This window comes from Amycolatopsis sp. NPDC051716 (assembly GCF_040681595.1).
Classification (GTDB): Bacteria; Actinomycetota; Actinomycetes; order Mycobacteriales; family Pseudonocardiaceae; genus Amycolatopsis.
Window position 1 is genome coordinate 367319 of sequence record NZ_JBFAZA010000002.1, and the last position, 57069, is coordinate 424387.

Genomic DNA, 57069 nt, shown 5'->3' on the forward strand with positions numbered 1-57069 from the left:
GTGAGCAACGCAGTCGCCGTCTTCGACGTCATCGACGAGGTCATCGCCCCGCTGTCGGCCGAGGTGCCGGAGCGGCCCTCGGTGATGGAGTTCTACGACCCCGAGTTCGAGATCCCGCCGGTGCTGGCGGACACCGGGCCCCTGCCGGGCCGGCGCTCCTCGCCCGCGTCGAGCCTCGCGGACGAGGTGGAGCAGTACACCCGGTTCGTCGCCGGGATGGCCGCGATCGGCCTCGCGCCGGGTGGCGAGGTCACCGCGGAAGCCGTCGGGCTGTACCGGGCGCTGCGCGGCGGCTTCATCCGCGGCGTGGTCACCGGGGTCTTCCCGGCCCGGGCCAAGCCGTGGGAGGTGCGGTTCTTCGGCGACGAGGACTACACCACGGTGCTGCACAAGCTGGGCAACCGCGCGCGGCTGCGGTCGGGCTTCCTCAGCGAGCTGCCGGGCTGGGTGTTCGACGGGCTGCCCGACCGGCCGCCGGGGCCGGGGGAGCACCTGCGCATCGAGACCGACGAGCGCGGGCTGATCCCACGCCGGTGCGAGCGGGCGGTCGAGCTGATCCGGGCGTGCGCGGCCCGGCCGCGGCTGGGCACGGTGCTGGTCGACCTCGCGGTGCGCAACGCGATCCTGGCCGAGTACCCGCACGGCGCGTTCGGGCTGGTGGACAACGACCTCGGGCGGTACCAGTTCAGCGCCGCGGTGGCCCGGACCGGGCGCTGGACGGTCACCTGGGGTCCGGCGTCGCGGACCACGGCCGAGCAGTGGATCGTCGAGGCGGTGCAGAGCCATGCCTGAGCAGGCGGAGGTGCGGACGACGGCCGGGGAAGGGGTGGATCGGGTGGTCGAGGCGGCCTCGAAGGATCTGACCGTGCGCGAGGCGATCCTGGCGGCGGCCGAGCTCAACAGCGGCGTCCCGGAGCAGCGGCAGGCGGCCGGGGCACCGGGGGTTCCGGAGGAGAGGCGGCGGCATGGCTGAACGCACGGCGGCGCGGGAACTGCTCGAGCTGGCCGCCGGTCCGGTGCTGGCGGCGATGCCGGACCGTGAGCCGGTCGACCGGCTGTACAACCCGGACGTCAGCGACGACGACATCCTGGTCCACGGCCCGGTGTCGGACGACCCGGCGGACCTGGTGGCCGAGGTCGAGCGGCACGTGGCGTGGGCCGCCTGGATCGACGGCACCCCGTTCGGCGAGAACGGCGAGCTGAACGACGTCGGCTTCGAGGTGGTGTCGCTGATGCTGCGCGGTTCGGTCCGGGCGGCGTTGTGCGGCGTGTTCGATGAAGGGCCGGAAACCGCGGACATCCGCTGCTACGCCGACGGCGAGCGGGCGTTCATGATGGGCTCGCTGCCCGGCCGCACGGCGATCCACCTGGCCGACTTCGACGAGCTGCCGGAAATGCTGGTGGCGGAGCTGCCGGAGGTCCCGTACGGCGCTTCGGCGCGGGCGATCTGGATCTCGGTCGACGACGACGGCCTGGTCCACGACGGCCAGGACGACGACGTGGGAGCGATGCGAGAGCTCCTGGGCCGCCCGCGGTCCGGAACGGCGGTCCTGGACATGCTGGCCTTCGGCGGCCTGTGCGCGGAGTTCCCAGACCACGGCTTCGTCCTGATCGACACGGACCTGGGCCGCTTCGCCCTGGCGGCCTTGGACCGGGGAGACGGCCGACGGCAGCTGGTCTTGAGTCCCTTCAGCCGCGGCATGCTCCGCGACTGGTGCCGCAAGATGATCGACCTCGGACAGGAGGAGATGCCCTGAGCAAAAGCCCGGACGGCGTCGGCACGGAACCCGTCGATCGCGTCGATCGAGGCGGCGGATCTCCGCGGACTGCAGGCCCAGCAGCTCGGTGTTCGCGCGGATGAGCCCGTCGGTGGTCGCCCGCAGGGCCGCGACCTCGTCGAGGACGTCCCGCTGGCTCGCCAGCGCACCGCTGACCAGCAACGCGACCCGCAGTGCGGAAACGGTCGTCGACACCGCCCGTTCGACACCGCGGATCAGCTCGTCGTTGTTCTTGCGCACCAGGTCCAGCGCGAGATAACCCTGCGCGCTGACGGCGAGCTGGGTCAGCAGGTCCTGGCGCCGGTGTTCGGCCCGGTGCCGTTCCGTCCGCCGGCCTCCGGCCCGGCCGGTCCGCACGCCGCGCTCCGCCGCCGGACTGGCCACCCGCGGGCCGGCCGCAGGCCAACCGGCCCGCGCGGCCGCTGTGAGCGGACTCACTACGATGAGTCACCACTGGCGGTCGACCCGGCCACCGGCGGACTGGACACTGCAGGGGGTTCGGGTGCGGGCTTGCGCTCCGTGACGGACCATCCACTGGAGACAGAGCCATTGGGCGGATGCGTTATCCGCCAGTGTCGCTACCCTGGAAAGGCGAGGACATTCAGTAGTGAGGTGGTCACCATGAGCGCGAACGGTGAGGCTCCCTTCTTCAATGCCCCCGAGCTCACTCAGCGCGACGGCACACTGTCCGAAGCCCCCGGCGAGATGTTCGCGGATCCGGTATCCGGGCTGGTCACCGCGGCGCCCGAGCCACGCAGCGCGATTCCGAATGGCCACGAGCCCGCCGCCATCCCGGTGGCCGGGCCGGTGCAGCCCGACGAAGAAGCCGTGCGCCGGATGGTCGAGGAGACGCTCCGCGAGGAGAAGGAGGCCGGCGTGAAGGCGCCGGGAGCCCTCCCTCCGGCGGGCACCTTGGGCGCGGACCAGCCGCTGGGCTTGCTTCCCCGGCAGCGGAACCGGCGGCGCACCTGGCCGACCCGGCCACCGCAGCTGATGCGGCCCGTCCGGCAGGATCCGCTCGCCGAGGACGACCTCGACGACGTGGAACTCGTGCCCGTCAAACGGCGCAGGCTGCCACGGATGCCGGCGATGTCGATGCCGGCGATCAACCGGCCGTCGTCGAGCGCCGCGGGGGTCATGCTGGCCGTCATCTTGCTGATCGTGTTCGGTTTCGTCGCCATCGAGATGGTGTCGAGCCTGGTCAGCAGCGTGACCGGCCTGTTCGACTAGCGTCCCTTCGCCGGTCATCGCCTGCCCCGCACCACGGGGCCGTCCCGCGTGCCAGGGGCCGATCGGGCTACCCTGGCTTCACGGTCGGGTCCTCACGAGGACGTCCGGCACCGCGGTGATGAGTGGGGTGGGCGTATCAGCGAGGGCGTGCGATCGGTACCCGGGGCCGGTCCGGGTTCGTCGTCGGGCGCCGAGGCGTCCACGATGAACCGGGTCCGGCGGGTACTGGCGATCAAACCTTTCCGGCGGCTCTGGGGCGTCACGTACCTGTGCAGCGTGGCCGACTGGCTGAACATCCTGGCCCTCACCGGCCTGGCCACGAAGCTGACGGACAACTACTTCGCGCAGAACTTCGCCTTCGTCGGCGTCGTCCTGACCGGCTTGGCCCCGGGGCTGCTCTTCGCCCCGATCGGCGGGCTGCTCGCGGACCGGTTCGACCGCCGCAAGGTGATGGTCGTCGCCGACCTGCTGCGGTGCGGCTTCCTGCTGTCCATCGCGATCGTCAGCGCGCCTTGGTGGCTGCTCGCCGGCAACTTCCTCGTCGGCTGCGCGTCGAGCATGTGGATCCCCTCGAAAGAGGCCGCGGTCCCGAACCTGCTCCGCCGCCCCGACCAGGTCGAGACGGCCAACCAGCTCGGCATGGTGATGACCTACGGCCTCGCCGTCATCACCGCGGCCGGCGCGAACGCGGTCATCACCGGCGTCAACACGACGTTCCACCTGTTCCCCGGCGACCCGAGTCTCAACATCGCGAAGCTGGTCGTGGTCATCACCGGCCTGCTCTACCTGGCCAGTGCGATCCTGATCGCCACGCGGATCCCCGAGCTGTCGCTGCGCAACGTCCACGCGACGCCGGAGCAGAAGGTCAAGCTGGCCGACGAAGAGAAGCTCGGCATCGGCGCGATGATCGCTGACGGCTTCCGGTTCATTCGCAGCACACCCCTCGTGCGCGGGCTGCTGGTGGGCGCGTTCGGCGCGTTCGTCGCCGGCGGCGCCGTGATCGGCTCGGCCAAGCCGTACTCCTCGAGCCTGCTGGCCGGTGACTCGGCGTTCAGCCTGCTCGTCCTCGCCGTCTTCCTCGGCCTCGCCACCGGCATGGTCTTCGCGCCGAAGCTCGCCCGCCGGCTCCCGCACGACCGGCTGTTCGGCCTCTCGATCGTCGCGGCCGCGATCTCGCTCGGTTTCGTGGCACTGTCCCCGCACCTGACCGTCTCGCTGATCGCCGTGGTGCTGGTCGGCATCTGCGCCGGCACCGCGTTCCTCACCGGTGTGACGATCATCGGCTCGCGCGTCGAGGACGCCATCCGCGGCCGGATCAACGCGATCTACCAGCTGATGATGAAGCTGGTGCTGTTCGGCACCACTGTCACCGTGCCGCTGCTCGTCGGCGCGGTGCACCGGCACACGATCACCGTCTGGGGCAACCCGCTCACCATCGACGGCACGCGCCCGGTGATGCTCGTCGGCGCCGCGATCGCGCTGGTCGCCGGCCTCTTCGCCTACCGGCAGATGGACGACAAGCGCACCGAGCCGATCCTCGCCGACCTGCGCAACGCGCTGCGCCGCACGCCACGGCGCGTCAACGGCTTCCTCATCGCCGTCGAGGGCACCACCGCGATCAACACCGCCATCCAAGCCGTCAACCTCGCCGATTGGATGCGGGGCGGCACCCGGCCGGTCGTCGTCGCCGCGGACCCGGCGCTCGACGACCAGCGGCTCACCGCGCTCGTCTCCGGCGCCTCCCTCACCGGGGCGCGGGCTCAGGCGCTGGCCGCCGCCGCGGTGCGGGCCGACATCGTGGAGCGGCACGTCCAGCCGGCGCTCGACGCCGGTTCGGTGGTCGTGATGGAGCGGTTCGTCGACTCGCCGCTGGCGCACCTGTCCGCCGTCGCCGGGTTGGACAGCGACGAGCTCGAAGGCCTCGCCGACTGGGCGACCGGCCGCCTGCGCCCGGACCTGACGATCCTGCTGGACTCCGCCCCGAACGGCGCACCGCGCGACAAGTCGGCCACGATGAACGACCAGTGGCGCGTCCAGCACCTGCTCACCGAGATGGCCGCGGCGGACCCGGAGCGGTACGTCGTGGTCGACGCCGACGGCACGGACGTCGAGGTCGCCGAGCGCATCCGTACCGCGCTGCGCGCCGTGTTCGTCGGCCGGCTGTCCGCCCTGGCGCCGACCTCGGAGAAGCCGGTGACACTCCCGCTCGAAACGCTGCCCCTCGAGACCCCGGAAGAGCCTCGCGTGGAGGCGAAGTGACGACGACCGAACGCATCGGCGTCTGGAACCAGCTGGTCGGCCAGGAACCCGCGGTCGAGACGCTGAGCGCCGCTGCGGCGGCGGCCGCCAAGATCGTCGCGGGCGAGCCCGCGCCGCCCGGCGCCATGACGCACGCGTGGCTGCTCACCGGGCCGCCCGGCTCCGGCCGCTCGGTGGCCGCCCGGACGTTCGCCGCGGCCCTGCAGTGCAGCACCGGCACCGGCTGCGACGCCTGCCCCGGCTGCCACACGACGATGGCGGGCACGCACGCCGACGTCCGGCTCGTGGTGCCGGAAGGCCTGTCGATCTCGGTCGCGGAGATGCGCGCGCTGGTGCAGGCCGCCGCGCGGCGCCCGACGACCGGCAACTGGCAGGTCGTCGTCATCGAGGACGCGGACAGGCTCACCGAAGGCGCGTCGAACGCTCTGCTGAAGGCCGTCGAGGAGCCGCCGGACCGCACGGTGTTCCTGCTGTGCGCGCCGTCGGACCACCCCGAGGACGTCTCGGTGACGATCCGGTCGCGCTGCCGCCTGGTGACGCTCCGGACGCCGCCGCCGGAGGCGATCGCCGACGTGCTGGTGCGCCGCGACCACGTCGACCCCGAACGGGCGCAGTGGGCCGCTTCCGTGTGCGGCGGTCACGTCGGCCGCGCGCGCCGGCTCGCCACCGACGAGGCCGCGCGGCAGCGCCGGGCCACCGTGCTGCGGATCCCGCTCGGCCTCCGCCGGATGAGCGACGTCTTCACGTGCGCCGACCAGCTGATCAGCGCGGCCGAAGCCGACGCGGGGGAGGCGAGCAAGTCCCGCGACGAGGATGAGCGCAACGAGCTGCGGACCGCGATGGGCGGCGACGGCATCGGCAAGGGCGTCGCCGGCGCGAAGCGAGCCGCCGAAGCCGCGGTCAAGCAGCTCGAGAAGAAGCAGAAGTCCCGGGCGACCCGCACCCAGCGCGACACGCTCGACCTGGCGCTGGTCGACCTCGTCGGGTTCTACCGCGACGTCCTGGTGGTGGGGACCGGCTCCGGCGCGACGCTCAACCACCCGGACCACGCCGACCAGATCCGCGAAGCGGCCTCGGCGTGGACGCCCGAGTCGACGCTTCGCCGCCTCGAAGCGGTGCTCGAATGCCGCGAGGCGATCGATCTGAACGTGAAGCCGCGCATCGCCGTCGAGGCGATGGTCACGACGCTTCGCCAAGGCTGAAACGCCAACCGCTGAACGCAAAGGAACCCGCCAGGCGGCACCTGGCGGGTTCCTTCACACCCCTCGAGTCACTCGCGCGGACGGGGCGACGGCTTGAACGGCTTTTCTTCGACGGCGATGGCCAGCGGGCGCCGGCGTCCGCCCGGCATCGCGGCCACCATGACCACGCCGAGCAGCAGCATCGCGGTGCCGGTCCAGAACAGCGGCACCGTGTCGTACGCGCCACCGGTGTAGGCCAGGTTCTTCACCGGCCCCTTCGGCGCCTCGCCGCCCGCGGGCGGCGGCGTCGACGCGGTCCCGCAGACCACACCGCCGGTCGGCGCGTACGCGCGGGCGACCTGCTCGCCGAGCGACAGCTGGGCCAGCGACGAGGGCAGGTTCTTCGCCTGGTCGTCCGGCAGCAGGCTCTTGAGCTTGGTCGTCGGCAGCAGCTGCAGGTCGAACATCCGCGCCGACGCGCCCAGCTGGAAGCCCGCGAACGGCGTGGTCATGTTCGCCGACTTCTGGTCGAGCCCGGCGATGCTCAGCCGCAGCACACCGAGGTCGAGCACGGTGCCGGCGGTGGTCCCGACCTGCTGCACCGGACCGTCGAGCGGCGCCAGGAGGCCGCCGACCACCGGCAGGTCCTTCAGCTTGCCGAACTGGTCGCTCAGCGGCTTCAGCGGCAGCCCGATCGGGACGTCCTTCGTGGGGTGCGTCGCGTCGAGCGTGTACAGCACCTTGCCGCCGGCCTCGATGCTCAGCACCGGCGCGGTGTACTCGACCTTGGACGTCTTCGCGTCGCCGGTGGAGGTCACCTTGAGCGTCGGCTGGCTGACCACCTTGACGCTCAGTGCCAGCGGCGTGCCCTTGAGGATCTCGATGTCCGCGGCCTGCAGTGTCGACGTCGACTGCACGGCCTTGTTCTTCGAGCCGGGGATGTCGACGAGCGTCACCTGCGACCGTGACGACAGCGTGTTCGGCAGGCTCAGCAGCGACCCGTTGCCGTCGGCGGCGGTCTGCCCGCCGCCCTGCAGCAGGCCGCCGAGGCTCTGCAGCCCCTTGGTCAGGTCGAACCCGCTCGCCAGCGAGGTCGGGTCGAGCTTCGGCTTCAGCGCGTCCAGGCCCAGGTTCGGCATCGACGGCACGACGTTCAGCAGCGAGAGGCTGGCCACCGACGTGCTGGCGTCGGCGATGGTGTCGACGCACGGGCCGAGCGTCTGGCTCCAGCGGGCGTGCGCGCTCCCGTTGAGCAGGCCCACGTTGAGCAGCGGATTCGACGGCGCGTTGAGCCCCCCGCTGACCGGCTGCGGGTTGTCCGGCAAGGCCGTCTGCACAACACTGCCCGGCGTCTGCGGCGCGTTCCCGCCGATCGACAGCCCGAAGGGAGACGCCTGCGCGACCGCCTTTTCGTAGCTGAGGTAGGCGTCCGAGTTCGCGGACGCGCTCGACAGCCCCATCCCGGCCTCGAGCGCGGACTGCTTCGGCAAGGTCTGCCCGAACCCCGGAAGGATCGTGTTCGTCGGCACGGCGTTGGGCAGCAGCCGGATGATCCCGAGCGCGGTCCCGGCATCCCCGACGGCCTGCCCCAGAGGCTGCGGCCCGATCGGCGCGGAGATGGGCGCCTGCCCCGGATTCGCCGGCTGCGGGATCGGCGTAGTCGGATAGGTCGAGTCGGCAGTCGCCGGCGCCGCGCTGAGCAGGAGCAACGCAGCAGCCGCCGGCAGGGCCGCCGAGCGGGGCAGTCTTCGCCGCATGTGCCAGAGCCTCCATAGTGGGTCGGCCGGGGAGTGAGACCGGCGTCATAGGGCCCTAACGACGATCCCCCCGAAAAGTAACGACGACAGCTTCCGCTACACTTGCGGTCGTCGCCAGCGCAAGCCGGAGACACGCCGCCTTAGCTCAGTCGGCCAGAGCGATTCACTCGTAATGAATAGGTCAGGGGTTCGATTCCCCTAGGCGGCTCCACCACTTGACCAGGGACTTTCCGAACTTCGGGGAGTCCCTGGTTGCTTTCTGTGTAGCCATCCGTGTAGCCAACCCGGAGTTACGCTGGCTACATGACCAGCGCAAACGGCCCTCGGAAGCGCACTCGCGGCGAGATCGTGAAGCTCCCCAGCGGGTCACTCAGGGTGAAGGTCTACGCGGGCATCGACCCTGTGACCAAGAAGCGGTACTACCTCGACGAGGTGGTGTCCGCTGGTCCCAAGGCCGCCGCCGAGGCGGAGAAGCTTCGGACCAAGTTCCTCAACCAGGTGGACGAAAAGCGCAGCTCACGAACCCGCGCGACCGTGACTCAGCTGCTTGACCGGTACTTCGAGCTGGTCAAGATCGAAGAAACCACCCGCACGGGTTACGAATCTCTGGTGCGGAACCACATCCAGCCTCTGCTCGGGGAGACGGCCCTCGGCAAGCTCGACGGCGAGATTCTGGATTCGTTCTACAGGCAGCTTGGGAAGTGTCGCGCTCACTGTCAGGGGCGCGGGTTCGTCGAACACCGCACCGATCGGCCGCACGAGTGCGACAACCGCTGCGGACCGCACAAGTGCAAGCCACTGGCCGACAGCTCGATCCGCAAGGTTCAGGCGATCCTGTCCGGCGCTGGCAAGCGCGCGGTTCGCTGGGGCTGGATCGGCGTCAACCCGTTCGACCTCGCCGAGCCGCTCCCGGTGGCTCGCCCCGAGCCGAAGCCGCCGACGGTGGAGCAGGCCGCTCGCATCGCTTCGGAGGCGTGGCGAGATCTCGATTGGGGAATGCTCGTCTGGCTCGCGTTCATCACGGGCGCGCGCCGAGGCGAGCTGTGCGCTCTGGCGTGGGATCGGCTCGACTTCTCGACCCGGGTCCTGACGATCCGGAGCAGCATTGCCCAGTCGGGAGGCAAGACGTGGGAGAAGCCGACGAAGACGCACCAGCAGCGCCGCATCTCCCTCGACGAGCGAACCGTGGCGCTGTTGCGCTCGTACCACGAGCACTGCGCAGAGCGCGCCGGGTTGAAGGCTCTGAAGCCCGAGGCCCGGATCTTCTCGCTCGCTCCGGACGGCAGCACGTGGCTCAAGCCCGACTCGGTGAGCCAGCGCTACGCCCGGATGTGTAACCGCCTGGGTTGGGATATGAACATTCACCAGCTCAGGCACTACTCGGCAACCGAGCTGATCGCGGCCGGCACGGACATTCGAACGGTCGCCGGACGCCTCGGCCACGGTGGCGGTGGCTCAACGACCTTGAAGGTCTACAGCGCGTGGGTTGCGGAGGCCGACGACCGCGCATCCAGCACCCTCGCCGGGCGTCTGCCTGATCTGCCGGTCGCGCTCAGCGCTGAAGGCGAGCTCGCGCCGGTGACGCCGGTCGTCGCGCCCGAGGATGAGAGCCCGTACAAGCGCATCGCGAAGGACCTTCAGGGAGCGATCGTGGCTGGAGTGCTCGCCCCTGGCCACCAGCTTCCTACCGTCGTCGATCTCGCGAAGCGGTACAAGGTGTCGTTCGGGACTGCTCAGCGCGCCATAGCGCAACTGAGGGCCGCCGGGCTGGTGAGCGTGAGCCGAGGCAAGCGCGCCGTGGTCGTCGACCCGACCGCGACGCCCAACGCCGAGTCCGCGAAGGTAATCGGTTTGGGATCTTTCCGGCACTAGGCGAGTTCAGGGTGTGAGGTAGTACGATCAGCCACGAAGCCGGACTTACTTGCGTGTTATGCGGGAGATGATCACAGAGTTGCGAACCGCCTAGGTCGTTCGCAACTCTGTGGCCATCTCCCGCATAACACGCAAGTAAGTGCAGCTCCATCGCAATCGCAAGTCAGCAGAGCGCTCCTGCTCCTTATGGGCGCGTGCTCTGCATGGGTTGAGAAGGAGCTGCACGTGTTCGTATTGCCGTCTGGCACGCCGGGCTGGGCGATCTTAGGTGCCCTCGGCATCATCGCAGTTTCCCTTGTGATCGTTAGGGTTGCTGGACGCAGTCTTCCGACCAGCTCAGTGGACCGGAAAGAGTGGTGGGCAGACCGCAGGCAAGCCCAACGGCTGCGACGAGAGGCTCGTCGGAGTTGGCGCAGGGAGATCTGGCGTCGACGAGATGCCCGTCGAAACCTCTCAGCGGAGGTGCCGAAGGTCTATGTTGTCGTCATATCGACGAAATCTAGTGCTCGGAGAACGGGCCCGTAGATCTGCGTGGCAGGAACGAACCGCGTCAGGTCGGTGTGGTCCACCCAGATCGCTGCGACGTTCTCGACGACGTCGACGTTGCGTGCCTCGCCTGCCACGTAGTCACACAGGACGTACTCGCACAGCACGCCGGTCGTCGGGTGCAGTCGCGTGCCGAGCTTGCGCGTCACGACGCAATGGACGTCCGTTTCGGCGAGCGTCTCGCGTACCGCGACCACGGCCGGGTGCCCGCCCGGCTTGACGACTCCGGCGGGGAACTGCCACGAAATGCCGTTCGCGTCTTCGGACCGTCGGCAGACGATCAGCACCTCGGAGCCGCGGACCACGACGGCCACCGCAACCCGCAGCGGCTGAAACGTCGTCCCGGTCGGCCGGTCGAGCGGCGCAAGTAACTCGTCGATGGCGACGCCGAAGATGCGTTCCAAGAGGCGAGCGGTAGCCGGGCGGACCGTGCCGAGCGGTCTCCCGTCAGGGTGGACACCGGCGACGAGTCGGCCGAGGTGCCGAACGCTGAGCGTGCCCGGCTCGTCGTGTTCGCGCGAACTTCTCGGCGAACTCGGCGAATTCCTCGAAGGTCTGCCGTCGCTCCCAGATCAGCTGTTCGAGCAGCGTTCGGGGTGCCGGCTGTTCTCCGTCCCTGTCCTGCATCTCCGCTCCCTGAGTCATCCCTATGGCGCTCACAAGTCGTGTCGGGGTCCTGGTTGGCAACCCGCGCCCGCCAGAGACTTATTTCATTCTGTCACAAAGGTCAATTTTGACCCATCATGGAAGGCTTGCGGGTGAGCAACGAACGGCCGGGAAAGGTCGCTGGGTTGTATCTGAGCTGGCATCGCTGTGTCGCTGACGGTCGCGATCATGCGGTGATCGATGAACAGTTCTTGGCCGGGATGCAGGCGAGACAAGGGCGGTACGAGACGGTCTGCGGCCACGTCCTCAACGCCGAGTCGCTTCTCTTTGCGCCGGGTACTCCGTGCGCGCGCTGTCATACGTACCTGGCCGCGCTCGCCTCACTGCGCGATGTGGCCGCGCGGATGGCAGGCCCTCGGCATCGGAAGGGCAGCAGCTGGCGACGGCTGTTCGCTCGCTCCTGTACTCCGATCGGTGTCGGCCGGACCGAGGTTCCGTCGGGCACGGTCGGCACCCCGATCGCGCTCATTCCCGCCGGACGCCACGCGCTGCGGGGTGCCCGGTGACGGTGCGCCTGTTCCTTGCACGTCCGTTGCCGGGCACGGTCGGCGAGACGCGCCGAGTGGTCCACGTGTTCGAGGTACCGCCGGAAGACACGGTGCCCAAGCGGTTAACCGCGCTGTGCGGTTCGTCGTTCGGCCGTCGCGAGCTTGAGCGGCTCGACCATCCAAAAGGGATGCCGTGCGAGTCATGTCTACGGCGGACGCCCACCCCGGAACCCACCTCCGTGGTGGTGGAGGAGGGGCGTTCCATCCCGCTCGCGAACATCAGCATGGATCTCGAACCACTGCTGCTCGCGCCCAATCGGTTGTTCGTCGTGACGTTGCTGTCCGAGAGGCAGTGGTGCACGTACGGGTTCATCGGCACGGCCCTGGGGATCACCTCGCCGAGCCTTTCGAGGCACTTGGCCAGGCTCCGTGAGGCGGGAATCGTGGAGACCCACAAGTGTGGCCGAGGACTGCAAGCGCGCTTGACGCGTGAGGGAAGCGAGCGGCTTGTCAACCATCTGCAGGCGTTGCAAGCCGTGGTTTCTCGCGCAGCCATCCTGGTCGCGACAGCCGCTTGGAGCGACAGCCAGGCGGCGGGCTCGGATGCGTGACATCCGCCGGTGACGTCTCAGGTTGGAGTGCCTGGGCTGCCCAGCAGGACGGTTGAGACGGGTTTCGTAGGACCCGTCTCAGCCGTCACACACCACGTTTCCCCTGGTCGAAGATGATTTATACCCGTCACGCCGCTTGAGACGGCGTGACGGGTAACTGAGACGGGTTACGGGTCGTCCTCCTCGTCTCCGGGATCGAGCATGCCCGCCGCCACGGCGTCGACGGCCGCCCGGATGTCAGCCGTGGCGTAGCCGCGCACCTGCTTCGTCCGGCCGTCCTCGGCGGGCACCCGGAACCGCTCGGAACGGCACCCGTAGTCGCTCATCTGCCGCCCGAACGCGGTCGGCTCGACGTCGAGCGCGTCGACCAGTTCGGCAGTCGGCACGAAGTCCCGGCCACCGTCGCCGAGGTCATCACCGAGGTACTCGACGACGGCAGCAAGCGGCTCGGGCAGCTCGACCCGTTCGGCGGCCGCCGTCGCCGGTTCGTTGCTGCCCGACCCGATCGCGCGTGCCACAGCCGCGTGGTCGAGTTCGGGTTGGGTGTCCTGCCCGGCCGCATGTCCGGTGAGCGTTCCCGCTTCCTCCCGCAATGCCCGGCCTTGCTGGCAGATGGTCTGCCAGTCCTCGTTCGGCATGTAGTAGGTCCGGACCGTCATCGCGAGGACGTCGGCCCCGGCCGCAGTGTCGCCATCCGGCCGCAGGATGCCCACGCCCTTGTGAGACGGCAAGAGCCGACTGGAGTCGAACCCGCGCGTGTTCATCTGCTCGCCGAGCACGATGTTGGAGTCGCGCCAGTCCATCACCCGCAGCGCGAATCGCGAGCCGAGCACCGCCCGCAGCCCGGACGGGATGGTCTTCGAGTCCGGCCGCTGCGTGGCCAGCACGAGCACGATTCCGGCCGCAGGTCCCTTCTTCGCCAACCACGTCAGCAGCTCGCCGACGTAGTCACCTGTGTTCACCTTCTTCCCCTGGACCACGACGGGTGTCCGGTCCTCTAAGGGCACCTGCACCTCATCGATGAAGATTGCGGTGATCGGCATGTTCAGCGAGCTGTCGCGGGACATCTCCGGCGTGACCTTCGACTCCGGGCAGGTCAGGTCATCCAAATCCCGCATCCGCCGGAACCGGCCCTGAACCTCGCCGACCAGCTCGACCAGCCAGTCCACCAGGGTCAGCACGTGGTCAGGTTCATCGCCGGACATGAACCGGTGGGCGACCTGGCCGGCGGCATCCCAGTCCTTCCCGGCCTTGAAGTCCGCCACGTACAACCGGACCCACGCGTCCAGGATCAGGCCGGCGGCCGCGAGCCGGGCGGAGAACGTCTTGCCCTGCCGGGGGATCGCCCCGACGAGCAGGGACGTCCACACGAGCGGCAGGTCGACTCGCCGGTCCCGGGCATCCCGGCCGAACGGCACCGGCCGCCACGCGTCCCACCGGGACACCCCGAGCAGCGGCGTCCGCACGGGCGGCTTGCTGTAGGGGTCTTCATCGGCCACCCACATCGACACACGGCCGGCATGGCCACCGTTGCCGCGGACGCGTTCCACGATGAGCTGCACCTCATCGACTGCCAGCGCCGACGCGAGCGCATCCCGGTTCTTCACGACGTCGGCAGCCTTGCGGGTCGCCGGGAGATCGACCGTGATCGCCCACCCGTCGCCGACCCGCGTGGCGCGCTCGACCAGCCGAAGCGCTTCGTCCTTGCCGATCAACTTCGCGTCCCGGAACGCGTCCACCAGGACCTGCGGGTCCATCGTCCACGTCAGCGTCCGAGGACCGGCCAGCGCCGGTTTCCGGCCCGGACTGCCGACCTTTCGGCGCCCGAGGATCGCAAGCGTCACGGACACCACGGCCCCGGCGATCCACAGCGGATCGGAGCCGTACACGAGATCCACCACAGCCACCACGACAGCGGCGACGGCGGCCACTGCGCCGGTGACCTTCCACCGGAACAGCGTCAGCTCGCGGATCTCGGTGAACTTGTCGGCGAGCTTCTCCGACTCCTCGGCCGCCGTCCGGTAGTCGGCGACGCGGATCCACCGGCGCCACCACCGCGCGCCGACCACGAGACCGCGCACCACGGCGCCGCAGTAGCGCCACGGCGACCGCAGCACCGCCACCGTGGCGTCCTTTGCTGCCTGCACCGCCTGCGGCTTGCTCTTCAGCCACAGCGGCACCCGAGGCGAGTGCAGCCACCACCGCGCGAACCGGCGCCGGACGGTCCGGCGGCGTGGCTGCGGCAACGTGTCATCGATCAACTCGCCGTCCAGCACCGGCCCGACGTGCTCGACTGAGGACGCGACCCGGGCGGCAAGCGTCGTGCCGTTCACGGACTCAGCCGTTGTGTTCACGGAGACGTTCTCGGCGTTCATGACTCGTGCTCCCTTCCGGGCTCGGTGGTGTCGAGTTCCGCCGCGAGCGCGGCGGCGAGCCGAGGTGACAGGCCGCGCGAGCAGCCGGTGACCTCACGAACCCACGCCGGGGTGACGACGACGCCGACCGACCAGGCAGCACGCGCGTCGGCGAGGTAGTCGGCAAACAACTTGCGTCGCGCGACTGCCGTCCGGTGCGGCTTGCGCTCGGCAGGCTCCTGAACCACCGGCGCACTGACTGGCTCGGTCTGGTCGACGGCATTCGTGAACGCCACGTTCACAGCCTCGGTGAGCTTGTCCCGTAGATCCGTGATCGCCTCAGCAGCCGCGAACACGATCAGCGGAGGCACAGAGTGCAGCACAACCCCGGACAACGAACCGGCTGCAAACGACGCCCACGTGTTCATGACGTAGGTGGCGCCGAGCGCGAGCCACTTCGCCGCGCGAACCCACCGGCCCGTGTGGACCTGGTACCGCGCGGTGACCTGCTCGGCCCGCAGGATCGCCAGCAGTACCAGCGACACCGTGGGGTCGAGCAACCACGCGGCCAACCATGGCAGCGACCACGCGACCGAGCCGGCGGAGGCGAACCACTGCACGTTGGCCATCGTGAACGCCAGCCCGAGCACGATCCCGGCCCAGCACAGCCGGTCCACCTGGGACCGGACGCGCTCGACCCGCAGAGCGATCACGTCAGGGTGGTCCTGCCAGCGGCGAACCTCAGCCGCGTCCGCAGCGTCGAGCGCCAGCCGCTGCGCCCTGGTCGGGCCGGGCGGCCGCCCGGAGGCGGCCACCCCTTCCAACCCTCGGAGTTCTTTCGTGTTTTCCGTCATCGCCGACCACCGCCGTGCCTGGTGGTGTCCATCGACGTGACCGTCAGAGCCCGGGTGAACACGTGGGCGGCGATCAGGTCCGGCACACCGAGCACCACGAGCAGCAGCGTCGGATTGCCGGGGTGCGTGATCACCAGCCACTGAACGCCCGTGAACGCGGCACCCGTGAACAGGACGCGTCCTGCCAGCGAGACGACCCGTGCGGATGCGCGGGCCGCGTCGGCGGCGCGGCCCGCCTTGCGTGTACCGAACCGCCAGACCACGAACAAGGCGAGCAGGACACCGATCCCGGCGAGGATCTGAGTCGGCGTGAGGTTGACCGTCATCGCTGCTCACCCCGTCCGCGACCGGCGCGGCGCTCCCGCCAGGCCTGATGGACGGCCCGTCGGTCGGACTCCGGCAGCGCGCCCCAGACCCCGACCGTGTCGGCGCCGGCCGACCGCAGTTCGAGTTCCAGACACTCGCTCATGACCGGGCACCCGGCGCACAGCCGAGCTGCCAGTTCCCGGTCCGGTTCGTCCTCTCCGGACAACTCCGGCATCTCTGAGCGGTCGAAGGCCCAGAAGCACAGGCCGTCCCGCGTCACCACCTCGGCGAGCACGTCGTCCGGCACGACGGCGTACCGATCGAGGTAGGCGGCAATCTTTTTGAAGTTGTCCCGGCTCACCACGACGCACCTCCCGCCCGGTCGGCTTCGCGCTCCATCCGGCGCTTGGCGATCAGTTCGGCGAGGTCGATGCAGCCGCCCGACGCCGTGACCTCGGCAATCAGCTCGTTCAGGGCGGCGGCGGGAACGACGTACCGAGTGCGGATGCGGACTGCGGGGAAGGCGTCGTCCCGGATGGCGCGGTACAGCGTCACCGGGTTGACGCGCAGAATGCGCGCCACTTCCCCGACTGTGTAGAACGTCGGTCCGACGTTCAGGTTGGTATCCATGAGTGACCCTTTGATCGAAAGACTTATTTAATCCATGAATATGGGATGATTTAATCCCGAAAACGCACAAAGAGGCCCGAATGTGTCCGCGTGGGCGCGGAGAGTGGGCCGCGGAATCGCGAGCCGCGCTAGTCTCGGCGTCGAGGCGGAGCGCGGAGGGATACGTGTCGGAAGACTGGGCGGCAGTCGCAAGAGCGATCAATCAGCGCATGGCCGAGCTCGATCTCAGCCAGCGCGAGCTCATTGCGCGCTCGCAGGTCTCCAAAGCGACCGTCCGCGAAATCCAGCACAACACGGCGCAGCGGCGTCGGAGCGACCGCACGCTTGAGGCGCTGTCCCTCGCGCTTGACCTGCACGCTGGCCACCTGGCCGCGGTGCTTGCAGGCCGTCGGCCACCGGAGATAGGGGAGCCGGCGCCGCGCGGTGACGACGATATTCCTGGTCGCCTTGCAGTCATCGAGCATCAACTGCGGGAAATCACTGCTCGGCTCCGTGAAATGAGTGCGGTGAACGAACGCCTCGACGAGATAAGCATTAGCGTCGAAACGGTGCTCGACCGCATCTCGAACGGGCGGGAACCGCGTCGCTGACTGGGGGTTCGGATGGCTTGTTTTCATGCATCTCAGTCAACGCCGAACCGTCGTATCAAACGATGCATGACCAGTGCTGTTCCGGTGCATAGCCAGTGCAGAAGCAGTGCACTTTCCGGCCTCCGGAGGTGCGCGTGGACTTCGTAAGCGAGTGGACCGGGCGGACCGCGGCCGCTCTGCAGGCTGCTCTACGGATGAGCAATGAGGCCTTCGCGAAGCACCTGGACATCGCGGTGAGAACGGTCGCCGCGTGGCACGCTAAGCCGGACGTCACGCCGAGACAGGAGATGCAGGAGCTGTTAGACACGGCCTTCGAGCGTGCGTCAGTGTCGGCCAAGGCGCGGTTTAAACACCTGGTCGAGCTGGATGACGGGCACGGGACTCCTGGCGTCAGCCGTGAGTCGGTCCAGGCTCTGACGGTCGCGATCGCCGTCGTGACCGATGAGTCGCGAGTCCTCATCGTGTGCCGGCGCGGTGACGATGGCGACGGCGTCTCCTGGCAGTTCCCGGCGGGGATGGTGAAGCCTGGACAGGCGCCGGAAAGTGTGGCGATCAAAGAGACTCTCGGTGAAACGGGGGTGCACTGCGCTGTGGTGCGAAAGCTCGGTGCGCGGCTTCACCCGATTACACACGTCCAGGCGGAGTACATGCTGTGTGAGTACCTGACGGGGGAGGCGCAGAACATGGATGTCCTGGAGAATGTTAATGTGGCTTGGGTTGAAAAGTCTAAGCTGACGAAGTTCATACCGGCGGATCGAATCTTTCCGCCCATATTGGAAGCCTTAAAGGAGTCGGAATGACCGAAACCGCGGCAGTCGGCGAAAAGAAGTCGATCGCATCCGCTATCACCGTGCACGAGGGTCGCGTGCTCCTTGTGCGACGTCGTGTCAAGGAGGGTAGTCTTTCGTGGCAGTTCCCCGGTGGAGAAATTGAGGAAGGTGAGTCGGCGACCGAAGCCGCGGTTCGCGAGACGCGCGAAGAGACCGGCCTTGAAGTCAAAGACGTATCTGTGCTTGGTGAACGCGTCCACCCGAACACGGGACGTACGATGATTTACGTCGCGTGTCAGGTTGTCGGCGGTACGGCGACCGTTGTCGACGATGACGAACTCGCCGAACTTGCTTGGTCAGATGGCACGCAGTTGACAGATTACGTTCCTTACCCGTTCTACGGTCCGGTGCAAGAATTCCTTGATGGAAACCTGTCCAGCTGATTCAGTGTTACCACGCCCATAATGGCCGGAGGATAAAGCGCTCCCATGATGGACTTTCTGTCGCGCTGGGACTGGGGAAATGTCCCGTCATGGGCTGGCGCAGTGTCGCTACTTTTGGCCTTTCGTATATTCCTGCGCGACAGGAATAATTCCGAAAGGCGGCACGTGGATAAGTTGGGAGTTTGGTTTGTCACGGAATACCGTCCCGTCGAGCCATGGCGTACCGACCCTGTCGACAACATTCGCGTGGTAGCCCATGTCAGAAATGCCAGTGAGACTCCTATTGAAGTCGCGCAGTTGGCGTATGAAGTAGGCACTGTCTGGAGTGTTGCGGACCGGGCGCAGTGGACCCCTCCGAAAGAAGACGAGGAGTTCGTGGGCCCGGGTATTTGGATGCATGGGCCTGGTCTAGACTCTGCCAAATGCTTCAATGGTGACTTTGTGGTGCCGCCAGGCGAAACCTTAGAGCTCCCCAACGTATTGAGCGTGGTTAATATGGCTCCCGAGGACGCAAAACAGCTCACTGTCTTCGGGGGCGTAAAATGCCATACACTATGGGTGCTCGCCATCGACAACGCAGGTCGTCGATGGCGGCTAAGTCCCCGGCAAGGCGCGGCGCATCCCGTTGGGGTTCTTACTCGTAGGCGTGATTTCTATCCAAAAGGCTGGGGGCACAACTTCACGCCCAGTCCACTACGCAATTTTTTCGCAAAAATTCGGTCTCGTGTCAATGGTAGGTGAGCTAGGCAAAAGATTCGGACTTGCAAACGGCCTGAACTACTATCTGTGGCCGCGGGCCGTTTAGCTCCCCTAATGCAATACGTCGCACAAGCGTTCGCTTACTACGTCAGCATGTAGTAAGGCTGGGATCGGTATGCCGCCAACAGAAATACGTTCACTTGCAACATCCCCAACTGAGTCTGACGGTAGTTCGTCCAGTAGGGCAATCGCCCGCTTTGCCCACTCGCTGGCTGCGTCGAAACGACGCTTGCCATCAATATCATTGTCGCGGTAGCGGAACGCCAACGCGTACGCGGTTTCAGCTGCTGCCCGCTTGTTGCAAATGAATTCGGCATCAAACGCTGCATGAAGGTCGCTAAGCGACACGCGGTTCTCAGTCTCGTGGGCCATGATGGCACCTGTTAGTATGCGAATTTTTCGGCCATTGTCTCGTATTCGAACTGCTCTGCTTCGGCGAACCAAAGTTCAACTTCATATTTGGCTTCTTCCGAGTTGCCGGACGCATGCACGAGGTTCATAACGGCTTTGCCACTCGCTTCGGATGATGACTTCGTCTGGTGGGCGTAGTCGCCTCGCACGGTGCCGGGAGCGGCGTCGCTCGGGAACGTGCCGCCGATGATCTTCCGCACCTTGGCCACCGCGTCGACTCCTTCGAGCGCAAGCGCGATGACTGGCCCAGACTGCATGAAAGCGGCAGTCGTGTTGTAGACGCTAGCTCCGGCGCGCTCTTCAAGGTCGAAGTAGTGCTTTCGAGTGAAGTCGGCGTCCATGTGCTTCATTTTGACGCCAACGATTTTCAAAGCAGCGTCTTCGAAGCGTAGAAGGACACGGCCGGCAAGTCCTCGCGCGAGCGTGTCCGGCTTGAGCAGGACGAGCGTTCGCTCGACGCCGAGGTCAGAGGAGTCGGTCATGTTATCCCTTTCGTCATAGGAACGAAGTCGATCGTCGTGTTCTTGTAATTGGCAGACTAAGAGAAAACTACAAGGTCGTCTTCAATAGAATTGCTTCTGCTTCGGCGATTCCTGGAGGAAGTAGCGTTACCGTTCCTGACGTCTCGTCAAATTCGATAAGGCGCTCCTTGTGTGCTGGCCGCAAAATATCTCGACGTAGTCGAGCCTTTTGTGGATGCTCAAGCCACGCCAAAAGCTCATTTTCGGACACGGTATCGGGCTTGGATAAAAGTAGAAGGAGGGCGCGCTGCCTCCAGGTCAACCCTTGAGCTAAGACCCTGCGCTTGTCGCCATCTATCCACAGTAGTTCCGTTTCGCGCTGCGTTAGAGACTCAATAACCGCCGCGGCCTCATCTGTCGACAGTGAGTGCAACTCTCTAATAATTTCGGAGAGCAGCCATTTGCTCATGTAGAGAACAACTGTTGCATCCATGTGGTTCGGATCGATGCTTGCGCCTGCGTGTCCGACGCCCCGGTTATTCCTGATTTCGTATAGGGCGACGATAATTCTAGGTATTTGGATTCTGAACGATCGACTTGCGTTCGTTTCCTTCTCTAACTGCTTGCAAGCGTCGAGCATATTGCGGGGGCCGCTTGCGCGAGGTGGGTAATTGCCGTCGATGTGTCCTCGGACAACGCTGTACGCTGCTTCGCAGAGCTTGCCGCCGTTAAGCTCTGCGGGCTCCCAATGGCGCTGCCTGTAGTTCTTAGCTATTTCGTTGAAGGCGCCAAGTAGGTCGTCCCGCAGTCCGGAAGGTAAGACACTCAGGGCCGAAGATGCTGAAACCGTCATTTTGCGCCGACCTTCAGCCGAGTCGAGACACAATCCATTGCACGCCTTCATGTGTTAGTTTGTAAGTTTTCCTTGCCTGCTTTGAGCTGCCAGACTTCTTGAGCTGCAAGACTAAGGCAGGTTTCCTGGTCTGATTGGCGGTTAATGACTTAGTCACATTCCCAAGAGCATGGCCCAGGTGTTTTAGCTCGGCGTTGGCTTCGGCTCCGCCAAAAGAAGGCTTTCCTAGTACAATCTGGAACCAGTATCCTGCGACGAGCGCTTTTTCGGGTTCCGTCTTAGGGGCTACGGCATGGAAAAGCTCGGCGAAATGCTCGAAGCGAGAGTCGCTCGGTTCTTCTGTCGGTGTCGTCGTTGGCTTGGAGACGCTTGCTGGAGGAACTTCTGAGGCTTGCGTCGCGAGTGCCGGTGTGTCCAGCCCTGCGGTATTCGGGATTGATGTGTCGTACCGATCGAATGCCCAACGAAGTACTCGACTGCGGACTGTGTCGTCGAGTGGTGCTAGCGCGGAGGTCAAGGCTGACATTGCCTCGATTTCCGGGTCAATCTGCGAGTTGGTCACCTGGTTTGCCTCTCGAGCTGCCAGCGGAAGTAACCGGACAGGTTACCAAGCGGGCGACAGTTTGCAGCGGCACGATTGGGTGATTGTCGCTGACTTGTCAGCCAGGCCGGTTGCCGTGCGGAGGAGGTCTGTCTCGGCCGGCGGATGCACGCGTGTGCTTGTCGCACGTTGTATCCGCAACCGTCGGTGTGCCCGGAAGCGGCATACCTGTCAACGGCCCGGGCGCGACACGGGGTCACGTTGAGTGACGAAGGCGCAACGGGTCCGGCGCGCCACAAGCCATAAGCTCGCTCGGCCGACGTGTAGCCATCTGTGTCGCGAACTGGAGCACCTCGGGCAGCTTCGAGCGCGTGTAGCCATACTTCGAACAACTGAAGTACCAGGTAGACAGTGTTGTGATGAGAATCACAGACACTCGTAATGAATAGGTCAGGGGTTCGATTCCCCTAGGCGGCTCCGCAGGTCAGGCCCCCATCCGAGACACCTCGGGTGGGGCTTGATTCGTCTGGTGAATGTCTAAGACGCCTTGCCGGGGATGGCGAAGATTCCGCAGGCTCACCCATCGCGGGGAAGGCCACTCCATCGCGACGGCGCTCCGATGGACCAGTTCGTCACGACGGTGCTGCTGTGCTCGACCACCCGCGAGATCTCCTGAATCGGCATACCCGAAGCCACCGGTTGGCCTCGGTCTGCAAGCCCAGGCGGGCTCTCAACTCGCATGTTCAGAGGTTCCTTTCTTGTTCAAGGCGGCTAGCGTCGATCAGCACCGTGCGTAACAGTGCGAGCGGAAGAAGCGACTGTGTGCGGTAGCAGAGGGAGGAGTCATGGTGGCTGGTCAGGTTGTGCCGATGCGCTTCGGTGGAGTCGAAGTACTAGTAGCGACGGTCCCTGTGGCGGGAACGGAACCAACGTCGAAGTTCGGTGATGCCGGCGCGAAGGCACTGGATGCGTTCAGCCGAGCGCACGAGGTGATCGTCGGTGCGGCAGCGTCCACAGTTGAGGTCCTGGGCAAGCTGGCAGCCGAGTCGGCGCGGCCGACCAAGCTGGAAGTCGAGTTTGGGCTCGGGTTTTCGGCCAAAGGGAACGTGATCGTCGCGGGCGGATCGGTCGACGCGACATTGAAGGTGAAGCTGACCTACGAGCCCGACGCTGCGAAGTAGCCCCCATGTCGCCGGACTCGCGCATTCGCGCATATCTGGGGCGAGTGCTCACTGACGAGGGCGCCTCGGTTGGTACGTGTTTCCAGGTATCGCCGGGTGTGCTGGTCACGGCGTGGCATGTCCTGAACGATCTCGGCCGTGGTGCCGAACATGACACCGTTAGCGTCGACGCGCTCAACGGCGCGACCGAACCCGCCACGGCAGAGGTCATCCGGACCGATCCGCTGCACGATCTAGCCGTGCTGCGGGTGGCACAGCCGTTGCCCGACTCGGTGGCCGGTTGGTTCGCGACTGACTGGGCGCAGCTCAACGATCCCGTCGTGGTCACCGGGGTCGTTGAGGTGGACGACCCCGAACATGAGTACGGGCACCTGGACGCACCCGGCTTCTGGGCGGGTGGGACAACCCGCGACCGGCAGGTGCCGCTGGGGCGGTTGTCGGCCAAAGACGTCATGAAGGGCATGAGCGGCGCCCCGGTCCGGCGAATCTCCGACGACCGGGTGGTCGGGGTCGTGTCGGCCCGCTACAACGCCGCCGATGGCTGGCTGGAGCATTCGGTGTGGGTCGCCCGTACCGAAGACGTCGAGAGGCTGCTCGCCGACGTCGCGGACGTGACGGTCGACGGCGCGCCGGATCTGGGCGAGGCTGTCGACCTGGTCCTGTCGGTCACCGAGACAGAGGTCCGGCTGACCGGTCCAGGTACTTCTGTCGTCGCGTCGCATCGCGGGGTCAGCCCAGGGTTGGTTGCGGCGCTGGGCGATGTGCGCCGGGCCCGGGCACGCGCTGGCGCTGTAGACCGCACGATCACGTCCGACGCGGAACGGGCCGAGTCGATGGGAGCGGTATCGCTGCGGCGGGCTGGGCAGTTGCTGGCGGAATCGTTCTTGCCCGGTCCGGTCGCGGACGCGCTGGCGCGGATGGTGCGGCGAGCCACGGCAGAGCACGTGCCGGTGCGCATTGGTGTGGACGCGCCGGGATGGCCCGGCTTGCCCTGGGAGGCCCTGCCGGACCCGGAGTCCTCCCGGCCGCTGGCGTTGTGCCCGCTGGTCACGGTGTTCCGTCAGGTGCGAGCACCGAAGGTTCGCATGATTGCGGGGCCGCTGCGGATTCTGGTCGCGATCTCCGCCCCGGAGCACAGCGGCGGTGCGGTGCTGGACTACGAACGCGAACTCCGCAACGTGGTCGCGGCGGTCCGCGGCGCCCGCGCCGGGGAGGCGGACGTGCGGGTGGTGCCATTCGCGACGACCGCGGCGATCCGCGCCGCCCTGGACGAGGCGCCCGCACACGTCTTGCACCTGTCCAGCCATGGTGGCCCTGGTGTCCTCTACCTCGAAAACGAGGACGGCACTGCCCGAAAAATGACCGCGGAAGAGCTGGTGGAGGAGGCGGTCCCACCAGGGAAGATGCCGCCGGTGATCTGCTTGGCCGCCTGCTACACCGACGTTCCCGGCGAAGAGGGAGCGCCGTCGCTGGCGGCGAACCTGATCGAGCATGGCGCGAGCGTCGTGATCGGGACTGAGACCTCCGTGACCGACTGGTATGCCACCTCGCTCTTCGCTCGCGTGTACCAGGAACTCGCTCAGTCTTCGGTCCCGGACGTGGTGGCTGCGGTCGCTGATGCCCGTCGGATCGTTCAGCTGCAGCTGGCTGCCTCGCAGCATCCGCGGGAGAGCGCCCTGGCCGCACTGGATGAGTGGAGCGTTGTCACTGTCCTGGCTGGCTCCGGCTCGACACGGGTATTCGACCCGGCAAAACACGAGCCACCGGCGATGCGGGAGAACAAATCCGTGGCCGGCTTGCCGTGGCGTGGTCACGGCAACTTCGTTGGACGCCGCCGCGAACAGAGAGCCTTGCCAGCCGCTTTGGCTGGGCGTGCGGTCAGCGGTGTTGTGCTGCACGGAATCGGTGGTGTCGGGAAGACGACCTTGGCCGCGGAGCTGCTGCAGCATCTGCAGTTTCCGGTGATTGCCGTGTGTGCAGGCGAAGTGTCGGTAGATGACGTGCTCGCTGCGGTGACCGGTGCGTTGCGGCGTCATCTGGCGACACAGGGCCGCAACGAACAGCTGCTGCGCATTGTCGGCTACGCCGACCAGGTCAGCGAGGCGTGGCAGGACCGGTTCACTGTCTTACGCGAACACGTGTTCAGCCAGGTCCCGGTGCTGCTGGTGCTCGACAACTTCGAGGACAACCTCATTGACCGGCAGCTCGGCGACGACGCGCTCGCAAATCTGCTGGCCCGCTGGGCGATGGATCCGGGCGAGAGCCGGTTGCTGGTTACGTCCCGTTATGAGTTCGCGTTGCCCGGTGACGCTCACCGGAATCTGCGGTCGTCGCTGGTCGGGCCAATGTCGATGGCCGAGACGTTCAAGCTGATTTGGGCACTGCCAGCGCTGGACCAGCTGGAAGATAATGATCTCGAGAGGGTGTGGCGGCTGGTCGGTGGGCATCCCCGCAGCCTCGAATACCTCGACGCTCTCCTCAACCACGGGCACGCCCGTTATCACGACGTCACCGCACGCTTGAGCAAGGCGCTGCAGGCCCATCCCGAGGCTCGGGCTGCGGTGACTGCCGACAGGCTTGATGCTGTGCTGGCGCAGACGGTGACGCTGATCGCTGATGAGGTCCTGCTCGACGCACTCGTGCACACAATCGAGGAGCACCCCGGTGCACGTGAACTGCTGCTCGGCGCGTCCGTCTACCGGGAACCGGTAGAGCTCGCTGCGCTGCTGTTCCAGATCGGGGACGTCAACGAGGACGCTGCACATGTGCCGGACCGCCGAGGCTCGCAGCAACGTATCCTAGCTGTGCTTGAACAACACCACATCCCGCTGGCCGAGTTCGACGTCGGCAATTCGCCAGCGCAGGTGCTGGCCCAGATTCAACCCGACCTCGACGAACTCGCGGCTATGCCGACACCACCACGGGCGACGTCATACGACCTTGGCGACCTCGTCGCGGAGCTGGCAGCGACCACTCTGCTGACCGCAGACTCTGAGACCAGCACAGTGTTTGTGCATCGCTGGACCGCCTCCGCTCTCGAACGCCGCTGCCACGACGACGAGCTGCAGCAAGCACACCGCAAGGCTGCGGAATACTGGAACTGGCGCATCAAGGTCTGGCCTCAAGACCGCGACGCGGACCTGCACGACGCGCTGGAGGCGCGCCACCACCTCATCGCGGGTGACCAACTCGACGATGCAGAAGCGATCAGTCAGGTCGTCGCTCGCCGGCTTCATGTCGTGGGCGCCTGGGATCACGAGCTAGCACTCATTCATCACACACTCGCTGTCCTGGCACGCACACCGAGACAAATAGCCTATTGGCAGCACGTGCTCGGCATGCTCGCCCAGGCTCGGGGTGACTATGCCGAAGCCGAACGTCGCTACACCGACTCCTTCACCATCCTGGAGGAGCTCGGCGACCGCGCCGGCATGGCCAGCAGTTACCACCAGCTCGGCATTCTCGCCTACCTCCTGGGTGACTATGCCGAAGCCGAACGCCGCTACACCGACTCCCTCGTCATCAATGAGGAGCTCGGCGACCGCGCCGGCATGGCCAGCAGCTACCACCAGCTCGGCATGCTCGCCCAGGCCCGGGGTGACTATGCCGAAGCTGAACGTCGCTACACCAGCTCCCTCGCCATCCTGGAGGAGCTCGGCGACCGCGCCAACATGGCCAGCAGCTACGGACAGCTCGGCATTCTCGCTCAGACCCGGGGTGACTATGCCGAAGCTGAACGTCGCTACACCGACTCTCTCGCCATCCTGGAGGAGCTCGGCGACCGCGCCGGCATGGCCATCAGCTACCACCAGCTCGGCATTCTCGCCCAGATCCGGGGTGACTATGCCGAAGCCGAACGCCGCCACACCGACTCCCTCGTCATCAATGAGGAGCTCGGCGACCGCGCCGGCATGGCCAGCAGCTACCACCAGTTCGGCATGCTCGCCCAGGACCGGGGTGACTATGCCGAAGCTGAACGTCGCTACACCGACTCCCTCGCCATCCTGGAGGAGCTCGGCGACCGCGCCAAAATGGCCATCAGCTACCACCAGCTCGGCATGCTCGCCCAGGTCCGGGGTGACTATGCCGAAGCTGAACGTCGCTACACCGACTCCCTCGCCATCCTGGAGGAGCTCGGCGACCGTGCCAACATGGCCTTCAGCTACGGACAGCTCGGCATTCTCGCCCAGGACCGGGGTGACTATGCCGAAGCTGAACGTCGCTACACCGACTCCCTCGTCATCAATGAGGAGCTCGGCGACCGTGCCGGCATGGCCAGCACAGTCAGTCAGCTCGGAACTCTCGCTGAAGCGATGAACGACCATGTCGGTGCTGTCACGCGTCACGCGCGCGCCGCCTACTTGCGTTTCCAGCTGCAGCTACGCGAACAGGTTTTTGATCTTCGGCGACTTCAGTCCCTCCGCGAAGTGCTGGGAGTGCAACGATTTGCCGAGGCAGTGCGAGGAGCTATCGGCGAAGACGCAGCTACTGCACTGACGACTGTTCTGGAAAGCGACGGGGTCAAAGATTAACCGCCCAAGAACTCGCTGACGTACCACTTTCAGTAGGGCGACCATCTACTCGAACCGCTACACCGACATCCGTAGCCGCTGACCAGTCATTCGCGAAGGCAACTTTCCAACCGCTAGCGCGATAGCCTGTTCCCACTCCTGCACTGCTGTTGGTGGTCCCACAACGGTCGCAGGCGACACAGCGGCGCGTTCTGGCGGTCAGTTTGTTGGTTAAGGCGGAAGGTAACTCCCGCCTTAAGTTGTACATAGAGCCAAACCCCACCCCCCCCCAGCTCGGGTGAGGTCTGGTAAGCTGACCGATGGTCAATTCTTACAGTTGGTGGACGGCGGACACTCCGGAGGCACCTGTCGCAGGGAAGATGCGGTCCATCGCGACAGCGCCCGACTCGACCACCGGCCGGATCTGCTTCCGATAGACCAGCTCCGTCACGGCCGTGCTGCTGTGCCCGACCAACCGCGAGATCTCCTCGATCGGCATCCCACCGTCCGAGAGGATCGAGACGAAGCTGTGCCGCAGCTCCCGGGGGGTCCACTGCGTCGGCTTGAGCCCGGCCGCCTTGATCACCCGGCGGAAGTCCCGCCGGACGTTGTTGACGTCCCGCTCGGTGCCGACGTTGGTCGCGAAGACCAGGCCCTGTTCGCGCCAGTCGTCGCCCGCGACGGCCTTCACCGCCTGCTGGGCCACCCGGTGGTCCTCCAGCGCCCTCACAGCCCGCTCAGGCAGCGCCAGCGTGCGCCGGGACTTCCGCGTCTTCGTCTCGCCCTTGGCGCGGACCGAACGCCACACCTTGACGTTCGGCGGGATCGCCGGCGTCGCGTCCGGCTTGCCCACCAGGTCCACGTAGTCCCAGGTGAGCGGGCGCATCTCCTCGGTTCGCGCGCCGGTCAGCAGGGACACCACGATGTAGGCGCGCATCGGTGACGACTCCGCCGCCGCGAGCACCGCTTCGGCCTGAGCGAGCGTGAGCGCCTTCGACGGACGCCCAGTCCCCTTCCCCGCTGGAAGCTCGTCGCACAGCAGGACCACGTTGTATCGGACCCGCTTGCGTACCTGAGCGCGGTTGATCGCCCGGCGCAGGATCGAGCGGAGGTTGCGCAAGGTCGAGGTCACCAGCACTTCGGCTTCCTCCGCCAGCCAGTCGTCGACTTCGAGCTTCACCAGCGGTCGGGCGTCGATCGCGGGAACGATCGGGTTGTTGACCAGGGAACGGACTCCCGTTCGCCGGGTGACTTAGCCGCGCTCAGCGAGCAGCTCCAGGCCTCCCGGGCCAAGTCGCAGCACTGACGGGACCAGTTCCGTCGTCTCGTACGGGGACCCCAATACCTGCTCCCGGATCGTCTCCGCCAAGGCGGAATCCTCCCTCGCGACGTACATCTCGTCCGGGCAAGGGAGGCCGACGATCAAGCTGTGGCCCGCACCGAACTGCTGCGACAGCTGGAGGTACAGATCGGGCAAAGCCAGCGCGGACGCCGCCAGGAGGTTCTCCCGGACGACCGACACCAGCACGTCCGGACCCGAACGGCCGACCTCGAAGCGAAGCCCGCGGGCCAGGCTCTGGTAAGCGACGCCGGCAAGGTCCGGGGCGCCCATCTCCTCGTGCTGGTGCCGAGTGATGTGATGCATCCCGATGGTGCCTCGCGGGGTTCGCCCCACCACCGCGAACGCCACCGACAAGCGGCCGGGGACCAGGGGCTGGTGCGGGAGTGTGTCGAGCAAGCCGGCGCGGGGGGATGCTGTGCTCCACAGCACCGGGAGCACCTCTTCGGCCCGCTTTTCGGCCATCGCCGCGCGGGCTTCGGCGAATGCGTGCTCCCAGTCGCCGGTGGCCGGGCGGGGGAAGCTGTACGTGCACTCGGCCTTGCGGAAGTGCCTGGCCATGAACTTCTGGTCCGTCGTGGACGGCTGCCATTCGCTGTACACCGCCGAAACCGCCGATGCGCGCACCTTGTGCTGCCGCCGGACGGTCGTCCACGCCTGCTCGACCGCGTCCTCGGCCTGGGTGGGGGCGCTGGCCAGCACCGGCTCGTCGAAGCCTTTGATGCGGAAGACGACGAGGTTCTCGGACACGTCGTCGTTCACCGGAACTCCCCCCCCCCAAAGCCGCATACCGCCTGTTTAGCACAACCGACGCACCGCCGGACGGCGATCGGAAACCACCCGTACGGGGATGGCGAAGGGCCCCCGGCCGGCAGCCGGGGGCCCTTCGGACGGACTGGGGTTACTTCGGCGGGGTCACCTTCACCACCGTCGCCTTGGCGTCGCCGCGGGGCGTTCGATAGGTGATCTCGTCGCCCGCCTTGGCGCCGACCAGGGCCAGGCCCAGGGGGCTGTCCGAGGTGATCGCGTCCGCGTCCTCGCCCGGGACCGTCACGACCTGGAACGTCTCTTCGTCTCCGTCGGGGAAGCGCAGGGAGACCACCGTGCCGTCCGGGAGCTGGCTGTTGCCGTAGCCGCCGTGCTCCATCTTGGCCGCCAGGTCGGCGATCTGGCGGTCCAGCCGGGCCGCGGCCTCCGCCCGGTCGATCACGTCCGCCTGGTCCGCCGCGTCCCCGGTGCGTTCCTGCTCGCCGGGTTGCGGCGCGAGGGCTGCCCGCTGCGCGCGCAAGTTCTCGATTTCCTTCTCCAGCTGGCTGCGCGCAGCCGGGCTGAGCCCCTTGTCCCCTGAGATCACCATGCCGGGCATTGTCCGCCGCGCGGACCGGGGTGGCCAATCCGGTTTTTCACCCGAAAGCCGCTCACAGGACGTCTGCCCTAGGATTTCGGGTCCGGCGTCCAGGAAGAAGGTAACGAGAATCACCGTGAGCGCAGTCCCCGGCCGCAGCGAGCAGCTCTCGCCGAACCAGCTGGCCAAGCAGGAGCAGATCGTCGAGGCCGCCCGCGTCGTCCTCGCCCGCGACGGGCTCGCCGGGTGCACCGTCCGGGCCATCGCCGACGCCGGCCCGCTCACCAAGAGCGCGATCCACTACTACTTCGCCGACATCGACGTCCTCATCGACCGGGCGATGGCCGCCCACATCACCGCCTTCGCCGCGGGCCTGCGCGAGGTCGCCGCGAAGCACGACGAACCCCGCGAGCGGCTCTTCGCCGTCCTCGAGGAGTACCTGAGCGTCTTCGCCGCGAACCCGAACGCCGCCTTCCTCTGGTTCGAGTACTGGATCGCCGCCGGTCGCGCGCAGCACCCGCAGGCCATCGACGTCATGCTGACGTCGCTCACCGAGCTGCTGGCCGAGCTCCTCGCCCCGCTCGACGTCGACGACCCGCGGGCCCGGGCTCGCGCGCTGCTGTCGTACCTGCTGGGCACGGTCGTCCAGCAGCGCGTGCGCCCGCGGTCGTTCGCCACGCTGCGTGCCGACATCGAGGCGCTCTGCTTCGCGAACTACGGGTAGAAACCGCCAATAGATCCGTACTGCTCCGGATTGCGCCCTACGTCCGGCTCCCGCCAAGGTCGAGGAACCCCCGAGAGCAGGAGACGTGATGCGCACACGAACGTGCATGGCAGCGGCCGCGGCCGTCCTCTTGGTGCTCACCACCGGCGGCCAGGCCGGTGCCGCCCAGCCCGGCGGACCGCAGGTGTACGAGGTGACCGGCGCCGCCACCGCCCAGGAGCGCACCGAGGTCGCCCGGACCGGCGCCGACATCCTCGACGCCGACGGCGTGACGACCACGGTCGTCGCCAACCCCGGCGAAGCGGCCCAGCTGCGCGCGCTGGGCTTCGGCGTCAAGGCGCTCGGCAAGGTGAACCGGCCGCAGGGCGCCGCCACCGTCGAGGACTTCCCGGCCGGCTACACCGGCTACCACACGTACGCGGAGACGCAGACCGAGCTGCAGAAGGCCGTCGCCAACTACCCGTCGCTCACCAAGCTGGGCAGCGCCGGCACCTCGTACGAAGGCCGCGCCCTCTCGCTGATCAAGATCAGCGACAACGCCGCCACCGACGAGAACGAGCCCGAGGTGCTCTTCACCTGCAACCAGCACGCGCGCGAGCACCTCACCACGGAGATGTGCCTGCACATCGTCCAGCGGCTGACCAGCGGGTACGCGACGGACCCCGCGATCAAGCGGCTCGTCGACAGCACCGAAATCTGGGTCATCCCGAGCGTCAACCCGGACGGCTCCGAGTACGACATCTCCGGCGGCACGTTCCACAGCTGGCGCAAGAACCGCCAGGGCCCCGGCACGGACACCAACCGCAACTGGGGCTACAAGTGGGGCTGCTGCGGCGGTTCGTCGGGCTCGACGTCCAGCGAGACCTACCGCGGCACGGCGGCGTTCTCCGCGCCCGAGACCCGGGCCGTCTCGAACTGGGTGAACTCGCGCGTGGTCGGCGGCGTGCAGCAGATCAAGACGCACATCGACTTCCACACCTACTCCGAGCTGGTGCTCTGGCCGTTCGGTTACACCTACGCCGACACCGCGCCCGGCCTGACCGCGGCCGAGGCGCAGAAGTTCCAGACGCTCGGGAAGCAGATGGCCGCGACCAACGGCTACACGCCGGAGCAGTCCAGCGACCTCTACATCACCGACGGCAGCGTCAACGACTGGATGTGGGCGACGCACAAGATCTGGAGCTTCACCTTCGAGATGTACCCGAAGGGCAGCAGCCCGGGCTTCTACCCGCGTGACACCCAGATCGTCCCGCAGACCACGCGCAACGACCAGGCCGTCGACATCCTGATCAACGCCGCGATCACCGGCTGACCCCCAGCAGTCCGGGCGCGGCTCGCGGATGGCCTCCTTCCCCGCTGGATCCGGGGAAGGAGGCCTGCGCGGTTTAGGGTGCGGGCATGCCTCTGTTCTCGTTCGAAGGGCTCAGCCCGCAGGTCCACCCGGACGCCTGGATCGCGCCCACCGCCACGCTCATCGGCGACGTCGTCGTCGAGAAGGACGCCTCGATCTGGTACGGCGTGGTGATCCGGGCCGACTTCGGCCGGATCGTCATCCGTGAGGGCGCCAACATCCAGGACAACTCGGTGATCCACGTCAACGACGGCGTCTGCGAAGTGGGCAAGAACGTCACCGTGGGCCACCAGTGCCTGGTGCACGACTGCACGATCGAGGAGCAGGCGCTGATCGGCAACGGCTCGACCGTGCTCGACAAGGCGAAGATCGGCGCGCGGGCGCTGGTCGCGGCCGGGGCGACGGTCACCCCGGCGACGGAGGTGCCGCCGGAGGTGATCGCGATGGGCAGCCCGGCGAAGAAGTTCGTCCCCCTGACCGACTCGGCGCGGATGTGGGTCGAGCACAACGCGGCGATCTACCAGGAGCTGGCGCGCCGGCACCGCGCGGGAACAAAACCGGTTTGACCCTCCAGTAACTGGAGACTCTAGCTTCGGGGCATGGCTCCGAAGAAGAAACTCACCCACCAGGTCACCCTGGAACTCACCGCGGGCAACGCCCCGGTCGTCGACCTCGGCAAGATGCTGGGGCAGACCGGGGTCAACCTCGTCGAGATCAAGAAGACCTACGACGCGGCGACGGCGGCCCAGCGCGGCGACATCGTGCCGGTGGTCGTCTCGGTATTCGAGGACCGTTCGTTCGCGCTCCGGCTCAAGACGCCCCCGACGTCGTTCCTCATCAAGAAAGCGTTGGGCGACAAGGGCTCTTCGCGGCCAGGGCACGAGGTCGCGGGCAAGCTGACGGAGGCTCAGCTGCGCGAGATCGCCGAGCGCAAGCTGCCGGACCTGAACACCGCCGACGTCGAGGCGGCGATGCGCACGATCGCCGGCACGGCCCGTTCGATGGGTGTCGTGGTCGTGCCCTGAACGTCGGGTGAACCGGTCCGCGACCGGAGTGGACTACGCTCTTCCCCGCAGCAGCGACTGGCGCCATCGAGGTGGAGCACCACCGGGAAGCGACGACGAGGCCGGCACCGCGCGCCTGGGTGAAGGCCACTCCAGAGCCGGAGTACGCCATGACACACCAGCCGAAACTGAACGCACTCGCCGCCGCCGACCCCGCCATCGCCGGGCTCGTCGAGGACGAAGCCCAGCGGCAGCACGACAAGATCCGCCTGATCGCGTCGGAGAACTACGTCTCGCAGGCCGTGCTCGAAGCCACCGGGACCGTGCTCACCAACAAGTACTCCGAGGGCTACGCGGGCAAGCGGTACTACGAGGGCCAGCAGTTCATCGACCAGGTCGAGCAGCTCGCCATCGAGCGGGCGAAGGCCGTGTTCGGCGCCGACCACGCGAACGTCCAGCCGTACTCCGGTTCGCCGGCGAACCTGGCCGTGTACCTGGCCTTCGCGCAGCCGGGCGACACCGTGCTCGGCATGGCGCTGCCCGACGGCGGCCACCTCACGCACGGCTGGAGCGTGTCCGCCACCGGCAAGTGGTTCACGCCGGTGCGCTACGGCGTCGCGAAGGAGACCGGCCGCGTCGACCTCGACCAGGTGCGCGACCTCGCCCGGCAGCACCGGCCGAAGCTGATCTTCGCCGGCGGGACGGCGATCCCGCGCACGATCGACTTCCCGGCGTTCGCCGAGATCGCCGCCGAGGTGGACGCGGTCCTCGTCGCCGACATCGCGCACATCGCCGGCCTGGTCGCCGGCGGCGCGCACCCGTCGCCGGTCGGGCACGCGCAGGTGATCACGACGACCACGCACAAGACCCTGCGCGGCCCGCGCGGCGCGATGATCCTCTCCGACGCCGATCACGCGAAGGCCGTCGACAAGGCGGTGTTCCCGGGGCTGCAGGGCGGTCCGCACAACCACACGACCGCGGCGATCGCGGTCGCGCTCGGGGAGGCGCAGCAGCCGTCGTTCAGCGAGTACGCGCACCGGATCGTCGCGAACGCCCGCGCGCTGGCCGACGCGCTGCTGGCCTGCGGGTACGACCTCGTGTCCGGCGGCACCGACAACCACCTGCTGCTGATCGACCTGACGAACAAGGGGGTCGCGGGCAAGCCGGCCGCGCAGGCCCTCGACCGCGCGGGCATCGAGCTGAACTACAACACGGTGCCGTTCGACCCGCGCAAGCCGTTCGACCCGTCCGGCATCCGGCTCGGCACGTCCGCGATCACCACCCGCGGCCTCCGCCCGGAGCACCAGGTCGAGGTGGCGGCGTGGATCGACCGCACGATCACCGCGGCGGCCGCGTCCGACGAGTCCGCGCTGGACACGATCGCCGCGGAGATCCGCGAGTTCCTGGCGCCGTTCCCCATTCCGGGTTACTCCGCCTGATTCAGCGCGTCGAGCACCAGTGCGTGCAGGGCCGGTGCGGTCGCGACGAAACTGCCGGCCGACGGCGTCCACGGGGCGCCGTCGGCGGCGGTGACGACCGCACCGGCCTCCCGCGCGATCAGGGCGGCGCCGGCCAGGTTGGCCGCGTCGCGGCCGTACTGCCAGAACAGGTCCAGCCGGCCGGCGGCGACGTCGGCGACCTGCCACGACGTCGGCCCGAAGTTCCGCACCGCGAGGGCTTTCTTCAGCACCGCGGTCAGTGAGGTGCCCGCTGCTTCGGCGACACCGGGCTGCCGGGTGACGAACGGCGGCTGGCTGGTGGCCGCGACGGCCGCGTCGAGCGACTTCTTCCGTGACGGCTCGATGGGAATGCCGTTCCGCTTCGCGCCTTCGCCTCGCTTCGCCGCGTAGGTCTCTTTCAGCCAAGGTGAGTGCAGCACCGCGAGTTCCGGCTCGCCGTCGCGGACGAGCGTCACGGTAAGGCAGTACTGCGGGAGACCCTGCAGCAGCTGCACGGCGCCGTCGAGGGCGTCGACCACCCAGACCTCGCCCGCGGGGAGATCAGCGAACTCGCCGGCCCACTTCGCCGCGGGCCGGAGGCCGGTGAGGGCGGCACGGAGGTTCGCGGCCAGGGGATCGTCGACGGCCGAGAAGGTCGCGGCGAGCTCCTCGAGCGAAGCGGGCGGCCGCGCCGGGGCGCGGACGTCGGTGGCCAGGGTTTCCACGATGTCGATCACGGATTTCAGCATGGGGCCAGGATTAGGCTCGCCCGGCGTCCAGGAGAACTCCAGGGCATCGAACCGAGCGAAACCGGACTCCGAAGTGCAGCTTTTGACGGAAATCGAACAGCGAGTCGTCTCCGCGCTCCAAGTCGACGGTCGCGCCAGGCCCGGCCGGATCGCCGAGGCTCTCGATCTCTCGCCGCGCACGGTCACGCGCGTGATCGCGCGGCTCAAGGCCGATGGCCGGCTGAGCGTCGTCTGCGTCCCGAATCCGGCGCACGGCCTGCGCGGCGCGCTGCTTCTGCGGGTGAAGGTGCTTCGCGGCCGGACGTCGGCGATCGCCGATGCGCTCGCGAAGCGTGATGACGTCCTCTTCGTCGACATCCTCGCCGGCGGTGAAGAAGTCAGCGCCATCGCGCTCGGCGGTCTCGACGGGCGGCTGGTGCACGACGCCTTGCCGTCGGCGTCCGCGGTCACCGAGCTGCGCGCGCACTCGATCCTGCACGTCTTCTCCGATGCGACCCAATGGCGAACCGGCCTGCTCACCCCCGAAGAGGTTGCCGCGCTGACCCCGCCGCCACCCGGCGAAGACGTACCGCTCGACGAACTCGACCGGCGGCTGCTGAACCGGCTGGCGGCCGACGCCCGGCTCGGCCCCGGCGACTTGGCCGTGGAAGCGCCGGAGTCCACCGTCCGACGGCGCCTCGACCGGCTGGCGGCGGCCGGTCGCCTTCGCACCTACGCGAACATCGACGCCCGCGCGCTGGGCCTGGAGGTCGACGCGAACGTCTGGATGACCGTCCCGCCCGGCCGGCTCGACGAGGTCGGGCGGACCCTGGCCGGTCACCCGATGGTCCACGGCACCCTCGCGACGACGGGCACCACGAACCTGATGGTGGCCGTCTGGTGCCGGGATCTCTCCGGCCTCTACGGCTTCGTGACCGGCCTCGACGTCCCGTCCGCCGAGGTCACCGTGGTCGCGCGGCCCGTCAAACGAGCGAGGAGACCCGGGTCACACAATATTTGATTGCACTCTACAAGCTTCCCGGGGAATACTTGGCTCAGGCAAGTAGTTGAGAGGTACAAGCAACTACGCGGAGACTTCCCGAGGGAGACCACCATGAGCGACACCACCACGGCGGAAGGAGCAGCCGCTACGAACGGCAAACTGACTCACCGCCAGATCCTGACCGTCCTGTCCGGGCTGATGCTCGGCATGTTCCTCGCCGCACTCGACCAGACCATCGTTTCGAGCTCGATGCGGACCATCGCCGACGAGCTCCACGGCCTGTCCCTGCAGGCCTGGGCGACCACCGCCTACCTCATCACCGCCACGCTCTCGACGCCGCTGTACGGCAAGCTGTCCGACCTCTACGGCCGCAAGCCCATGTACCTGACGGCGATCTCGCTGTTCCTGGTCGGCTCGCTGGCCAGCGGCATGGCGACGTCGATGTACGAGCTCGCCGCGTTCCGCGCCTTCCAGGGCCTGGGTGCCGGTGGCCTGATGTCCCTCGCACTGGCGATCATCACCGACATCACCGCACCGCGGGAGCGCAGCAAGTACCAGGGCTACTTCATGGCGGTGTTCGGCATCTCGAGCGTCGCGGGCCCGGTCGTCGGCGGCTTCTTCGCCGGCATCGACACCTTCGCCGGCATCACCGGCTGGCGCTGGGTCTTCCTGGTCAACGTCCCGATCGCGCTCGCCGCGCTGGTCGTCGTCACCAAGGTGCTGAACCTCCCGCACAACCGCGTGGACCAGAAGGTCGACTACTGGGGTGCGGTGGCGCTGGCCACCGGCCTGGTGCCGCTGCTGATCGTCGCCGAGCAGGGCCGCGAGTGGGGCTGGGGCTCCGCCGCTTCGATCGCCATGTATGTCGTCGGCGGGCTGGGCGTGGCCGCGTTCGTCTGGATCGAACGCCGGATGGGCGACGCCGCCCTGCTGCCGCTGCGCCTGTTCGACCGGCCGGTGTTCCGGATGTCGACGATCGTCACCGTCGTGCAGGGTGCCGGGATGTTCGGCGCGATGATGTCGCTGCCGCTGTACCTGCAGATCGTCAAGGGCGCGACGCCGACCCAGGCCGGCCTGCAGATGCTCCCGCTGACGCTGGGCATCATGATCGCCAGCCTGACCAGCGGCCGCCTGATCTCCAAGACCGGGCGCTACAAGATGTTCGCGGTGGCCGGGATCGGCCTGATGGCGGCGGCGCTGTTCGCGCTGGCGACGATCACCGTCGACACCTCGCTGGCGCTGGTCATGGTGATCGCCTTCGTGATCGGTCTTGGCCTCGGCGCCTCGATGCAGACGCTGGTGCTGGCCGCGACCAACGACGTCCGCCCGCAGGACATCGGCGTCGCCACCTCGGCGGCGACGTTCTTCCGGCAGATCGGCGGCACGGCGGGCACCGCGGTGTTCCTGTCGATCCTGTTCGGCACGGTCGGCGACCGGATCGCGAACGCCATCCGCTCGGCGATGACCACACCGGCCTACACGGCGGCGCTGGCGCAGCACCCGGAGTTCGCGAAGCAGATGCAGAGCGGCCTCGACGTCAACGACACGTCGTTCCTGTCGACGCTCGACCCGACGCTGGCCCGGCCGATCCTGCAGGGCTTCGCCGAGTCGATGAGCACGGTGTTCCTGGTCGGCGGGATCGTGCTGACCGTCGGCTTCGCGCTGGTGTGGTTCCTCAAGGAGAAGCCGCTCTCGGACAAGTCGGCCATGGAGCAGCGCGCGGAGGCCGAGGCGGACGCCGCTCCGGCTCTCGCCCTGGCGCACTGACCGGGTGAAAAAAGGCCCCTCGGGAAGCTTCCCGAGGGGCCTTTTCGCGTGCGGGCTAGTGGGCCGAGCCGCCGTTGGCCGCTTCCTTGGCCAGGCGGTCGGTCTCGCGCTCGTACGAGCGGCCGATCTCGGCCTCGGCCTCGGTGCGACCGACCCAGCTCGAGCCTTCGACGCTCTTGCCGGGCTCGAGGTCCTTGTAGACCTCGAAGAAGTGCTGGATCTCCAGCCGGTGGAACTCGTTCATGTGGTGGATGTCGCGCAGGTGCTCGAGGCGCGGGTCGTTCGACGGAACGGCGATGACCTTGTCGTCCGGGCCCTTCTCGTCGGTCATCCGGAACATGCCGATCGCGCGGCAGCGGATCAGGCAGCCCGGGAAGGTCGGCTCCTGGACGAGCACCATCACGTCCAGCGGGTCGCCGTCCTGGCCGAGGGTGTCGTCGATGAAGCCGTAGTCAGCCGGGTACTGCGTGGCCGTGAACAGGGTCCGGTCCAGCTTGATGCGGCCGGTCTTGTGGTCGACCTCGTACTTGTTGCGCTCCCCTTTGGGGATTTCGATCGTGACGTCGAACTCCACGCCTGTCCTCACTGCTTCTTCATAGGTCCCGGGCACTTGTACTGCGGGGGTCCGGGTGGCGAAGCCCCCGGCCGGGGCGGAGCCCCGAATGCCACAGTCACGCGTCGCGGGCGGCAACCTTCATGACTGTCTTGACGTCTCCTAGTGTGGACTACGCCCTGCCCGGAGGTCGCATCGATGTCGGCCTCGCGGCATGTGAGCTTGGCCCCTCCCGGGGCAGGTGAGAAGGAGTGGTGGGTGCCGGAAAACGACCAGCCGATGTGGCCTTCGTCGGACGAAGACCGCTCGTCGTCCGGCGCGCGGGAGACCACTCCGATGTCCCTGCCGGACCCCCCGGAAGCGCCGCCGGGCGGCTCCGGCGTGCCCAAGGTCACAGGCAGCCAGGCGCCGAAGGGATCGTGGTTCGCGCCGAACGTCCCGCCCGAGCCGGTTCCCGGTCTCAACGCCCCGGTGGAGGAGCCGCCGCCCCCGCCGTCCCCGGCCAAGCAGGACCTCGCCGACCGCCTCGGCAGCCGCGCGAAGCAGCAGCCCGCGGCCCAGCAGCCCCCGGCGCCGGAACCCGCCGCGCAGAGCACCCAGTACATCCCGGTCGAGCAGGCCGAGCTCGAGCCCGCCGCGTCGGCGTCGGCCGGGGAGAGCACCCAGTACGTCGAGCCGCCGGAGCCGAAGGCCGCCGCGTCGGCGTCGGCCGGGGAGAGCACCCAGTACGTCGAGCCGCCGGAGCCGAAGGCCGCCGCGCCGTCGGCCACCGGGGAGAGCACTCAGTACGTCGAGCCGCCCGAGCCCAAGCCCGCCGCGCCTTCGCCGGCCGGGGAGAGCACCCAGTACATCGAGGTGAAGCCGTCCGGGCCGGTGCCGGTGGTGCCGATCGAGCGCCACGTCCCGCCGCGGGACGAGCCGAAGCCGGAGGAGCCGCAGCAGTGGCGCGAAGAGCTGCAGCACTGGCGCGAGGAGCAGCAGCGCCGCGAAGAGCAGCTGAACCGCGGGGCCGGACAGCGCCGCGAAGAGCCGGCGGCCCAGCAGCAGCCTGCCGCACCCTGGAGCCAGCGCCTCGAGCTGCGTGAGGAGCGCGCCGGCGACCGGCCGGCCGAACCGGGCGACCGGCGTCCCGGGCTGCCGCCGGAGCCGCCGCGCGGGGTGGTGCCGTCGGCGTCCGCCGGCTCGCTGGCCCGGCCGCAGCGGATCGAACCCGACGGGCAGCGGTTCGACGCCGAGGCGACCGTCGGGATCGAGCGGCCCACCCAGTTCCCCGGCGTCTTCCAGCAGCAGCCCCAGGTCCGCGGCGACCAGCCCCGCACCGAGCAGCGGGCCGAGCCGCCCGCCGAGCCGCCGGCGCCGCCCGCGGCCGAAGCGCCGGCCGCCGCGGAGCCGCCGAAGAAGAAGCGGCGCAAGGGCAAGCTGATCGCGCTCGTCGTGGTCGTCCTCCTGGTGCTCGCCGGTGGCGGGGTGGCCGCGGCGACGCCGAAGGTGGCGAACCGGCTGGGCCTGCCGTGGGCACCGAACGCGCCCAAGGGCGACTCGCCGGCGCCGTCCGCGGCCACCCGTCAGCTGCAGGGACCGGCCACGTCCGGGACGGCCCCGACCGCGAACGGCGTCAAGTCCGTGCTGGGCCCGGCGGCCGGCAACAGCGCGCTCGGGCAGCTCACCGGCAGCGTGATCGACCCGGTGAGCGGGACCGTGCTGTGGGACCACGGCTCGTCGACGCCGGTGACACCCGCGTCGACGACGAAGGTGCTCACGTCCGCGGCCGCGCTGCTCTCGCTGGACCAGAACCTGCGGCTGTCGACCAAGATCGTGCAGGGTGCGGACCCGGGCACGGTGATCCTGGTCGGCGGCGGCGACACGACGCTCACCAGCCTGCCGCTGGGCACCGACTCCCCGCTCTACCCGGGCGGCGCGCACGTCGACGACCTCGTCGCGCAGGTCAAGAAGGCGGCGCCGGGCGTGAAGAAGGTGCAGGTCGACCTGACCCTGTTCAAGGGACCGACGACCGCGCCGGGCTGGGAAGCGGGCGACGCGCCGTCGACGTACGCGACGCAGATGTCCCCGGTGATGGCCGACGGCGGCCGCATCAACGCCAAGGACAACAACTCGCAGCGCACGGCGAACGCGGGCAGCGCGCTCGCGTCGACGATCGCCTCGAAGCTGGGTGCTTCGGCGGGTGGCCAGGCGACCGCGCCCAAGGACGCGAAGGTGATCGGCGAGGTCAAGTCGGCCCCGCTGACCGAGCTGGTGTCCGACCTGATGGTGCTGTCCGACGACGTCCTCGCCGAGGCGATCGCCCGGCAGGTCGCGCTCGCGAACGGCGAGGAAGCCAGCTACGCCGGCGGCGCGAAGGCGACCATCAAGGTCCTGAAGGACCACGGCTTCGACGTCTCGGGCGTCACGCTGTCCGACGGCAGCGGCATCTCGTCGCAGAACCGCATCCCGGCGCGGCTGCTGACCCAGCTCCTCGCGGCCGCGGCGGCGCCGGAGGGCAAGAACCCGGGCACGGCGAAGCTGCGCCCGGTGCTGGCCGGCCTCCCGGTCGCCGGCGGCTCGGGCACCCTCGCCGACAAGCGGTTCGACACGGCGGCGTCGCAGGCCGGCCGCGGCTGGGTGCGGGCCAAGACGGGCACGCTCACCGGGGTCAACACCCTCGCCGGGCTGCTCCTCGACCAGGACGGCCGGGTGCTGGTGTTCGCGTTCATGTCCAACGGCTCCGACACCGACCCCGGCCGGGACGCCCTCGATGCCCTCGCGACGAGCCTTCGCAAGTGCGGCTGCGCCTAGCGGACGCCGAACCGTACGAAGATCGTGGCCGGAAACGGGCACCGGGGCAGGTAGCGTCGGAAGGGTGAGTCAGGAAACGCAGACCCGGCCCATGGTCGACTGGGCGATCGCCGCGCAGACCGGCGCGTTGCTGGTGCGCGGGGGCCCGCAGGTGCCGCGCGAACTGGCCGAAGAAGCCGTCACCGACCTGCGCGAGCTGACCGTCGAGGCCGAGGGGCACGTGCGGCAGCTCACGAACCTGGGGCTCGACCTGCCGCTGCTGCCCGGTGAGGTCGTCGACCGCCCGGGCTGGGTCCGGTCGGCCGCGGCCGGGCTGGACGCGCTGACCGGGCGGGCGCTGCCCCAGCAGGGCGGCCCGCTCGGGCCGATCCTGGCCGGCGGCGCCGGTGTCCAGACCGGGCTGGTGCTCGCCTTCCTCGCCAGCCGGGTCCTCGGGCAGTACGACCCCTTCGGCGGCCCCGAGCGCGCCGGCACGCTGCTGCTGGTGGCGCCGAACGTCGTCGCCGCCGAGCAGGCGATGGACGTGCCCGGCCACGACTTCCGGCTCTGGGTCTGCCTGCACGAGTGCACCCACCGGCTCCAGTTCACCGCGGTCAAGTGGCTGCGCGATTACTTCGCCGACGAGGTCGAGCGGCTCGTCTCCGGGCTCACCAGTGGCGGCATCGGCGGCACCGACAGCCTGGCCGACCTGGTCGGCCGGCTGCCCGAGGCGATCAAGCAGGGCCCGAAGCTGAACCTGGCCGAGCTGCTCCAGTCGCCGAAGGAACGCGCGGTGTTCGACCGGCTGCTGGCGCTTTCGACACTCCTGGAGGGGCACGCCGACTACGTCATGGACGCCGTCGGGCCGCAGGTCGTGCCGAGCGTCGACCGGATCCGCGCGCGGTTCACCGCCCGGCGTAAGGGCGGTGGCGTCTTCGACCGGCTGCTGCGCGCGCTGCTCGGCGTCGACGCGAAGATCCGCCAGTACGAAGAAGGCGCGAAGTTCACGAAGCACGTCGTCGACGCCGTCGGCATGGACGGCTTCAACGCCGTCTGGCGGTCGCCGAACACCCTGCCCTCGCGCGCCGAGATCGCCGACCCGGCGGCGTGGGTCCGGCGCCTGCACGGATGACCGGGCCGGCGGTCGCGGCCGTCCGCCGGGCCGTGCGTGCCTTCCTGGAGAGCATGGAGAGCACCGCAGCGCCTTCCGAAATCTGCGTCGCGGTCTCCGGCGGTGCCGACTCGCTCGCACTGGCCGAGGCGGCCGCGTACGTCGGGCACCACCGCGGGCACGTCGTCCGCGCGCTGGTCGTCGACCACGGCCTGCAGGAGGGCTCGGCGAAAATCGCGGCCGACGCGGCCGCCGCGGCGAAGGCCCTGGGCGTCGACGAAGCCGAGGTGCGCCGGGCCGACGTCACCGGCCCGGGTGGCCCGGAAGCCGCCGCGCGCAAGGCCCGCTACCGGACGCTGGCCGGGCACGGCCTCGTGCTGCTCGGCCACACCCTCGACGACCAGGCCGAAACGGTCCTGCTCGGGCTCGGCCGCGGTTCCGGCCCGCGCAGCGTCGCCGGGATGCGGCCGCACGACCCGCCGTGGGGCCGCCCGCTGCTCGCCGTCGGCCGGGCCACCACCCGGGCCGCGTGCGCCGAGCTCGGCGTCGAGCCGTGGGACGACCCGCACAACGCCGAGCCGCGCTTCACCCGTGTCCGGCTGCGCACCGAAGTCCTGCCGCTCCTGGAAGACGTCCTCAACGGCGGCGTGGCCGCCGCGCTCGCCCGTACGGCCGCGCAGCTGCGGGACGACAACGAGGCGTTGGACACAGTGGCGGAGCGGATCTTCACCCGCGCGGGCGGCCCCGATGGGCTGGATGTGGCCACCCTCGCGCCGGAGCCCGCGGCGGTCCGGCGGCGGGTTCTCCGCAGGTGGCTGCTGGCTTCGGACGTGCGCGAACTCACGGACGCCCACCTCCGCGCGGTCGACGCGCTCGTCGCCCGGTGGCGCGGTCAGGGCGGCGTCTGGTTGCCGGGCAACTTGGAAGCGCGCCGGGCGCATGGCAGGCTCTGCGTCGTCTCCCAACCCACCACCCGAGGGGAATGACCCGTGTACGAGGGCGAAATCGCCTCCGTGCTCGTCACCGAGCAGCAGATCAAGGACAAGATCGCGGAGCTGTCGGAGCAGATCGCTGCCGACTATCCGGCCAACGGGCAGGGGGAACTCCTGCTGGTGGGCGTCCTGAAGGGTGCGGTCATGTTCATGACCGACTTCGCCCGTGCGCTGCCGCTGCCGACGCAGCTGGAATTCATGGCCGTCTCCTCCTACGGGTCGGCGACGTCGTCGTCCGGCGTCGTGCGCATCCTCAAGGACCTCGACCGCGACATCGCGGGCCGGGACGTCCTGATCGTCGAGGACATCGTCGACTCCGGCCTGACGCTGTCCTGGCTGCTGAAGAACCTCGCCAGTCGCAACCCCGCGTCACTCGAGGTCGTTTCGCTGCTGCGCAAGCCGGAAGCGGTGAAGGTCGACGTGCCGGTGAAGTACATCGGCTTCGACATCCCCAACGAGTTCGTCGTCGGCTACGGCCTCGACTACGCCGAGCGGTACCGGGACCTGCCCTACATCGGCACCCTGGACCCGAAGATGTACACGGCATAGTGCACCGGCGGAGTTCACCGACCGTTCACCGCAACCACCGGATTTTCGGAACCCCCGGCCCCCCGTTTGCGTCATAGGCTCTGATCACGTGCGTTAACCTATGCGAAGACCATTCGTGCCCGCGGTGACCGGGTCGGGGGAACGGGAGAGAGTGCAGATGGGGAACAGCAGCGCTGCCGACGCGAACGCCTTCAAGGCCGCGGCCGCGGCGGGTCAGGTCGGGATCGACCCGGACGCCGCCCAGGCCGTGCTGAACAAGATCCGCACCGGCAAGGACGCGGTCGAGGCCCTGCTCGCCGGCGCGGGCACGCTCGCCCAGCCGCCGATGCTGGGCGACAACCCGGTCGGCCACGCGATGGCCGCGAAGTTCGTGCAGCGCGCGGACGGCGGGGGCGACTCCTACGCCGCCGCGCTGCAGAACCTGCTCGACCAGTACTCCGACGCCGAAGAGGGCATCATCACGGCGATGGCCCGGTACCACGAGATCGACCAGGCCGCGGCCGACCCGTTCCGCAACGTCTGAGTCCAGAGGGGGATTTCGAAGTCATGGCTCCGAACCAAAGCGACCAGCCGTCGAACACCACTCCAGGCCCTACTGAGCAGGGCTCGCTCGTCCCGCTCGGCGACAACTCGGCGTCGCAGAACATCGTCGAGAGCGCCCGCGGCCGGTCCGACGGCTTCGACGTCGGCGACGACCGCGCGATCGCCGACCCGCCGAACTGGAGCGCCCAGAACAGCAACCAGCTCTGGCACGCCGCGTGCGACAACAACGAGCCCGGCACGGCGGAGGCGACCGGGCACGTGTGGGCGCACCACGGCACCGAGCTGAAGCAGGCGTCGGACCACCTGTACAACGCGATCGCCGAGCTGGGCAACGCGTGGGTCGGCAAGGGTGCCGCGGGGGCGCAGGGCGCGCTCGTGGCGATCGCGAACTCCGGTTCGCAGGCCTCCGAGGCCGCGCACACGATGTCCGACCGGCTCCACCGGCAGTCCACGGCGGCCGCGGCGGTCAAGCAGATGCCGCAGCCCGTGGTCTTCGACCCGAAGATGACCATGGAGCTGGCGCTGGCGGGTGGTCCCGCGGCGCTGACGGACGACCAGAAGGTCCAGTTCGACGCGGCCAACGACGTCAAGGCGCAGCAGGTCGCGATGTTCAACGCCTACACGCAGACGATGAGCGAGATCGACAGCTCGACCCCGAGCTTCGGCCCGGAATCGCTCGGCATGAAGCCGACGGCGTCGCACAACTCCCTGTCGTTCAACGCGGTGAACAGCGTCGGCAGCACGGGCTCGGTCGACGCGCTGCCCGGCGCGGGCGAAGCGATCTTCGCCTCCGGCGGCGCGGGCTTCGGCGGCCACAGCGGCGCGTTCGGTGCGCAGCACGCCGGGGTCGTCGGCCCGAACGGCGCCCACGGCGGCGTCCCGGCCGCGGGCTTCGGCGCGGACGCGGCCACGCTCGGCAGCGACGGTGCCGGCGGCACGGCCGCCGGAATGGGCGGCACCACCACCGGCGCGGGCCACGTCGCCCCGGCCGGCGGGCAGTCGGGTGCCGGCAACCCGCTCGGCAAGATCGGCATGGGCCTCGGTCTCGGCGGCGCGGCCGGCGGCCTCGGCGCGCTGGCGTCGCGGGCGCTGGGCGCGGGCAGCAAGTCCGGCGCGAAGAAGTCCGAGAACGAAACGACCCTGGCGTCGGCCGATGGCCAGGGCCAGAGCGCCGCGTCGGCCCAGGCTCCGCAGCAGGGCGTCGTCTCGTCCGCGGGCACCATCGGCGGGCAGACCCCGCCGCCGATGAACCCGGGCATGGGCGGCATGGCCCCGCAGGGGGCCCAGGGCGAGCGGGACGACGAGCACACGCACGCGTCCTTCCTCATCGAGGCGGACCCGGACGAGGCCTTCGGCGCGAACCAGGCGACCCCGCCGCCGGTCATCGGCGCGTGGTCCGAGGACGACGAAGACCGCTGATCCGTTCGGGCCGGGCACGCTCACGGCGTGCCCGGCCCGGTTTCTCCTGGGGGTGGCTCGATGCCGAACGCTGAGCTGCTCACCCCGGTCGAGGTCGACTTCCTGTGGGAGTCGGCCGGGCTGGGCGAGCTGCCGTACCCGCTGAACATCCGTTCGCACGGCGCGACCGTCGACGAGCGGGCGATGCTGCGCCGACGGACGTTGGAGGGGCTCACCGCGCGCGGTCTCGCCGATGGCCGCGGCCGGCCCGAGCCGCACATCGAGGACTACTTCGGCGTGCTGGCCGCCCCCGAGCTGAGCCTGGACGCCGTCCAGCTGATCGCCCCGGACGCCGAGGCGCTGCTCGCCGTCGCCGGCGTGCTGGGCGGCCAGGGCCTGCTGGCCGTGCAGGACACCCGCGGCCTGCACCTGCAGCCGTGCCCGGCCGACGGGCTCGCGAGCGCGATCGTCTCGCTGCTGCCCGGTGGCCCGCGCGGGACCGAAAAGTCGATCACGGTGCCCATGGAGCAGCTGGTCGGCGCACAGGGTGTCGACTTCCTGCAGCGCCGCGGCACCGGCGACGAGCGCACGTCGGCCGACGAGGACCGCAAGGCGCTGGCCCGGCTGCACGCCCAGCCGCGGCTGCGCGGCGGCCAGATCGGCGCCAACGCCCGCACCCGGATGGGCGCGCGCACCCGGACACCGGTCCTGAGCTGGTTCGACACCGAGACCGGCCGCTACTTCACCCAGGCCACCCGCGGCCGTGACGGCCGCGACTGGATCACGATCGCCCCGGCCGACGCCGCCACGCTGCGTCACCGCCTCGGCGAGATGCTCGCCGGAGCCGCGACGACCAGCGCGGTCTGAACCCGGGTCCTCCGGGCCGCCCGGTTCGCCACCGGAGCGATCCGGTTTTGTCGGTGCCGCGGGCTACGCTGGGCAAGAGTCCGATCCGGGAGAGTGATGATGCAAGAGTTCTTCTCGCCGCTGGCGTTCGACTTCCTCTGGGAGTCGGCGCGGGTCGGGGAGCTGCCGTACCCGCTGGTCGTCCGGTCGCACGGCGCGACCGAGAACGAGCGCGTGTCGCTGCGTCACCGCGTCGACGTCGAACTCAAGGCGCGTGGCATCCGCGAACCGCGCGGCACGTTCGCGCCGCCGATCGAGGATGCCCTGCACCTGCTGGCCTTCGCCCCGCTGACCATCGACGCGCTGCACATCCCGCAGTTCGAAGCCCCGACGGTCGGCGTCCTCGCGGCGGCCGACGAGACCAAGGGCGTGCTCGCGATCCAGGACGCCGACGGCATCTGGCTGCGGGACGTCCCACCGGACGCGCTCGTCTCCGCCGTCGTCGGAGTGCTGCCCGCCGGCCCGCGCGGCAGCGAGGCGTCGGTCACACTTCCGCTGGACGACGCCCTCCGCACCGCACCGATCCGGGTGCCGGCGTCGCTGCCGGCGGGTGAGGAAGAAGACAGGCGCCGGGGCAAGGCGCGCCGGACACCGCTGAGCGAGCGCCTCACGGCCGATCCGCGTGAGGCGTACGGCCGCATCGCCGGGCAGCCCCGGCTGCGCGGCGGTCAGCTGGCGGCGAACAGCCGTTCGCAGGTCGGGGCCAAGCAACGGTCCCGCGTGCTGGCCTGGTTCGACACCGCGACCGGGCGCTACCTGAGCCTCTCCCGCGCAGGTACGGACGGGCGTGAGTGGGTCACCGTGGCCCCCGCGGACCCGGCCACGCTGCGCACCCGGCTGGCCGAGATGGTGAGCAGTGTGTCGGACGGCACGCGATAGCGTGACCGGCGCGGACGCGGGCCGGGAACCCTGGCGCGGTATCGCCCGTTGACCTGCGAGAGGCTCACAGGGGATGAACGCGGCAGCGGACGGTACCCTGATGAGCAGGTGTTCAGGCACCGCGGGTTGTCAAGATCGTGATGGCGGGTATCACAGGAGCCGCCCAACCAGGGAGGGTCGAGGCCACCAGGGCCGAGTCGTATGAACCGGAAGAGCGTGCTCAGGAACCCACTGCTGTGGATCGTCGCGGGGTTGCTGGCGTTGTTCGCGTACAACACGATCTTCGACAGTGATCGTGGGTACACCCAGGCACCCATCTCGGTGGCGAACTCCCAGATCACCTCGAACAACGTCAAGGAAGTCAGCCTCGAGGACAAGGAACAGCAGCTCAAGCTGCTGCTGGCCAAGCCCATCGACGTCGACGGCCAGCAGGTCACCCAGATCATTTCGCAGTACCCGGCGGACGCCACCCGCCCGATCTACGACTCGTTGATCAAGGCGGAGTCCGGCGGCCAGCCGATCAAGTTCACCACCAAGGTCACCCAGCAGGGCGTGCTGACGCAGATCCTCATCTTCGCCATCCCGCTCGCCCTCGTCCTGGGCCTGCTGATGTGGATGATGAACAACGCGCAGGGCGGCGGCAACCGCGTCCTCAACTTCGGCAAGTCCAAGGCCAAGCAGCTGAACAAGGACATGCCCAAGACGACCTTCGGGGACGTCGCGGGCGCCGACGAGGCCGTCGAAGAGCTGTACGAGATCAAGGACTTCCTGCAGAACCCGGCGCGATATCAGGCGCTCGGCGCGAAGATCCCGAAGGGCGTGCTGCTGTACGGGCCGCCGGGTACCGGCAAGACGCTGCTCGCGCGAGCCGTCGCCGGCGAGGCGGGCGTGCCGTTCTACACGATCTCCGGCTCGGACTTCGTCGAGATGTTCGTCGGTGTCGGTGCCTCGCGCGTCCGTGACCTGTTCGAACAGGCCAAGCAGAACGCGCCGTGCATCATCTTCGTCGACGAGATCGACGCGGTCGGCCGCCAGCGCGGCGCCGGCCTCGGCGGCGGGCACGACGAGCGCGAGCAGACGCTGAACCAGCTGCTCGTCGAGATGGACGGCTTCGACGCCCGCGGCGGCATCATCCTGATCGCGGCCACGAACCGGCCCGACATCCTCGACCCGGCGCTGCTGCGCCCCGGCCGGTTCGACCGGCAGATCCCGGTGTCCGCGCCCGACCTGCGCGGCCGCAAGGCGATCCTCGAGGTGCACGCCAAGGGCAAGCCGATCGCCCAGGGCACCGACCTGACCAGCCTGGCCAAGCGGACCGTCGGCATGTCCGGCGCCGACCTGGCGAACGTGCTGAACGAGGCCGCGCTGCTCACCGCCCGCAAGAACGGGCACGTGATCGGCGACGTCGAGCTTGAGGAGTCCGTCGACCGCGTCGTCGGCGGCCCCGCCCGCAAGAGCCGGATCATCTCCGAGAAGGAGAAGAAGATCACGGCCTACCACGAGGGCGGGCACGCGCTCGCCGCGTGGGCGATGCCGGACATCGAGCCGGTCTACAAGCTGACCATCCTGCCGCGCGGCCGCACGGGCGGGCACGCGCTGCTCGTCCCCGAGGACGACAAGGACCTGATGACCCGCTCCGAGATGATCGGGCGGCTGGTCTTCGCGATGGGTGGCCGCACGGCGGAGGAGCTCGTCTTCCACGAGCCCACCACCGGCGCGTCGTCGGACATCGAGCAGGCGACGAAGATCGCCCGCGCGATGGTCACCGAGTACGGCATGAGCGCCCGGCTCGGCGCGGTCAAGTACGGCCAGGAACAGGGCGACCCGTTCCTCGGCCGCTCGGCCGGCCGGCAGGCGGACTACTCGCTCGAGGTGGCGCACGAGATCGACGAGGAGGTGCGCAAGCTCATCGAGACGGCGCACACCGAGGCGTGGCACGTGCTCAACACCTACCGCGACGTGCTCGACGAGCTGGTCATCGAGCTCCTCGAGAAGGAGACGCTGACTCGCAAGGACCTGGAGCGGATCTTCGCGACGGTCGAGAAGCGCCCGCACATCACCGTGTTCAACGAGTTCGGTGAGCGGACGCCGTCGGACAAGCCGCCGATCAAGACCCCGGGCGAGCTGGCGATGGAGCGCGGCGAGCCGTGGCCGCCGCCGGAGAAGGAGAAGCCGGTCCTGAAGCCGGAGCCGACCCCGGTCGGCACCGCCCAGGGCGCGGGTGACCTGCCGGGCGGTCCGCCGTACCCGTCGCCGGTCGACCCGAACGCGAACCCGTACGCCCCGCCGCAGCCGGGCGCCTACCCGAACGGCGGCCGTCCCTACGGCGGCCCGAACGGTGGCCCCAACGGCACGGCCCACTGGCCGCAGAGCTACGGCGGCCAGCAGCCGGGTGGTCCGGCCGGCCAGAGCGGCCCGCCGAACTACGGTGCTCCTCCGGGCTGGACGCCCGCGACTTCGCCGGGTGGTCAGCCGGGTCAGTCGTGGCGGCCCGGTGGTGAAGAACGCCCTCGTGAGCACGGCTGGTTCGCCGACCAAGCCGGCAACCAGCAGAGCGAGGGGGAGCGTCGTGACGTGGATGGACCAGAAAAGCCCCAGTGACGTCGCCGACCGCCCGGTCTTCGACCATGACCGGGCGGAGAAGGCGATCCGCGAGCTCCTCTTGGCGTGCGGCGAAGACCCGGAGCGGGACGGTCTCAAGGACACCCCCGCCCGGGTCGCCCGTGCGTACAAAGAGATGTTCGCGGGGCTCTACACCGAGCCCGACTCGGTGCTGGACCGCACGTTCGACGAGTCCCACGAAGAGCTGGTGCTGATCACGGACATCCCGATGTTCAGCCAATGTGAACACCACCTGGTGCCCTTCCACGGCGTCGCGCACGTCGGGTACATCCCGAACGCCGCCGGGAAGGTCACCGGGCTGTCCAAGCTCGCCCGGCTCGTCGACCTCTACGCCAAGCGCCCGCAGGTCCAGGAGCGCCTGACCTCGCAGGTCGCCGACGCCATCGTCCGCAAGCTCGAACCCCGCGGCGTCATCGTGGTGATCGAGGCCGAGCACCTGTGCATGGCGATGCGCGGCATCCGCAAGCCCGGCGCCCGCACGACCACCTCCGCCGTGCGGGGGCAGTTGAAGAACTCGCCCTCGTCGAGGGCGGAGGCGCTCGACCTCATCAGGGCGCGCCGGTGAGCGCAGGGCTTCCCGCGCCCGGCCGGTGCGTCGTGATGGGCGTGCTGAACGTGACGCCCGATTCCTTTTCGGACGGTGGCCGCTACCTCGGGCTCGACCAGGCGCTGGAGCACGCCCGCGAGATGTGGGCGCGGGGCGCCGACCTGATCGACGTCGGCGGCGAGTCGACCCGGCCGGGGGCGTCGCGTGTGGACGCCGCGACGGAACTGCGGCGCGTGCTGCCGGTGATCAAGACGCTCGCCGCCGAAGGGGTCGCGCTGTCGGTCGACACCACGCGGGCCGCTGTCGCCGCCGCGGCGCTCGAAGCCGGCGCGCACGTCGTCAACGACGTCTCCGGTGGGCTGGCCGATCCCGACATGGCGCGCGTCGCCGCCGAGGCCGGTGTGCCGTGGGTGCTGATGCACTGGCGCGGGCACAGCAAGGACATGCAGGCGCTCGCCGAGTACCGGGACGTCGTGGCGGACGTGCGGGCCGAGCTGCTGTCCAGAGTGGACGCGGCGCTCGCGGCCGGCGTGGCGGAGAGCGCCATCGTGCTGGATCCCGGGCTCGGGTTCGCGAAGAACGCCGAGCACGACTGGGCGTTGCTGCGCGGGCTCGACTCGCTGCGTTCGCTCGGTTTCCCGGTGCTCGTCGGTGCCTCGCGCAAGAGGTTCCTCGGCCGTCTGCTGTCCGAAAAGGACGGCACACCGCGCCCGCCGGACGGCCGGGAGGACGCCACCGCGGCGATCTCGGCGCTCGCCGCCGCGGCCGGTGCGTGGGGCGTGCGCGTGCACGAGGTGGGGGCTTCGCTGGACGCGGTCGCGGTGGCGGCCGCTTGGAGGACGGATGGCTGACCGGATCACGCTGACCGGGCTGCGCGTGTTCGGGCGGCACGGCGTGTTCGAGCACGAGAAGCGGGACGGCCAGGAGTTCGTCGTCGACATCACGGTGTGGCTGGACCTCGGGCCGGCCGCCGCGTCGGACGACCTGACCAAGACCCTGCACTACGGTGAGCTGGCCGAGCTGGCGGCCGGGATCGTCGCGGGCGAGCCGTACGACCTCATCGAGAGCGTCGCGGGCCGGATCGCCGACGAGGTGCTGCGCGACGAGCGCCTGAACGCGGTCGAGGTGACGGTGCACAAGCCGTCGGCGCCGATCCCGCTGACGTTCGACGACGTGGCGGTCACGGTCCGGCGCGACCGGTGAGCCGCGCGGTGCTGTCGCTGGGTTCGAACCTCGGCGACCGCCTCGGGTTCCTCCAGTCGGCCCTCGACGCCGTCCGGCCGGCGCTGGTCGCGGTGTCGAGCGTGTACGAAACCCGGGCGTGGGGCGTCGAGGACCAGCCGGACTTCCTCAACGCGGTGTGCGTGGTCGACGACCCGGCGCGCGACCACTGGGCGTGGCTGCGCACGGGGCAGGCCGCCGAGCAGGCGGCGGGCCGGGTGCGCGAGCTGCGCTGGGGCCCCCGGACGCTGGACGTCGACGTGGTCACCGTGGACGGCGTGACGTCGGAGGAGCCGGAGCTGCTGCTGCCGCACCCGGGAACGCCGGACCGCGCGAGCGTGCTGGTGCCGTGGGTGGAGATCGCCCCCGACGCGATCCTGCCGGGCCACGGCCCGATCGCGGAGCTGCTGAAGGCCCGCCCGGCGGACGAAGTGGCGACTGTCCGCCGGACGGACCTGGTCCTGCGCTGACCCTGGACGGTCCAGGGCTCGAGCGTGCGGCCTTGTGGACGCGGACCTGGTCTTGCGCTGCCGTTGTACCTAGCCCGGGGCCTTGAGCGTGCGGCCTTGTGGCACGGACCTGGCCCCGCGCTGACGCCGGACCAGGCCCCGGGGCTCGAGCGCGGCCCTGTGGACACGGACCCGGTCCCGCGTCAACGCAGGACCAGGCTCGATCGCGCGGCCGTGGACATGGCCCTGGTCCTGCGATGACGCGCGGCGAGGCGGGGATACCTCGGACGCGCGGCCCTGTGGACAACCCACGGCCCCTGTGGACAACCCGGCTGCGCGGGCCCGGAATTGTCGGCCCTCGCGAGTAACGTTGAAACCGGGGGTCCCCCGAGCGGCCGGGGCTGGAAAGGCGACTTATCGGTGAACCGGAGGTGGCCGTTACCGATCACCGCCGGTTCGTCGCCGAGCTGTCGCCTTCGTGCGGTCAGCCGCGCAGGGCGTCGATCATGAAGCGGACCGCGGGCTGGGTCGTCGGGACCGGGGGCCAGCCGTTGATCGTCGCCAGGAGCTGCCAGTAGCGCTCGGCCCGTGGGTCGCCGCTCGTGGCGAACCGGTCGGCGAGCTCCGCGCGGAACTCCGGGGCCGCCGCGTCCTGGTCCGGGCGGGCGGAGGCCGCCGCCAGGTCTGCCGCAAGCGTTTGCCCCGTCTCCGACGTGGGCGATTCGCCCGCCGCGATCGCCGCTTCCGCGCGGGAGACCCAGATCGGCCAGTTCTGCTGCCAGGCCCCGGCCGGCTGCTGGAACTCGCCGTCCTCGATCTGCTTCGCCTGGGTTTCGCTCATCTTGCGGATCAAGGCCCGGAACTCCGGGTCCTGGACCAGCTCGGCGAACTCGATCCAGGCCTCGAGCTGCTCGGGCGTCGGGTCGTCGGGCAGCTCCGGCTTCCCGGCGCGCATCCGGCGGTAGAACTCCTCGTCGATGTCGAGCCCGGCGACCATTTCGTCCCAGAACTCGTCGACCAGCCGCTTGCGCTCTTCGTCGGACATCGACGCGAGACGGTTCATCAGGTTCACTTCCTCCAGTTCGGAATTGCGCTTGGCCACCGCGCGCAGCACCGCCCGGCGCAGCCGCAGCCGCCGGATCTGCTCGTCGAGCGCCTCGACGTGCCGGACCGCCAGCTCCCCGATGGTCGCCGACTGGGTCAGGGCGGCGGAGACGTCGGCGAGGCCGAGACCCAGCTCCCGCAGCGTGCGGACCAGCTCCAGGCGGGCCATCGCCGCCGCGTCGTAGAGGCGGTAGCCGGCGTCCGTCCGCTCGGTCGGCGGCAGGAGGCCTTCGTCCGAGTAGAAGCGGATGGTCTTGACCGGCAGGCCGGTCCGCCGGGACAGCTCGCCGATGGTGAAGGTCGCGGTGGTGCCCACAAGACGCATGATGAACTCTCCAGTCGGCGGAGAGTCAACCGTACTTCGGGTCCGGTTCCGCGGCCGCGGAACATTACTGCGCGGTACCGTTGAGGTATGCACTTCACCCGGCCCCGTGACCTGGTGGTCGCCGGGCTGCTCGGCCTGGGCCTCGGCTACCTGCTCTTCCAGACGGCCTACGGCTCGCTGCCGCAGCTGCCGCTGCTCGCCGGCGTCACCTTCGCCGTGCTGGCCGTGCTCGAGGCCGTGCTCGCCTTCTCGGTCCGGTCGCGCATCAAGAACGGCCGGGTCGTCAGCGCGATCGGGGTAGCCCGATCGGTGGCCCTCGCCAAGGCTTCGTCACTCGCCGGAGCGTTCATGGCCGGCGCCTGGCTCGCGGCGCTCGCTTATGTTTTACCCAGACGTGACGAACTCGTCGCCGCGGTGCTCGACACGCGCGCCGCGGTGGTCGGCGTCGTCTCCGCCGCGGCCCTGGTAGCTGCGGCTTTGTGGCTCGAACACTGCTGCCGGACCCCGCAGGACCACGATCGTGAGCGCACCCGCGGGACGACCGGTTAGCGCTGGAATCCCACCGCTCGCTGGACCGAGTAGGTCTCGTTCGGATTACGAGCAGGTACGGTGTCAGTCATGACCGGCGTGGGTGACGACTCGCGCGGCCGCCTACTGGGCAGGCCGTGGCTCGTTGTCGGCTTTGTCCTCGCCATCGGAGCCACCCTCGCACTGGTGCTCAGCGACGATCTCCGCTACCTCAGGCTCGGGATCGTCGCGGCCCTCTGGGCCGCCCTGATCGGCGCTTTTCTCGCCGTGAAGTACCGCAAGAGCGCGGCACAGAGCGAGGACGCGGTCGCCGAGGCGCAGGCTGTGTACGAACTGGAGCTGGAACGCGAGATCGCGGCCCGGCGCGAGTACGAACTGGAGATGGAAGCGGAGAACCGCACCGCGGCCGACTCCAAGGGCCGCGAGGAGCTGGAGGCGCTGCGCGCGGAAGTGTCCGCGCTGCGCGACAGCCTCCAGTCGTTGTTCGGCGGCGAGGTGCTGCTCGAACGCGTCGCGCTGACCGCGCAGGCGACCCGGATGCGCAAGGTGTCCGACGAGAACCGCCTGATTCCCGACAACGCGCCGAAGAAGAAGCCCGCCCAGCTGATGGCCGGGAAGAAGCCGGTGGTCGAGGGCGGCGAGCGGCCGACCGAGCTGATCGACCGCGTCCTCGACGAGCGCCGCCGCAAGGCGTCGAACGGCAAGCCCGCCAACGGCAAGGGCCTCGGCAAGGGCAAGGGCTTCGGCGGCAAGCCGGTTCCGAAGGCACCGGCGAACGTCTCCGTGCAGAGCACCCAGCAGATGGCCCGGCCGAAGCCGCTGAGCGAGCGCCGTCCGCCGGTGCCGCCGGTCGACCCGGCGCTGAACGCCGCACAGCGCGAGCTGAAGGCCGCCGAGCTGCGGGCCGAGGCGGCGCGCCGCCAGGCCGAGTCGCAGCCGATGCGGCTGCCGAATCAGGACGAAATCGCGAAGCAGCCCGAGCGCCGGCCGGAGGCCGCCGCCGAGCCCACGCGCCGGGACGTGCCGCGGCCCGACCCCAAGACCGAGATCCGGCGTCCTCAGGAGCCGAAGACCGAGATCCGCCGACCGCAGGAGCCGAAGACGGAAATCCGCCGCCCCGAGCCGCCGCCCGCACGCCGGGCCGAGATGTCGCGTTCGGACATCCGCCCTGTCGAGATGTCGCGGCCCGATATCCCGCGCGTCGAGATGTCCCGCCCGGACATCCCGCGCGTCGAGGCGCCGCGGCCGGACATGCCGCGGCCCGAGGCGCCGCGGCCGAACGTCCCGCGGGGCGAAGCGTCGCGGTCGGACATTCCGCGGGTGGAGATGCAGCGGCCGAACGTCTCGAGGGCCGAAGCGTCGCGATCGGACATTCCGCGGGTCGAGATGTCGCGTCCGGACATTCCGCGCGTCGACATGTCGCGGGCGGATATCTCGCGGGTCGAAATGTCCAGGCCGGACATTCCGCGCGTGGAGATGTCGCGGCCCGATATCCCGCGTGTCGAGATGTCGCGTCCGGATATTCCGCGAGTGGAGATGCCGCGGCCGAACGTCCCGCGGGGCGAAGCGTCGCGAACGGACATTCCGCGGGTCGAGAGGTCGCGGACGGACCTTCCGCGCGTCGGCGGGCAGCCGAACGGCGCCCGGCCCGACCCCCGCAAGGCGCCCGAGCCGCCGCGGCCGGCGCCGGGCCGTCCGGCGGCCAACGTGCCTCCGGTGAAGCCGTCCGAGATGTCGCGTTCGGACATCCGGCCGGTCAAGGACCTCAGCGCGGCCTTCCAGAACCGCGACGACTTCGCCGAGCGCCAGCGGCCGAACCGGCCGAAGCCGCCCGAGCAGAAGCCGCCGATGCCGCGGGACGCCGCGGCGTCCCGCACCGACATCCCGCCGGTCGTCCCGCCGACCACGCCGGTGCCGAGCAACAGCCCGTCGCCGCGGCAGCCGTCGCGCACGGACCTGCCCCCGGTGGTGCCGCCGACCACGCCGGTCCCGGCGGCCGACGGCCGCCGCCCGTCGCGGCTGGAGCAGTTCTCGCGGGCCGACATGTCGCCGATCCTGGAGGAGCCGCCGTCCCGCCACGGTGGTGCGCACGGTGGTTCGCACCGCGCGCCGGCGGAGGCCGCCAAGGCCGAGGCCCCGATGGTGAACCCGACGTTGCCGGAGTCGGTCCGCAACTTCCAGGGCCGTTCCGGTGGCCGCCGGCGCAAGCCGGAGGACTCGCAGCAGCTGCCGGCCGTGCCCCAGGCACCGGAGCCCCCGGGCGGAGGCCGCCGCCGTCGCCCGGACGGCGAGCCCCCGGCGTGGGAAGGCATGGTCGCGGAGCGGGCCTCGATGTCCCGCCGCGGGATGGCCCCGGTCGACCCGGCGGACGTCGAGCAGCAGCAGAACGGCAACGGCCACAACGGAGCCCGCAACGGCCACCGAGCGGCCCCGGAACCCGCCCCGGGCAGCGGATCGCACGCAGCGGGCCGTTCGGTGAGCGAATTGCTGGCGGCGAACGGCGGCACCGGCTCGACGCCCCGCCGCCGCCGACGCGCGGAGGACTGAGCCAGCCGGTCGCGGATCGGGCTGTGGTTGGCACTCGGCGGGCCGCTCGATCGGCCGGCTGCCAGCGACCAGACGCGGCGCGCATGCCCCGCCGCGCCCATCGACCAACTCTGCGCGGACGCGGGCCAACGCCCGCTGCCTGCGTGCGGAGGGCCGAGCCCGGCCGGTCGCGGATCGGGCCGTGGTTGGCACTCGGCGACCCGCTCGATCGGTGAGCTGGGCTGCCAGCGGCCCAAGGCGGCGCGCGCCATGCCCCGCCGCGCGACCGCCG

Annotated in this window: 53 protein-coding genes, 1 tRNA gene and 1 pseudogene; 37 read left to right on the top strand and 18 right to left on the bottom strand. The window is 69.2% G+C overall.

Features of this window, described 5'->3' with window-relative positions:
* Genes AB0M30_RS03960 through AB0M30_RS03970 form a run of 3 tightly spaced genes read left to right on the top strand, consistent with a single transcriptional unit; the run spans nt 1 to nt 1757 of the window.
* On the top strand, nt 1–792 hold the full coding sequence (locus AB0M30_RS03960; protein ID WP_364579446.1) for an ESX secretion-associated protein EspG: 792 nt from the start codon (nt 1–3) through the stop codon (nt 790–792).
* A complete protein-coding gene (locus tag AB0M30_RS03965; RefSeq protein WP_364579449.1) occupies nt 785–973 on the top strand; it encodes a hypothetical protein in 189 nt (62 codons plus the stop codon). Before AB0M30_RS03960 ends, AB0M30_RS03965 begins: the two co-directional genes overlap by 8 nt.
* On the top strand, nt 966–1757 hold the full coding sequence (locus AB0M30_RS03970; protein ID WP_364579452.1) for a hypothetical protein: 792 nt from the start codon (nt 966–968) through the stop codon (nt 1755–1757). The genes AB0M30_RS03965 and AB0M30_RS03970 overlap by 8 nt, the downstream gene beginning before the upstream one ends.
* Before the next feature lie 8 nt (nt 1758–1765).
* Here the strand turns inward: AB0M30_RS03970 and AB0M30_RS03975 are convergent.
* Nucleotides 1766–2075: pseudogene (locus tag AB0M30_RS03975) on the bottom strand (toxic anion resistance protein); the annotation flags it as partial.
* A 324-nt stretch (nt 2076–2399) separates the two neighbouring features.
* Here AB0M30_RS03975 and AB0M30_RS03980 point away from each other — a divergent pair.
* The 3 genes from AB0M30_RS03980 (at nt 2400) to AB0M30_RS03990 (ending at nt 6469) form a co-directional block, all read left to right on the top strand.
* Entirely contained in the window at nt 2400–3008 is a 609-nt protein-coding gene (locus AB0M30_RS03980) for a hypothetical protein (protein ID WP_364579632.1), read from the top strand.
* A 147-nt stretch (nt 3009–3155) separates the two neighbouring features.
* Nucleotides 3156–5267, top strand: a complete 2112-nt coding sequence (locus AB0M30_RS03985) for a dTMP kinase (RefSeq protein ID WP_364579455.1) — start codon at nt 3156–3158, stop codon at nt 5265–5267.
* Nucleotides 5264–6469, top strand: coding sequence for a DNA polymerase III subunit delta' (locus tag AB0M30_RS03990; protein WP_103340667.1), 1206 nt, complete (start codon nt 5264–5266; stop codon nt 6467–6469). The genes AB0M30_RS03985 and AB0M30_RS03990 overlap by 4 nt, the downstream gene beginning before the upstream one ends.
* A 68-nt stretch (nt 6470–6537) precedes the next feature.
* Here AB0M30_RS03990 and AB0M30_RS03995 read toward each other — a convergent pair whose 3' ends face one another.
* On the bottom strand, nt 6538–8205 hold the full coding sequence (locus tag AB0M30_RS03995; RefSeq protein ID WP_364579459.1) for a hypothetical protein: 1668 nt from the start codon (nt 8203–8205) through the stop codon (nt 6538–6540).
* Nucleotides 8206–8339: 134 nt separating this feature from the next.
* Here AB0M30_RS03995 and AB0M30_RS04000 point away from each other — a divergent pair.
* Both AB0M30_RS04000 and AB0M30_RS04005 read left to right on the top strand, forming a co-directional pair.
* Nucleotides 8340–8416, top strand: a tRNA-Thr gene (locus AB0M30_RS04000).
* A 92-nt stretch (nt 8417–8508) separates the two neighbouring features.
* Entirely contained in the window at nt 8509–10077 is a 1569-nt protein-coding gene (locus AB0M30_RS04005) for a tyrosine-type recombinase/integrase (RefSeq protein ID WP_364579461.1), read from the top strand.
* A gap of 473 nt (nt 10078–10550) precedes the next feature.
* Here AB0M30_RS04005 and AB0M30_RS04010 read toward each other — a convergent pair whose 3' ends face one another.
* Nucleotides 10551–11027, bottom strand: coding sequence for an NUDIX domain-containing protein (locus AB0M30_RS04010; RefSeq protein WP_364579464.1), 477 nt, complete (start codon nt 11025–11027; stop codon nt 10551–10553).
* Nucleotides 11028–11381: 354 nt separating this feature from the next.
* Between AB0M30_RS04010 and AB0M30_RS04015 the strand changes: the two genes are divergently transcribed.
* A complete protein-coding gene (locus tag AB0M30_RS04015; RefSeq protein WP_364579466.1) occupies nt 11382–11795 on the top strand; it encodes a hypothetical protein in 414 nt (137 codons plus the stop codon).
* Nucleotides 11792–12388 (top strand): helix-turn-helix transcriptional regulator, encoded by a 597-nt coding sequence (locus tag AB0M30_RS04020; RefSeq protein ID WP_364579468.1) that lies wholly within the window; start codon nt 11792–11794, stop codon nt 12386–12388. Before AB0M30_RS04015 ends, AB0M30_RS04020 begins: the two co-directional genes overlap by 4 nt.
* A gap of 167 nt (nt 12389–12555) precedes the next feature.
* Here AB0M30_RS04020 and AB0M30_RS04025 read toward each other — a convergent pair whose 3' ends face one another.
* From AB0M30_RS04025 to AB0M30_RS04045, 5 genes are read right to left on the bottom strand one after another with little or no spacing between them, the layout of a single operon-like run.
* Nucleotides 12556–14763, bottom strand: coding sequence for a cell division protein FtsK (locus tag AB0M30_RS04025; RefSeq protein ID WP_364579471.1), 2208 nt, complete (start codon nt 14761–14763; stop codon nt 12556–12558).
* On the bottom strand, nt 14760–15596 hold the full coding sequence (locus AB0M30_RS04030; RefSeq protein ID WP_364579472.1) for a hypothetical protein: 837 nt from the start codon (nt 15594–15596) through the stop codon (nt 14760–14762). Before AB0M30_RS04030 ends, AB0M30_RS04025 begins: the two co-directional genes overlap by 4 nt.
* The gene (locus tag AB0M30_RS04035) at nt 15593–15922 is read right to left on the bottom strand and encodes a hypothetical protein (protein WP_364579474.1); all 330 of its coding nucleotides are present in this window, start codon (nt 15920–15922) and stop codon (nt 15593–15595) included. The genes AB0M30_RS04030 and AB0M30_RS04035 overlap by 4 nt, the downstream gene beginning before the upstream one ends.
* Nucleotides 15919–16263, bottom strand: a complete 345-nt coding sequence (locus tag AB0M30_RS04040; RefSeq protein ID WP_364579476.1) for a WhiB family transcriptional regulator — start codon at nt 16261–16263, stop codon at nt 15919–15921. The genes AB0M30_RS04035 and AB0M30_RS04040 overlap by 4 nt, the downstream gene beginning before the upstream one ends.
* On the bottom strand, nt 16260–16532 hold the full coding sequence (locus AB0M30_RS04045; protein WP_364579478.1) for a helix-turn-helix domain-containing protein: 273 nt from the start codon (nt 16530–16532) through the stop codon (nt 16260–16262). Before AB0M30_RS04045 ends, AB0M30_RS04040 begins: the two co-directional genes overlap by 4 nt.
* A gap of 164 nt (nt 16533–16696) precedes the next feature.
* Between AB0M30_RS04045 and AB0M30_RS04050 the strand changes: the two genes are divergently transcribed.
* From AB0M30_RS04050 to AB0M30_RS04060, 3 genes are all read left to right on the top strand, one after another.
* A complete protein-coding gene (locus AB0M30_RS04050; protein ID WP_364579480.1) occupies nt 16697–17122 on the top strand; it encodes a transcriptional regulator in 426 nt (141 codons plus the stop codon).
* Between the two features lie 134 nt (nt 17123–17256).
* Nucleotides 17257–17922 carry an NUDIX domain-containing protein gene (locus AB0M30_RS04055; RefSeq protein WP_364579483.1) on the top strand — a complete coding sequence of 222 codons (666 nt, stop codon included), beginning with the start codon at nt 17257–17259 and terminating at the stop codon, nt 17920–17922.
* A complete protein-coding gene (locus AB0M30_RS04060) occupies nt 17919–18335 on the top strand; it encodes an NUDIX hydrolase (RefSeq protein ID WP_364579486.1) in 417 nt (138 codons plus the stop codon). Before AB0M30_RS04055 ends, AB0M30_RS04060 begins: the two co-directional genes overlap by 4 nt.
* A gap of 810 nt (nt 18336–19145) precedes the next feature.
* On the opposite strand, the gene AB0M30_RS04065 is transcribed toward AB0M30_RS04060, so the two are convergent.
* The 4 genes from AB0M30_RS04065 to AB0M30_RS04080 form a co-directional block, all read right to left on the bottom strand.
* Complete coding sequence (locus AB0M30_RS04065; protein ID WP_364579489.1) at nt 19146–19466, bottom strand: hypothetical protein; 321 nt, start codon at nt 19464–19466, stop codon at nt 19146–19148.
* A gap of 11 nt (nt 19467–19477) precedes the next feature.
* Nucleotides 19478–19987 carry a nucleoside-diphosphate kinase gene (locus AB0M30_RS04070; protein WP_364579492.1) on the bottom strand — a complete coding sequence of 170 codons (510 nt, stop codon included), beginning with the start codon at nt 19985–19987 and terminating at the stop codon, nt 19478–19480.
* 67 nt (nt 19988–20054) lie between these two features.
* Nucleotides 20055–20819: a hypothetical protein gene (locus AB0M30_RS04075; protein WP_364579495.1), complete on the bottom strand. Its 765-nt coding sequence runs from the start codon at nt 20817–20819 to the stop codon at nt 20055–20057.
* 13 nt (nt 20820–20832) lie between these two features.
* Nucleotides 20833–21381: a hypothetical protein gene (locus AB0M30_RS04080; protein ID WP_364579498.1), complete on the bottom strand. Its 549-nt coding sequence runs from the start codon at nt 21379–21381 to the stop codon at nt 20833–20835.
* Between the two features lie 824 nt (nt 21382–22205).
* Here AB0M30_RS04080 and AB0M30_RS04085 point away from each other — a divergent pair.
* On the top strand, nt 22206–22541 hold the full coding sequence (locus AB0M30_RS04085) for a CU044_2847 family protein (RefSeq protein WP_364579500.1): 336 nt from the start codon (nt 22206–22208) through the stop codon (nt 22539–22541).
* Between the two features lie 44 nt (nt 22542–22585).
* Nucleotides 22586–27073, top strand: coding sequence for a tetratricopeptide repeat protein (locus AB0M30_RS04090; protein WP_364579503.1), 4488 nt, complete (start codon nt 22586–22588; stop codon nt 27071–27073).
* A 310-nt stretch (nt 27074–27383) separates the two neighbouring features.
* Here AB0M30_RS04090 and AB0M30_RS04095 read toward each other — a convergent pair whose 3' ends face one another.
* The 3 genes from AB0M30_RS04095 to AB0M30_RS04105 all read right to left on the bottom strand — a co-directional run bounded on the left by AB0M30_RS04095 (nt 27384) and on the right by AB0M30_RS04105 (nt 29748).
* Nucleotides 27384–28232, bottom strand: coding sequence for a site-specific integrase (locus AB0M30_RS04095; RefSeq protein WP_364579506.1), 849 nt, complete (start codon nt 28230–28232; stop codon nt 27384–27386).
* 72 nt (nt 28233–28304) lie between these two features.
* Nucleotides 28305–29153, bottom strand: a complete 849-nt coding sequence (locus tag AB0M30_RS04100) for a hypothetical protein (protein WP_364579509.1) — start codon at nt 29151–29153, stop codon at nt 28305–28307.
* A 139-nt stretch (nt 29154–29292) separates the two neighbouring features.
* Nucleotides 29293–29748: a GreA/GreB family elongation factor gene (locus AB0M30_RS04105; protein WP_364579510.1), complete on the bottom strand. Its 456-nt coding sequence runs from the start codon at nt 29746–29748 to the stop codon at nt 29293–29295.
* 124 nt (nt 29749–29872) lie between these two features.
* Here AB0M30_RS04105 and AB0M30_RS04110 point away from each other — a divergent pair, with 124 nt between their 5' ends.
* From AB0M30_RS04110 to glyA, 5 genes are all read left to right on the top strand, one after another.
* A complete protein-coding gene (locus AB0M30_RS04110; RefSeq protein WP_364579513.1) occupies nt 29873–30460 on the top strand; it encodes a TetR family transcriptional regulator in 588 nt (195 codons plus the stop codon).
* Between the two features lie 106 nt (nt 30461–30566).
* Nucleotides 30567–31772, top strand: coding sequence for a M14 family metallopeptidase (locus AB0M30_RS04115; RefSeq protein ID WP_364579635.1), 1206 nt, complete (start codon nt 30567–30569; stop codon nt 31770–31772).
* Nucleotides 31773–31858: 86 nt separating this feature from the next.
* On the top strand, nt 31859–32377 hold the full coding sequence (locus AB0M30_RS04120) for a gamma carbonic anhydrase family protein (RefSeq protein ID WP_103340672.1): 519 nt from the start codon (nt 31859–31861) through the stop codon (nt 32375–32377).
* Between the two features lie 33 nt (nt 32378–32410).
* On the top strand, nt 32411–32836 hold the full coding sequence (gene rplK, locus AB0M30_RS04125; RefSeq protein ID WP_364579516.1) for a 50S ribosomal protein L11: 426 nt from the start codon (nt 32411–32413) through the stop codon (nt 32834–32836).
* A 149-nt stretch (nt 32837–32985) separates the two neighbouring features.
* Nucleotides 32986–34254, top strand: coding sequence for a serine hydroxymethyltransferase (glyA, locus tag AB0M30_RS04130; RefSeq protein WP_364579519.1), 1269 nt, complete (start codon nt 32986–32988; stop codon nt 34252–34254).
* Here glyA and AB0M30_RS04135 read toward each other — a convergent pair.
* Complete coding sequence (locus AB0M30_RS04135; protein ID WP_364579522.1) at nt 34242–35003, bottom strand: inositol monophosphatase; 762 nt, start codon at nt 35001–35003, stop codon at nt 34242–34244. The two genes, glyA and AB0M30_RS04135, sit on opposite strands and share 13 nt — an antisense overlap.
* 73 nt (nt 35004–35076) lie before the next feature.
* On the opposite strand from AB0M30_RS04135, the gene AB0M30_RS04140 reads away from it, so the two are divergent.
* Complete coding sequence (locus AB0M30_RS04140) at nt 35077–36003, top strand: Lrp/AsnC family transcriptional regulator (RefSeq protein WP_364579525.1); 927 nt, start codon at nt 35077–35079, stop codon at nt 36001–36003.
* A gap of 93 nt (nt 36004–36096) precedes the next feature.
* Nucleotides 36097–37752: an MDR family MFS transporter gene (locus AB0M30_RS04145; protein WP_360164381.1), complete on the top strand. Its 1656-nt coding sequence runs from the start codon at nt 36097–36099 to the stop codon at nt 37750–37752.
* A gap of 55 nt (nt 37753–37807) precedes the next feature.
* Here the strand turns inward: AB0M30_RS04145 and AB0M30_RS04150 are convergent, their stop codons facing one another.
* Nucleotides 37808–38326 carry an inorganic diphosphatase gene (locus tag AB0M30_RS04150; protein ID WP_013230477.1) on the bottom strand — a complete coding sequence of 173 codons (519 nt, stop codon included), beginning with the start codon at nt 38324–38326 and terminating at the stop codon, nt 37808–37810.
* 237 nt (nt 38327–38563) lie between these two features.
* On the opposite strand from AB0M30_RS04150, the gene dacB reads away from it, so the two are divergent.
* The 13 genes from dacB (at nt 38564) to folK (ending at nt 52315) form a co-directional block, all read left to right on the top strand.
* Nucleotides 38564–41098: a D-alanyl-D-alanine carboxypeptidase/D-alanyl-D-alanine-endopeptidase gene (gene dacB / locus AB0M30_RS04155; protein WP_364579528.1), complete on the top strand. Its 2535-nt coding sequence runs from the start codon at nt 38564–38566 to the stop codon at nt 41096–41098.
* Between the two features lie 91 nt (nt 41099–41189).
* Complete coding sequence (locus AB0M30_RS04160) at nt 41190–42209, top strand: zinc-dependent metalloprotease (protein WP_103334971.1); 1020 nt, start codon at nt 41190–41192, stop codon at nt 42207–42209.
* The gene (gene tilS / locus AB0M30_RS04165) at nt 42206–43174 is read left to right on the top strand and encodes a tRNA lysidine(34) synthetase TilS (RefSeq protein WP_364579531.1); all 969 of its coding nucleotides are present in this window, start codon (nt 42206–42208) and stop codon (nt 43172–43174) included. Before AB0M30_RS04160 ends, tilS begins: the two co-directional genes overlap by 4 nt.
* A gap of 3 nt (nt 43175–43177) precedes the next feature.
* On the top strand, nt 43178–43729 hold the full coding sequence (gene hpt, locus AB0M30_RS04170; protein ID WP_364579533.1) for a hypoxanthine phosphoribosyltransferase: 552 nt from the start codon (nt 43178–43180) through the stop codon (nt 43727–43729).
* Nucleotides 43730–43886: 157 nt separating this feature from the next.
* Nucleotides 43887–44252, top strand: a complete 366-nt coding sequence (locus AB0M30_RS04175) for a hypothetical protein (protein ID WP_360164373.1) — start codon at nt 43887–43889, stop codon at nt 44250–44252.
* Nucleotides 44253–44275: 23 nt separating this feature from the next.
* A complete protein-coding gene (locus AB0M30_RS04180) occupies nt 44276–45691 on the top strand; it encodes a hypothetical protein (RefSeq protein WP_364579536.1) in 1416 nt (471 codons plus the stop codon).
* 60 nt (nt 45692–45751) lie between these two features.
* A complete protein-coding gene (locus AB0M30_RS04185) occupies nt 45752–46537 on the top strand; it encodes an ESX secretion-associated protein EspG (protein WP_364579539.1) in 786 nt (261 codons plus the stop codon).
* Between the two features lie 96 nt (nt 46538–46633).
* Entirely contained in the window at nt 46634–47455 is an 822-nt protein-coding gene (locus AB0M30_RS04190; RefSeq protein ID WP_364579542.1) for an ESX secretion-associated protein EspG, read from the top strand.
* A gap of 201 nt (nt 47456–47656) precedes the next feature.
* Nucleotides 47657–50056: an ATP-dependent zinc metalloprotease FtsH gene (gene ftsH, locus AB0M30_RS04195; protein WP_364579545.1), complete on the top strand. Its 2400-nt coding sequence runs from the start codon at nt 47657–47659 to the stop codon at nt 50054–50056.
* Nucleotides 50034–50642 carry a GTP cyclohydrolase I FolE gene (gene folE / locus AB0M30_RS04200; RefSeq protein WP_364579547.1) on the top strand — a complete coding sequence of 203 codons (609 nt, stop codon included), beginning with the start codon at nt 50034–50036 and terminating at the stop codon, nt 50640–50642. The genes ftsH and folE overlap by 23 nt, the downstream gene beginning before the upstream one ends.
* Nucleotides 50643–50677: 35 nt before the next feature.
* Nucleotides 50678–51475 (top strand): dihydropteroate synthase, encoded by a 798-nt coding sequence (folP, locus tag AB0M30_RS04205; RefSeq protein WP_360164607.1) that lies wholly within the window; start codon nt 50678–50680, stop codon nt 51473–51475.
* On the top strand, nt 51468–51827 hold the full coding sequence (folB, locus tag AB0M30_RS04210; RefSeq protein WP_360164361.1) for a dihydroneopterin aldolase: 360 nt from the start codon (nt 51468–51470) through the stop codon (nt 51825–51827). Before folP ends, folB begins: the two co-directional genes overlap by 8 nt.
* Complete coding sequence (gene folK / locus AB0M30_RS04215) at nt 51824–52315, top strand: 2-amino-4-hydroxy-6-hydroxymethyldihydropteridine diphosphokinase (RefSeq protein WP_364579550.1); 492 nt, start codon at nt 51824–51826, stop codon at nt 52313–52315. Before folB ends, folK begins: the two co-directional genes overlap by 4 nt.
* Nucleotides 52316–52778: 463 nt before the next feature.
* Here folK and AB0M30_RS04220 read toward each other — a convergent pair whose 3' ends face one another.
* Nucleotides 52779–53714, bottom strand: coding sequence for a MerR family transcriptional regulator (locus tag AB0M30_RS04220; protein ID WP_364579552.1), 936 nt, complete (start codon nt 53712–53714; stop codon nt 52779–52781).
* 96 nt (nt 53715–53810) lie between these two features.
* Between AB0M30_RS04220 and AB0M30_RS04225 the strand changes: the two genes are divergently transcribed.
* Together AB0M30_RS04225 and AB0M30_RS04230 are read left to right on the top strand one after the other, a co-directional pair.
* Complete coding sequence (locus tag AB0M30_RS04225) at nt 53811–54272, top strand: DUF3180 domain-containing protein (protein WP_103334992.1); 462 nt, start codon at nt 53811–53813, stop codon at nt 54270–54272.
* Nucleotides 54273–54341: 69 nt separating this feature from the next.
* Nucleotides 54342–56798, top strand: coding sequence for a DUF6779 domain-containing protein (locus AB0M30_RS04230; RefSeq protein WP_364579555.1), 2457 nt, complete (start codon nt 54342–54344; stop codon nt 56796–56798).
* The last annotated feature ends 271 nt before the right edge of the window (nt 56799–57069 follow it).

Bases quoted from the DNA above. Each gene is read 5' to 3' on its own strand.
- AB0M30_RS04035 (WP_364579474.1), bottom strand. From the start codon at position 15,922: ATGACGGTCAACCTCACGCCGACTCAGATCCTCGCCGGGATCGGTGTC.
- ftsH (WP_364579545.1), top strand. From the start codon at position 47,657: ATGAACCGGAAGAGCGTGCTCAGGAACCCACTGCTGTGGATCGTCGCG.
- AB0M30_RS04175 (WP_360164373.1), top strand. From the start codon at position 43,887: ATGGGGAACAGCAGCGCTGCCGACGCGAACGCCTTCAAGGCCGCGGCC.
- AB0M30_RS04185 (WP_364579539.1), top strand. From the start codon at position 45,752: ATGCCGAACGCTGAGCTGCTCACCCCGGTCGAGGTCGACTTCCTGTGG.
- AB0M30_RS04045 (WP_364579478.1), bottom strand. From the start codon at position 16,532: ATGGATACCAACCTGAACGTCGGACCGACGTTCTACACAGTCGGGGAA.
- AB0M30_RS04115 (WP_364579635.1), top strand. From the start codon at position 30,567: ATGGCAGCGGCCGCGGCCGTCCTCTTGGTGCTCACCACCGGCGGCCAG.
- AB0M30_RS03965 (WP_364579449.1), top strand. From the start codon at position 785: ATGCCTGAGCAGGCGGAGGTGCGGACGACGGCCGGGGAAGGGGTGGAT.
- AB0M30_RS04075 (WP_364579495.1), bottom strand. From the start codon at position 20,819: ATGACGGTTTCAGCATCTTCGGCCCTGAGTGTCTTACCTTCCGGACTG.
- AB0M30_RS04030 (WP_364579472.1), bottom strand. From the start codon at position 15,596: ATGACGGAAAACACGAAAGAACTCCGAGGGTTGGAAGGGGTGGCCGCC.
- folP (WP_360164607.1), top strand. From the start codon at position 50,678: ATGGGCGTGCTGAACGTGACGCCCGATTCCTTTTCGGACGGTGGCCGC.
- AB0M30_RS04120 (WP_103340672.1), top strand. From the start codon at position 31,859: ATGCCTCTGTTCTCGTTCGAAGGGCTCAGCCCGCAGGTCCACCCGGAC.
- AB0M30_RS03970 (WP_364579452.1), top strand. From the start codon at position 966: ATGGCTGAACGCACGGCGGCGCGGGAACTGCTCGAGCTGGCCGCCGGT.
- AB0M30_RS04180 (WP_364579536.1), top strand. From the start codon at position 44,276: ATGGCTCCGAACCAAAGCGACCAGCCGTCGAACACCACTCCAGGCCCT.
- AB0M30_RS04145 (WP_360164381.1), top strand. From the start codon at position 36,097: ATGAGCGACACCACCACGGCGGAAGGAGCAGCCGCTACGAACGGCAAA.
- AB0M30_RS03980 (WP_364579632.1), top strand. From the start codon at position 2,400: ATGAGCGCGAACGGTGAGGCTCCCTTCTTCAATGCCCCCGAGCTCACT.
- AB0M30_RS04025 (WP_364579471.1), bottom strand. From the start codon at position 14,763: ATGAACGCCGAGAACGTCTCCGTGAACACAACGGCTGAGTCCGTGAAC.
- AB0M30_RS04105 (WP_364579510.1), bottom strand. From the start codon at position 29,748: ATGGTGATCTCAGGGGACAAGGGGCTCAGCCCGGCTGCGCGCAGCCAG.
- AB0M30_RS04225 (WP_103334992.1), top strand. From the start codon at position 53,811: ATGCACTTCACCCGGCCCCGTGACCTGGTGGTCGCCGGGCTGCTCGGC.
- AB0M30_RS03995 (WP_364579459.1), bottom strand. From the start codon at position 8,205: ATGCGGCGAAGACTGCCCCGCTCGGCGGCCCTGCCGGCGGCTGCTGCG.
- AB0M30_RS04230 (WP_364579555.1), top strand. From the start codon at position 54,342: ATGACCGGCGTGGGTGACGACTCGCGCGGCCGCCTACTGGGCAGGCCG.
- folB (WP_360164361.1), top strand. From the start codon at position 51,468: ATGGCTGACCGGATCACGCTGACCGGGCTGCGCGTGTTCGGGCGGCAC.
- AB0M30_RS04060 (WP_364579486.1), top strand. From the start codon at position 17,919: ATGACCGAAACCGCGGCAGTCGGCGAAAAGAAGTCGATCGCATCCGCT.
- tilS (WP_364579531.1), top strand. From the start codon at position 42,206: ATGACCGGGCCGGCGGTCGCGGCCGTCCGCCGGGCCGTGCGTGCCTTC.
- AB0M30_RS04190 (WP_364579542.1), top strand. From the start codon at position 46,634: ATGATGCAAGAGTTCTTCTCGCCGCTGGCGTTCGACTTCCTCTGGGAG.
- AB0M30_RS04065 (WP_364579489.1), bottom strand. From the start codon at position 19,466: ATGGCCCACGAGACTGAGAACCGCGTGTCGCTTAGCGACCTTCATGCA.
- AB0M30_RS04005 (WP_364579461.1), top strand. From the start codon at position 8,509: ATGACCAGCGCAAACGGCCCTCGGAAGCGCACTCGCGGCGAGATCGTG.
- AB0M30_RS04070 (WP_364579492.1), bottom strand. From the start codon at position 19,987: ATGACCGACTCCTCTGACCTCGGCGTCGAGCGAACGCTCGTCCTGCTC.
- AB0M30_RS04085 (WP_364579500.1), top strand. From the start codon at position 22,206: ATGGTGGCTGGTCAGGTTGTGCCGATGCGCTTCGGTGGAGTCGAAGTA.
- AB0M30_RS04160 (WP_103334971.1), top strand. From the start codon at position 41,190: ATGGTCGACTGGGCGATCGCCGCGCAGACCGGCGCGTTGCTGGTGCGC.
- AB0M30_RS04135 (WP_364579522.1), bottom strand. From the start codon at position 35,003: ATGCTGAAATCCGTGATCGACATCGTGGAAACCCTGGCCACCGACGTC.
- glyA (WP_364579519.1), top strand. From the start codon at position 32,986: ATGACACACCAGCCGAAACTGAACGCACTCGCCGCCGCCGACCCCGCC.
- folE (WP_364579547.1), top strand. From the start codon at position 50,034: ATGGACCAGAAAAGCCCCAGTGACGTCGCCGACCGCCCGGTCTTCGAC.
- rplK (WP_364579516.1), top strand. From the start codon at position 32,411: ATGGCTCCGAAGAAGAAACTCACCCACCAGGTCACCCTGGAACTCACC.